Raw genomic sequence first — 55802 nt, forward strand, 5'->3', positions numbered from 1 at the left:
CCACGGTGCGCAGCAGCGCCTCGCGGTTCATGAACGCGAACATCAGCACGTCGTTCGAGCCGACTTCCTGCACGATCACCGGCACCAGGCCGTTGTCGTCCCATTTCACCTTGTTGAGCCACTTCTTCGGCATGATCAGATCCGCACGGGTATGCCCTCGCGGGCCATGAATGCCTTGGCTTCGCCCACGGTATGCTGGCCGTAGTGGAAGATGCTGGCGGCCAGCACCGCGTCGGCGCGGCCCTTGGTTATGCCGTCGGCCAGGTCCTGCAGGCCGCCGACGCCGCCCGAGGCGATCACCGGCACCGGCACCGCATCGCTGACCGCGCGGGTCAGCTCCAGGTCGAAGCCGCTCTTGGTGCCGTCTCGATCCATGCTGGTGAGCAGGATCTCGCCGGCGCCGCGGTTCGCCATCTCGCGCGCCCATTGCACCGCATCCAGCCCGGTTGCCTTGCGCCCGCCGTGGGTAAAGACCTCCCAGCGCGGCGCTTCCCCCGGGGCGGAGCTGCGCTTGGCGTCGATCGCCACCACGATGCACTGCGAGCCATAGCGCGCGGTGGCATCCGACACCAGTTGCGGGTTGGCAATCGCCGACGAATTGACGCTGATCTTGTCGGCGCCGGCATTGAGCAGCCGGCGCACGTCTTCGACGGTGCGCACGCCGCCGCCCACCGTCAGCGGTATGAATACCTGCGAGGCGACGTCCTCGATGATATGCAGCATCAGGTCGCGCCCGTCGCTGGTTGCGGTGATGTCCAGGAATGTGATTTCGTCGGCGCCCTGCTCGTCATAGCGGCGCGCGATTTCGACGGGATCGCCCGCGTCGCGCAGCTCGACAAAATTGACGCCCTTGACCACCCGCCCGTTGGTCACGTCCAGGCAGGGGATGATACGTTTGGCTAGCATGAGATTCCTTGTCCGCCACCGCTGCCGTGCCGGCAGCGGCCGGGCGGCCGCGCCCCGCGGCGCCGTTGCCTTATTGCCCGTCGCGCAGCTTGTCGGCGCGCGCCTGCGCGTCGGCAAAGTTGAGGTCGCCGGAATAGATCGCGCGGCCGCAGATGACCCCTTCCACGCCCTCGCCCTCCACCGCGCACAGGTTGTCGATATCGGCCAGGTTGGACAACCCGCCGCTGGCGATCACCGGGATCGACATCGACTGCGCCAGCTTGACGGTGGCATCGATATTGATCCCCTGCAGCATGCCGTCGCGGCCGATGTCGGTATAGATGATGGCCTCGACGCCGTAGTCTTCGTACTTGCGCGCCAGGTCCGCCACCTCGTGGCCGGTCAGCTTGCTCCAGCCGTCGGTGGCGACCTTGCCGTCCTTGGCATCGAGCCCGACGATGATATGGCCGCCGAAGGCCGAGCAGGCGTCTTTCAGGAAGCCGGGGTTCTTCACCGCCGCGGTGCCGATGATGACGTACGAGAGCCCGTCGTCCAGCCAGCGCTCGATGGTGTTCAGATCGCGGATGCCGCCGCCCAGCTGCACCGGGATCTCGTCGCCGACCTCGGCGATGATGGCCTTGATGGCAGCCTCGTTGCGGGGCTTGCCCACGAAGGCGCCGTTCAGGTCCACCAGGTGCAGGCGGCGGGCGCCCTGCTCCACCCAGTGGCGTGCCATGGCGGCGGGATCTTCGGAAAAGACGGTGGCCTGGTCCATGTCGCCTTGTTTGAGGCGTACACACTGACCGTCCTTCAGGTCGATGGCCGGAATGAGCAACATATGCGTGACGAGCGTGGTTGAGTGAGTGAGATTGAGCGAGACCGGCGCATGCCGGTCAGGTCGGGTCGATAGTCGATCGGAAACGGGTCAGGTGCCGGGTCGGTCAGCGGTCGAGCATCGGGTCAACAAGCGAACACAAGCGAATCGCGAATCGGCAAGCTGCGCTTCAGGGATTCCAGTGGACGAAGTTCCGGTACAGCTGCAAGCCCATGGCCGCGCTTTTCTCGGGGTGGAACTGCGTCGCGAAAATATTATCGCGCGCTACCGCGCTGGTAAACACGACTCCGTATTCCGTTTCGCCGGCAATATGGGCCGGATCCTGCGCCTGCACAAAGTAGCTGTGGACGAAATAGAACCAGCTGTCGTCCGGGATACCGTCCCACAGCGGGTGCGGCCTGGCCTGGCGCACCCGGTTCCAGCCCATCTGCGGCACCTTGAAGCGCGAGCCGTCGGGTTGCGTCATGCCATCCAGGGCAAACCGTACGACCTGCCCTGGCATCAGCCCCAGCGCCGGGGTGCGATCCGTGCCGGCGCGGCTTTCAGTGCTGAATTCGAACAGCATCTGCTCGCCCACGCACACGCCCAGCATCGGCTTGCTCGCGGCGGCCTCGACCACCGCTTGCTGCAGCCCGGACGCGCCCAGCGCCGACATGCAGTCGGGCATCGCGCCCTGGCCCGGCAGCACCACGCGGTCCGCCGAGCGGATGCCTTCGGGCGCATCCACCACCCGGACATCGGCTTCCGGTGCCGCGGCGCGCAGCGCCTGCGCCACCGAGCGCAGGTTGCCCATGCCGTAATCCACAATTGCTATGGTAGTCATGATTTCAAAACAGGCAACAATGTCTTCAGCCCGTCCACGATGAATTCAACGGCCAACGCCGACAGGATCAAGCCCATCAGGCGCGTGCCGATATTGATGCCGGTGCGCCCGATTACCCGGGCGATCGGGTCCGCCGCGCGGAATACCAGGTACACCACCGAGCCCAGCAGCGCACCGATGCCGACCAGGATCAGCAGCTGGTACCAGTGCTGGGTCTTGCCGGCATAGACGATCACCGTGCTGATCGAACCCGGCCCGGTCAGCAGCGGCAGCGCCAGCGGCACCACCGCAATGCTGGACTTTACCTCGGCCTCGTCCTCTTCTTCCGGGGTGGCCTTGGTGCGGCTGGTTTGCGCATTCAGCATGTTCATGGCCATCATGATCATGATGAGCCCGCCGCCCACCTGCAGCGATGCCACCGAGATATTGAAGAACTCGATGATCTGCTGGCCCAGCAGCGCGGACACCGCCACCACGATCGCCACCGAGATCGATGCGATCTTGATGGTACGCAGCTTTTCCGCTTCGGTCTGCAGGCTGGTCAGGCTGATGAAGAACGGGATCGCCCCGATCGGGTTGATCAGCGCCAGCAGCGAGATAAACGACTTGAGCGTATCCATCGGTTGCGGTTGCCAGCAGCGCTGGCCGTATTGGCTAGAGAGGTGGGCGGGCGCCGCAACCAGCCGGCACGCCTACGGATTCAGGATGCTCAGAGCGTACCCTTGGTCGACGGGATCGTGTTGGCCGCGCGCGGATCGAGTTCCACCGCCATGCGCAGTGCCCGGCCAAAGGCCTTGAACACGGTTTCGCACTGGTGATGGGCGTTGATGCCGCGCAGGTTGTCGATATGCAGGGTGACGCCCGCATGGTTGACGAAGCCGCGGAAGAACTCGATGGTCAGGTCCACGTCGAAGCTGCCCACGCGCGCACGCGTGAACGGAACATGGAATTCCAGGCCCGGGCGGCCGGAGAAATCGATCACCACGCGTGACAGGCATTCGTCCAGCGGCACGTAGCTGTGCCCGTAGCGGGTGATGCCCTTCTTGTCGCCGATGGCCCTGGCCACCGCCTGGCCGAGCGTAATGCCCACGTCTTCCACCGTATGGTGGTCGTCGATATGCGTGTCGCCGGTGGCTTCGACCTCCAGGTCGAACATGCCATGCCGGGCGATCTGGTCCAGCATGTGGTCGAGGAACGGCACGCCCGACGCCAGTTTCTGGCGGCCGCTGCCGTCGAGATTCAGGGAAACGCGAATCTGCGTTTCCGAAGTATTGCGGGTGACCTCTGCAACACGCATGGTGTTAATCCTGCAGCGACGCTGCGAATGCCTCAAGGAACTGCGCGTTTTCTTCGGGCGTGCTGACCGTGACGCGCAGACAATTGGCCAGCAACGGGTGCATTTTACTCACGTTCTTGATCAATACCTTCCGCGCCAGCAGGCGCTCGAAGGTCTGTGCGGCATCCGGCACGCGCACCAGCAGGAAATTGGCGGCGCTGGGGAACACGGTGACCCCGGGCTGCGCCGCCATGCCGTCGGCCACGCGCGTGCGCTCGGCACGCAGTTGCGCGGCCTGTTGGTCCAGCACCGCCACATGCTCGAGCGCGAACAGCGCGGCGGCCTCGGTCAGCACGTTGACGTTGTAGGGCGGCCGCACCTTGTCAAGCTGCGACAGCCATTCCGGCGCGCCGGCGAGGTAGCCCAGGCGGATGCCGGCCAGGCCCAGCTTCGATACGGTGCGCATCACCAGCAGGTTGCCAAAGTCGGTCAGGCGCGGCATCCAGCTGTGCTGGGCGAACGGCTGGTAGGCCTCGTCGACCACCACCAGGCTGTTGCAGACCTCGCCCTGCGCGGCGCGGATGATGGCCTCCATGTCGGCGGCATCGAACAGGTTGCCGGTGGGGTTGTTCGGATAGGCCAGGTAGATGATGGCGGGCTGCTGCGCGGCCATTGCCGTCAGCATGGCGGCGCGGTCGAGCGTGAAGTCGTCGCGCAGCGGCACGCCGACGAACTGCAGGCCGGCAAACTGCGCCGACATCGCGTACATGACGAAGCCGGGCACCGGCGCCATTACCTTCGCGCCCGGCCTGGCCGCGGCCAGCGCCAGCATGCTGATGAGCTCGTCCGAGCCGTTGCCGAGCAGCACGTCCATGCCGGCCGGCACCTGCATCACGCGCTTGAGCGCGGCGCGCAGCGCTTCGCTGCTCGGCACCGGGTAGCGGTTCAGCGCCACCTCGCCCAGGCGCTCGGCCAGTTGCTGGCGCAGCGCGGGCGGCAGGCGGTACGGGTTTTCCATCGCGTCGAGCTTGACCAGACCGTGCGAATCCGGCACGTGGTAGGCGCCCATGGCGCGCACGTCGTCACGGATGATGCGTTCGATCAGGGAGGGCTCTACGGCTGACATGGAAGCTCCAGGTGGGTTGGGTCAGGGGTTCAGCTACGCTTGAAACGGTATTCCGCGCTGCGGGCGTGGGCCTGCAGCCCTTCGCCGTAGGCCAGTTCGGCGGCGATCTGGCCCAGCATCTGCGCGCCGCCCTCGCTTACCTCGATCAGGCTCGAGCGCTTCTGGAAGTCATAGACGCCCAGCGGCGACGAGAAGCGCGCGGTGCGCGAGGTCGGCAGCACGTGGTTGGGGCCGGCGCAGTAGTCGCCCAGCGACTCGCTGGTATAGCGGCCCAGGAAGATGGCGCCGGCGTGGCGGATCTTCTCGCTCCATTGGCGCGGGTTCTCGGCCGAGATCTCCAGGTGTTCCGGCGCGATCGCGTTGGCGATCTCGCAGGCCTCTTCCATGTCGCGCACCTTGACCAGCGCACCGCGGCCGGAAATCGACGCGGCGATCACGTCGCGGCGCGGCATGGTGCCAAGCTGGCGCTGGATGCTGGCGTCGACGCGGGCGATGTAGTCCGAGTCCGGGCACAGCAGGATCGATTGCGCCAGTTCGTCGTGCTCGGCCTGCGAGAACAGGTCCATCGCCACCCAGTCGGGGTCGGTGGTGCCGTCGCAGATCACCAGGATCTCGGAAGGGCCGGCGATCATGTCGATGCCGACGGTGCCGAACACGCGGCGCTTGGCCGCGGCAACGTAGGCGTTGCCCGGGCCGACGATCTTGTCGACCTGCGGCAGCATCGCGGTGCCGTAGGCGAGCGCACCGACCGCCTGGGCGCCACCGATGGTGAACACGCGATCCACGCCGGCAATCTGCGCCGCGGCCAGCACCAGTTCATTGCGCACGCCGCCGGGCGTGGGCACGACCATGATGATTTCCTTCACGCCCGCCACGCGCGCCGGGATCGCATTCATCAGCACCGACGACGGGTAAGCGGCCTTGCCGCCCGGCACGTAGATGCCGACGCGGTCCAGCGGCGTCACCTTCTGGCCCAGCATGGTGCCGTCGGCCTCGGTGTATTCCCAGCTGTGGCTGCCGCATTCGATCTTCTGCTTCTCGTGGTAGGCGCGCACGCGCGCGGCGGCCGCCTCCAGCGCGGCGCGGCGCTTGGGCTCGAGGTCTTCGAGCGCGGCTTCCAGCTGCTGCTGCGATACCTCCAGCGCGCCCATCGACGACGCTTCGACGCGGTCGAAGCGGCGGGTGTATTCCAGCACCGCGGCATCGCCGCGCGACTTCACGTCGGCCAGGATCTGCGCGGCGGCGCGATCGATGGCCTCGTCCTCGCCGGCCTCGAAGGCCAGCACCTGACGCAGTGCCTCGGCAAAGCCCGGCTCGCTGGAATCGAGCCGGCGGATCGGCAGGCTTTCCATTTCGGTTGGGTTCATGACTTCTGTTCCTGTCAGGCGGCGACCCGGCCTCAGGCCAGCGCCGCTGAAGCGCGTTCGAAGGCGTCGAGGATCGGTGCCAGCCGCTCGCGCTTGAGTTTGAGCGCGGCCTGGTTCACCACCAGCCGCGAGGAAATCTGCACGATCTCTTCCACTTCCACCAGATTGTTGGCGCGCAGCGTGCTGCCGGTGCTGACCAGGTCGACGATGGCATCGGACAGGCCCACCAGCGGGCCCAGCTCCATCGAACCGTACAGCTTGATCAGGTCGACGTGAACGCCCTTTTTCGCAAAATGCTCGCGCGCGGTCTGCACGTACTTGGTGGCCACGGCAAGGCGCGCGCCCTGGCGCACGGCCTTGGCGTAGTCAAACCCGGCCGGCACTGCCACCGACATGCGGCAGCGCGCGATGTTCAGGTCGATCGGCGCGTACAGGCCGGCCATGCCGCTTTCCATCAGCACGTCCTTGCCGGCCACGCCGAAGTCGGCCGCGCCGTACTGCACGTAGGTCGGCACGTCCGAGGCGCGCACGATCACCACGCGCACCGCCGGATCCGAAGTCGGCAGGATCAGCTTGCGCGAGGTCTCGGGATCCTCGGTGACGCGGATGCCGGCCGCTTCCAGCAGCGGCAGCGTCTCGGTGAAGATGCGGCCCTTTGACAGCGCCAGCGTGAGCTGGTTGGGCGATGCGTTGAAAGCGGGGCTCATCGGGCTTCAGTCCTTGGTGCTCAGGCAATGCGGCGGATCTTCGCGCCCACTGCCGACAGCTTGTCTTCCATGCGGTCATAGCCGCGGTCCAGGTGGTAGATGCGGTCGATCACGGTCTCGCCGTCGGCCACCAGGCCGGCGATTACCAGGCTGGCCGAGGCGCGCAGGTCGGTCGCCATCACGTTGGCGCCGGACAGGCGCGGCACGCCGTTGACCACCGCGGTGTTGCCTTCGACGGTGATGTCGGCGCCCAGGCGGTTCAGTTCCTGCACGTGCATGAAGCGGTTTTCGAAGATGGTCTCGGTCACGCGCGCGGTGCCTTCGGCGACCGCGTTCAGCGCCATGAACTGGGCCTGCATGTCGGTCGGGAAGGCGGGGTATTCCGAGGTGCGGAAGCTTACCGCGCGGGCGCGGTGCGGCATCGCCAGGCGGATCCAGTCGGCGCCGGTCTCGATGCTGGCACCGGCTTCGCGCAGCTTGTCGAGCACGGTGTCGAGGATCTCGGGCTGCACGCCGCGCAGCACCAGGTCGCCCAGCGTCGCGGCCGCCGCGCACAGGAAGGTGCCGGCCTCGATGCGGTCGGCGATGACGCTGTGGCTGGCGCCGTGCAGGCGCTCGACGCCGTGCACCACCAGGCGGTCGGTGCCGATGCCGTCGATCTTCGCGCCCATCTTGACCAGCAGCTGGGCCAGGTCGGTCACCTCGGGCTCGCGCGCGGCGTTTTCCAGCACGGTCTCGCCTTCGGCCAGCGTCGCCGCCATCAGCAGGTTCTCGGTGCCGGTCACGGTGATCATGTCGGTGACCACGCGCGCGCCCTTCAGGCGCTTGGCGCGCGCATGGATAAAGCCGTGCTCGATGGTGATCTCGGCGCCCATCGCCTGCAGGCCCTTGATGTGCTGGTCGACCGGCCGTGCGCCGATGCCGCAGCCGCCCGGCAGCGACACGCGGGCCTCGCCAAAGCGCGCCACCAGCGGGCCCAGCACCAGGATCGAGGCGCGCATGGTCTTGACCAGCTCGTACGGGGCTTCGAGCACATTGACGTCGGCGCCGTTCAGGGTCACGCGCGCGCCGTCGAACTCGGCCTGCATCCCCATCAGGCGCAGCAGCTTGAGCGTGGTGCGCACGTCCTGCAGGTTGGGCACGTTGTCCAGCGCGACGGTGTCGGCCGTCAGCAGGCCCGCGCACAGGATCGGCAGGGCGGCGTTCTTGGCGCCCGAGACGCGGATTTCACCCTTGAGCGGGCCGTTGCCGTGAATCTGGAATTTGTCCATGTTCTATGGTTTGTTCCGGGCACGCGCCCGGCATCATTGTTCTGGAGCCACGCAGGCGCGCGGCGCATGGTGCGTTCTTGGTGCTCTACTTGCCTGCGCCCGCCTGCCACTCCGCGGGGGTCAGGGTCTTCATCGACAGCGCATGGATCTCGGCGCGCATGCGGTCGCCCAGCGCCGCGTAGACACGCTGGTGGCGCTGGATCAGCCGCTTGCCTTCGAATTCGTTGCTGACGATGGTGGCAAAGAAATGCTGGCCATCGCCCTCGACTTGCAGATGTTCGCAGGGCAGTCCTTGGGCAATGTAGTCCCTGACTTGTTCCGGTGTAGGCAGCATGGGGTTCTCTTCAGCGTGATTCAGCTTGATTCAACAGGGCCGGCCGCCGCTCAGTGGCGCAGCTTGTATCCGGACTTCAACAGGCGCAGCGCCAGCGCCGCCAGCACCACGAACGCCGATCCGACCACCGCCAGGCTGAACAGCGGCGACACGTCCGAGACGCCGAAGAAGCCATAGCGGAAGCCATCGATCATGTAGAAGAACGGATTGGCGTGGGACACCGCCTGCCAGAAGGCCGGCAGCGAATGGATCGAATAGAACACGCCCGACAGGAAGGTCGCCGGCATGATCAGGAAGTTCTGGAACGCGGCCAGCTGGTCGAACTTCTCGGCCCAGATGCCAGCAATCAGGCCGAGCGTGCCCAGGATGCCCGCGCCCAGCAGCGCGAACACCAGGATCCAGCCGACGTTGGCGAAATGCAGGTTGGCGAACCACGCCGTCACCAGCAGCACGCCCAGGCCGACGGTCAGCCCGCGGATCACCGAGGCCACCACGTAGGCACCGAACATCTCCCAGTGCGACAGCGGCGGCAGCAGCACGAACACCAGGTTGCCGGTGATCTTCGACTGGATCAGTGATGAAGAACTGTTGGCGAACGCGTTCTGCAGCACGCTCATCATCACCAGCCCGGGCACCAGGAAGGCGGTGTAGCTGATCTGGTCGTAGACCTTGACCCGGTCTTCCAGCACATGGCCGAAGATCAGCAGGTACAGCACCGCGGTCAGCACCGGCGCGGCCACGGTCTGGAAGCTTACTTTCCAGAAGCGCAGCACTTCCTTGTACAGCAGCGTGCGGAAGCCCACCAGGCCGCCGACGGCCATCGGGCCGAGGCGGGTGTCGTCGAGGATTTCGATGTCGCCAGGCTGCTTCATGCCGCGGCCTCCATCGCCGGGTCGGGCAGCGCGCCGGGCATATGCCCCTCGCGGCGCATGATCTGCACGAATACGTCCTCGAGGTCGGCCTTGTTGATTTCCATGTCTTCGATCTCACAACCCGCTTCGCGGCAGGCGGCCAGGATCGGCTCCACCGCCTGGTAGCCCGACAGCCGCAGCCGCACCGCGCGCTCGCCGGGGTTGGCCGGCATGCGCAGCGGCTCCAGCGACGGCGGCAGGCCGCCGCGCGCGAAGGTCAGCACCAGCTGCAGGCCGGCAAACTGCGTCAGCAGGTTGCTGGTGCGGTCCAGCGCCACCACTTCGCCGAACTTGAGCATGGCGATGCGGTCGCACAAGGCCTCGGCCTCTTCGAGGTAATGCGTGGTCAGGATGATGGTGTGCCCTTCGCGGTTCAGGCGCGAGATGAACTTCCACAGCGTTTGCCGCAACTCAACATCGACGCCGGCAGTGGGCTCGTCGAGCACGATCACCGGCGGGCGGTGCACCAGCGCCTGTGCCACCAGCACGCGCCGCTTCATGCCGCCGGACAGCTGGCGCATATTGGCATCGGCTTTCCCGGTCAGGTCCAGGTTGGCCATGATTTCGTCGATCCAGTCGTCGTTGCGCGTCAGGCCGAAATAGCCTGACTGCAGCCGCAGCGTCTCGCGCACCGTGAAGAACGGATCGAACACCAGCTCCTGCGGCACCACGCCCAGCATACGCCGCGCCATCCGGTAATCGCCGACGACATCGTGCCCCAGCACACTGACGCGGCCGGAATCGGCGCGGTTCAGGCCGGCGAGGATCGAGATCAGCGTGGTCTTGCCGGCGCCGTTGGGCCCGAGCAGGCCGAAGAATTCGCCGCGTTCGACGGTGAAGCTGACGCCCTTGAGCGCCTGCAGGTTGCGGTAGCGCTTGCGAACGTCGTGGATTTCAATGGCTTTCATGGCCGATTGTTTGTGGCGGGTCCGGCTCTTTCAGGGGCCGGCCGCCAGGAAATGGGGAGCAAAGCGTGCCCGGATGTCCTGCTCCGGCATGGATCGGGCCGGCAACAGGCGGGGGGATGGGCGAACAACCCGGAATTATAGGGGATGCGGGGTCGGTCCCGCTTGATCCCCGCCGGATCCGCCCGGGGGCTCGGCGGCCGCGCCAGCGGTCGCCGCGGCATCGCGTGCGGCCGCCTGGATGGCGACCGGCGATGCCGGATCAATGTCGGTGATGGTGTGCCGGTGGGATGGCGGCGGGAGCTGCCGCGCTCGCCAGGCCGAGCAGGCCATCGACGCCGTACAGGCTGGCCAGTTGCGCCAGTTGCGCCGGCACGCCGCGCAGCACCAGCGCCTGGCCGCGCGCCACCGCGGCCCGATGCCATGCCAGCAGCACGGCGACGGCCGAGGAGTCCACCTGCGCCAGGCCGGCGCAGTCCACTTCGACGTCGCCCTGCGCCACGCGTGCCAGCCCGTCGCGCAGCACCGCGGCGGCATTCTGGTTGGTCAGCGAGTTACCCGGCGAAAGCATGGCGTCAGTGGCCTGGATGCGGAAAGAAGAAAGGGATCTGAAAACGAAGACTCCCGCGCGGAGCGGGAGCCTGTGTCGCGAACGGCCATTGTAGTGCAACTTCGGCGCGCCGTGCTGCATTGCAGCGGCGCACCGCGGGCATGCCCCGTCAGCTCTTGGCGTTGGCGAGCTGGCGGTTGCGGTCCTGCAGCGTCTTGATCACGCCCTCGACGCCCTGCTGGCCGACGATGGTGTTGAAGCTGCCCTTGTAGGCCTCGGTCAGCCACGCGCCCAGCACGTTGATGTCATAGACCTTCCAGCCCTGCGCGGTCTTTTCCAGGCGGTAGTCCATCTGGATCGGCTCGCCCTTGTTGATGACCTGGGTGCGGATGGTGGCATCGGTATCGTCGGCGGTGCCGCGGTACGGACGGTATTGCACGGTCTGGTCGCGGATCTGCGCGATGGCGCCGGCATAGGTGCGGATCAGCAGGGTCTTGAATTCCTCGGTGATCTGCTTCTGCTGCTCGGGCGTGGCCTTGGACCAGTTGCGGCCCATGGCGATCTGCGTGGTCTTCTGGAAGTTGGCGTTGGGAATGATCTTCTGTTCGACCAGCGCGGTGATCTTGCCGATATTGCCGGCCTGCATGTCCTTGTCGGCCTTCACGGTCGACATCACGTCATTGACCACGGCCTTGACCAGCCCGTCCGGGGTGGCCGCGTCCTGGGCCGATACCTGGGCCTGCGCGGTCCCCGCGAAGGCAACCGCCGTCAGGAGGGGGAGCAACAGTCGCTTGAGCATGTGAGATTTCCTTCTTTATCAAAGAGGTCGTGACCCGCGCCCGCGCGTCGATACGCGGCCGGAAGGCCACGGGTCCTTGCAGATTGGAACATAGCGGCGTCGCGCGCGTTGCCATCAAAAGCGCGCCAGACGCCACCTACAAACAATTTGTTTCAGCGGTCACAGCGCATTCACAGCGCCAGTGTCGCCTTCGCCGCTTCAGCGGAAGCGCACTCCGGGCATACCCGGCAGCACCGGCGGCAACGGCATGCTCTGGCCTTCAGGCTGGGTCTCGCCCGCGGCGCCGGGCTTGGGCGGCTCCGCGGCCGGGGCCGAAGCGCCATCGGCCGCGGGAGCCGGTGCCGGTGCTGGTGCGGCACCGGGGTCGGCCGCGGCGGGCGCCGGCGCCGCGTCGTCGGCCTCGGCCTCGTCGTCGCCGCCCGGCGGATTGCCGTCGTAGATCAGGTACTGGCGCCGCTGCAGGTAGGAGTCACGCAGGAACGAGTACTTGTCCAGCGCCGCCTGCTCCAGCAGGTTGCTGGCACCCAGCAGCTGGGCCCGGCCGGCGACGATGCGCACCCCGACCAGCGAATTGCGCAGCGAAACCGGATAGAAGTACGCCGACGGATCGGCCTGGCGGTCGACCAGCATGCCGGCAGTGTCGCGGAAGGTGCTCGGGCCGAACAGCGGCAGCACCAGGTACGGGCCGGCCGGCACGCCCCACACGCCCAGCGTCTGGCCGAAGTCTTCCTTGTACTTGGGCAGGCCGGCCGGGGTCGCGATGTCGATCAGGCCGCCGATGCCCAGCACGGTGTTCATCGCCACGCGCATGGTGTCTTCGGCCGCGCGCGTCGGCTTGCCCTGCAGCAGGTTGTTCACCGCCGAATAAACGTCGCTGACATTGGAGAAGAAGTTCTCCACCGCGCGCTGCACCGGCGTCGGCGTGTAGTCGGCATAGAGTTCGGCCACCGGGCGCATGATGCCCTTGTCGAAGTCCTCGTTGATCTTCGAGACCTCGCGGTTGAACGGCTCGAGCGGGTCTTTCGGGTTGGCGGTGGGGCCAGTGGCGCAACCGGCAAGCGCCGCGGCGGCCGCGGCCGTAGCCATGAGGTTGCGGATGTGGCGGGGGGCGTTCACTTGAGGTCTCCAGCCGGGGCCGGCGCGCTGGCGCCGGGGGACGAGCCGCCGCCGGCATCGGCGGCCTTGTTGTACAGGAACTGCCCGATCAGGTTTTCGAGCACCACCGCGGACTGCGTCATGGTGATGCGCGCGCCGTTGGCCAGCATGGCGGTGTCGCCGCCGGCTTCGAGGCCGATGTACTGCTCGCCCAGCAGGCCCGAGGTCAGGATCTTGGCCGAGGTGTCCTTCGGGAACTGGTAGCGCGTCTCCAGGCTCATCTCGACGGTAGCCTGGTAGGTCTTGTCGTCGAAGCGGATCGCCGCGACCCGGCCGACCACCACGCCCGCGCTCTTGACCGGCGCGCGCGGCTTGAGCCCGCCGATATTGTCGAAGCGGGCCTGCACGCTATAGGTGTCCTGGAAGCTGAAGGCGCTCATGTTTCCTGCCTTGAGGGCCAGGAAGAGCAAGGCGACGAACCCTGCCGCCACAAACAGTCCCACCCAGAAATCGAGTGTGTTCTTTTTCATTGGAATCTCTTTCTTCAACCCCGTAGTGTCTGTCGCTGCCGTCTTGTTATCGTAGCGCCCGCATCGTTGCGGCGGGCATCCGCCTCAATTGCTGAACATCAGCGCCGTCAGCAGGAAATCCAGTCCCAGCACCGCGAGCGACGCGATCACCACGGTGCGGGTGGTCGCGCGCGAGACGCCTTCCGGCGTGGGCTTGGCCTCGAACCCCTGGTACAGCGCAATGAACGTCACCGCGATGCCAAAGATAAAGCTCTTGATCACGCCGTTGAGCACATCGGCGCGCACGTCCACGCCGCCCTGCATCTGCGACCAGAAGGCCCCGGCGTCGACGCCGATCAGTTGCACGCCGACCACGTAACCGCCCAGGATGCCCACCGCGCTGAAGATCGCGGCCAGCACCGGCATGGCGATCACGCCCGCCCAGAAGCGCGGCGCGACTACGCGCTGCAGCGGGTTCACCGCCATCATTTCCATCGCCGTGAGCTGCTCGCCCGCCTTCATCAGTCCGATTTCGGCAGTCAGCGAGGTGCCGGCGCGGCCGGCGAACAGCAGCGCGGTGACCACCGGGCCCAGTTCCCGCACCAGCGACAGCGCCACCAGCAGCCCGAGCGCCTGCTCGGAGCCGTAGCGGTTGAGCGTGTAGTAGCCCTGCAGCCCGAGCACGAAGCCGACGAACAGGCCCGACACCGCGATGATCACCAGCGACAGGTTGCCGACAAAGAAGACCTGGTCAGTCACCAGCCGGAAGCGGCGCAGCAGCGCCGGCGACAGTGCCAGCACGGCCAGGAACATGCGCGTGGCATGGCCCAGCCCGGAAATGCTGCGGCGCACGGCTGCGCCGATGGCGCTGAAGAAGCCCGTCAGGAAGCCGGTCATCGCGCCCCTCCGGCGAAATCCTCGGCCAGCGACGGTCCGGCATAGTGGAACGGCACCGGGCCGTCGGCCTCGGCGTGGACGAACTGGTGCACGAACGGATCGGTGGAGGCGCGCAGGGCCTCGGGCGTGCCTTCGGCAGCGATGCGCCCGTCGGCAATGAAGTAGACGTAGTCGGCGATCTGGAAGGTCTCGTGCACGTCGTGCGAGACGATGATGGTGGTGGCGCCGAGCGCGTCGTTGAGGCTGCGGATCAGCCGGGCGGTCAGTCCCAGCGAGATCGGATCCAGGCCGGCGAAGGGCTCGTCATACATCAGCAGGGCCGGATCCAGCGCAATCGCGCGCGCCAGCGCCACGCGCCGCGCCATGCCGCCGGAGATCTGCGACGGCATCAGGTCGCGCGCGCCGCGCAGGCCGACCGCATTGAGCTTCATCAGCACCAGGTCGCGGATCATCGACTCGGGCAGGTCGGTGTGCTCGCGCAGCGGGAAGGCGACGTTGTCGAACACCGACAGGTCGGTAAACAGCGCGCCGAACTGGAACAGCATCCCCATCTGGCGGCGCACGGCGTACAGGCCGGCGGTATCGAGCTGGTGAATGTCGGTGCCGGCAAAGCGCACCGCGCCCGCCTGCGGCCGCACCTGGCCGCCGATCAGCCGCAGCACCGTGGTCTTGCCGCAGCCCGATCCGCCCATCACCGCGATCACCTTGCCGCGCGGGAATTGCATGGTCAGGCCGGACAGGATCGGCTTGCCGTGGTCCGCGTAGGCGAAATCCACCGCAGTCAGTTCGACAAGGTTTTGAGCAGAATCGGTCACGTTGGCACCGGTCGGGACAGGGGCGCATTATAAGGTGTACTACCTAGCCCTGCTGGTACCCGTGTGTCTCGCGCCACATGAAGCGCGGCTGTGGTGCCTCAGAATTCTCCTGGCCGGACGGCAAACTGGCCGATTTCCCCTGGAAACCGGCCACTGTCCCACCGCGCCGCGGTGCCGCTCAAGGCTCCTGCGCGATCGGCACGTCCCTGAGGATGACCTGCCACTGGATCGATTCCGAGCGGATCGCGGTGGCAAACGCCTCCGGCGAGTCGCGCAGCGGCGTCAGGCCGGCGGCCTGCAGGCGCGAGCGCACCTCGCGTTCGGCCATCACGCCGTCCAGCTCACCGGCCAGCCGCGCCACGATGGCGCGCGGCGTCTTGGCCGGCGCCATCACGCCAAACCAGGCCGCCGCGGCGTAGCCGTCCTGCCCGGACTCCTGCAGCGTCGGCACCAGCGGCGCCAGCGGGGAACGCGCCACGCCGGTCACGCCGACCAGCCGCAGCCCGCCGCTCTTGACCTGGCTCTGGACTGCCGCGAATGAACAGAAGCAGGCGCTGATGCGGCCGGCCAGCATCTCCTGCACCACCGCGGCCTCGCCCTTGGCCGTGACCAGCGGCACGCCGCCGCGCAGGCCGCGCACCGCGTACTCGGCGTACAGGTGGGAAGGGCTGCCGGGCTGGCCGTAGCCGTAGCTGTAGGAACCGGGACTCGACTTCACCGCGGTCATCCATTGTTCCGGGGTGCGCATCGGCAGCCGGGCGTCGATCACCAGGAACAGCGGCGTGGTGGCGACGCGCGCCACCGGCGTGAAATCGCGCACGACGTCGTAGGGCACCGGCTCCAGCCCCGGCTGGATCAGCATGTTGGCCTGGTGGAACAGCAGCGTATGGCCGTCGGAGCTGGCCTTGGCGACGACATCGCCGGCGATGGTGCCGGCGCTGCCGGGACGATTGTCGACCTCGACCGGCACGCCAAGCCTGGCCGACAGGCGCTCGGCCAGCATCCGCGCCACGGCGTCGGCGACGCCGCCGGCCGGGAACGGCACGATCAGGCGCATCGGCCGATCCGGGAACGACATGCTGCGCGCAAGCGGCTGGGTGCCGGCATGCGCTGGCTTGGCTGGCACGGCGAACGCCAGCGTGGCACAGCCCATGGCGACCAGGCACAGCACGCGCGGCAGCCAGCGCCGGGCGGCGTTGGCCGCGGGCAGGCGCGGCGCGATTTTCGCTTTACCTCGCCAAAGTCGCGACAGATTGCGCACTTCGGACATCGTTTTCCTCCGGCCCGTCTCCTGAGGAGGCGGCAAACAGGTTCTGGGGAAAATGGATAGCGAGGCAGTTTCCGTTAGTTGTTTTTGAAAATTGTAAGGACAATGTCGGGGCCGCCACAGGCACGTAAACCATAGCCGGGAGAACCCTGAAAGCCTTGCTGCGCCTTGCCAAATGCGCCCTCGCGCCTGGCCGCGCAAAGCGCGCCGCTATAATCCGCCGATGACGAATTTCACCGTGCGGCGCATGGTCTTGGCCGACCTGCCGGCCGTGCTGGCGGTGCAGGCCAGCTGCTATACCGAAGTCCTGCTGGAAAGCGAGACGGCGCTGGCCAGCCGGCTGGCGCTGTCGCCGGCCACTTGCTGGGTCGCGCACGATCCTGCGCAGCGCAGCAGCCTGGCCGCGTACCTGTTTACCCACGCCTGGCCCGAAGACAGCCTGCCGCCGCTGGACGGCGTGCTCGACGACGGCTGGCGCCGGCACACCGCCACCAGCCTGACCTGGTTCGTGCACGACATGGCCGTGGCCCCGGCCGGCCGCGGTGCCGGGCTGGCGCCGCGCCTGTACGCGGCGGCGCAGGCGGCCGCGCACGCCGCCGGGCTGCGGCGTTCGCGGCTGATCGCGGTGCAGTCCGCGGCGCCGTGGTGGCGCAGGCTCGGGTACGCTCCGGTACCGGCGCAGACGGCGGCGCGGCACGCCGGCAAGCTGGCCGCATACGGCGCCAGCGCGGTGCTGATGGAGCGGACGCTGGCCGGCTGAACGCCGCCATCGCGCAGACAAAAAAGCCCGCCGGCTTGCGCCAGGCGGGCTTTTTGTTGGGACGACGAGGCCGGATCAGCGCGGCAGATCGCTATGCCCCATCAGGAACGCATCGACCGAGCGCGCGGCCTGGCGGCCTTCGCGGATCGCCCACACCACCAGCGACTGGCCGCGGCGCACGTCGCCGGCGGCGAACACCTTGGGCACGTTGGTGTGGTAGGCACGCTCGCCTTCGGTCGAGGCCTTGGCGTTCTTGCGCGCATCGGTGTCGACGCCAAACGCTTCCAGCATCGAGCCCACCGGGTTGGTGAAGCCCATCGCGAGCAGCACCAGGTCGGCCGGCAGGATGAACTCGCTGCCTTCGACTTCCTGCATGCGGCCGTCCTTCCATTCGACGCGGCAGGCCTTCAGCGCGGTAACCTTGCCGTTCTCGCCGATGAATTCCTTGGTGGCGACCGACCAGTCGCGCTCGCAGCCTTCGTCGTGCGACGACGAGGTGCGCAGCTTGATCGGCCAGTACGGCCACACCAGGGGCTTGTTCTCTTCTTCCGGCGGCTGCGGCAGCAGCTCGAACTGGGTCACCGAGGTGGCGCCGTGGCGGTTGGACGTGCCGACGCAGTCGGAGCCGGTATCGCCGCCGCCGATTACGATCACGTTCTTGCCTTCGGCGCGAATCTCGTTGGCGCCGTCGCCGGCCACTTCCTTGTTCTGCGGGATCAGGAATTCCAGCGCGAAGTGGATGCCGGCCAGGTCGCGGCCCGGCACCGGCAGGTCGCGCGGCACTTCGGAGCCGCCCGCCAGCACCACGGCGTCGAACTGGTCCATCAGGGCCTGGGCCGAGATGGTTTCGCGCGCATAGTTCTTGATGCCGGCCGGCAGTTCGCCGTCGGTCACCATCACGCCGGGGCGGAAGGTCACGCCTTCGGCCTGCATCTGTTCCATGCGGCGGTCGATCAGCGTCTTCTCCATCTTGAAGTCGGGGATGCCGTAGCGCAGCAGGCCGCCGATGCGGTCGTTCTTCTCGAACACGGTCACGTCATGGCCGGCGCGTGCCAGCTGCTGCGCGGCAGCCATGCCGGCGGGGCCGGAGCCGACCACGGCGACGGTCTTGCCGGTCTTGTGGCGCGGCAGCTGCGGCTTGACCCAGCCCTCTTCCCAGGCCTTGTCGATGATGGCGTGCTCGATCGACTTGATGCCCACCGGCAGCTCGTTGATGCCCAGCGTGCAGGCGGCCTCGCACGGTGCCGGGCAGATGCGGCCGGTAAATTCAGGGAAGTTGTTGGTCTGGTGCAGCACCTCGATCGCCGACTTCCAGTCCTGGCGATACACCAGGTCGTTGAAGTCCGGGATGATGTTGTTGACCGGGCAGCCGTTGTTGCAGAACGGGATGCCGCAGTCCATGCAGCGCGCACCCTGGAGCTTCGCTTCGCTGTCGGACAGCGCGAACACGAATTCCTTGTAGTGCTTCACGCGCTTGACTACCGGTTCGTAGCCCTCATTCTGGCGCGGAAATTCGAGAAAGCCAGTCGCCTTACCCATGTTGCGTCCTTGGTCATGCTGCGCGGGACCGGCGGCGTCGCCGGCCCTGCGGTGGGGTCAGTATCTTGTCGGGACCGCGGCGGCTTGCCGCGGCCCTTCGCTACGTTGGTTTGCTGCGCTCGTCTCGCTCAGGCCGCGATGGCTTCGCGGTCGCTGTCGCGGGCGGCCTGTTCCTTGGCGTACATCTCGCCCAGCGCGCGCTTGTACTCGGTCGGGAAGACCTTGACGAACTTGCGGCGTGCCGTGGTCCAGTCGGCCAGCAGCGCCTTGGCGCGCTCGGAACCGGTGTAGCGGAAGTGCTGCTCGATCAGGCTGCGCAGGATGGTTTCATCCAGCACGCGCTTGCCGTCGACCTTGTGCCACGAAGACTGGGGCTGGCCCTTCTCCTGGTCGGCCGAGGCCAGCACCGCTTCCAGCGCCACCATCGAGGTGTTGCAGCGCTTGTCGAACAGGCCGTCCTCGTCGTAGACATAGGCCACGCCGCCCGACATGCCGGCCGCGAAGTTGCGGCCGGTGCCGCCCAGCACCACCACCGTGCCGCCGGTCATGTACTCGCAACCGTGGTCGCCGGTGCCTTCCACCACTGCCACGGCGCCCGAGTTGCGCACCGCGAAGCGCTCGCCGGCGACGCCGTTGAAGAACGCTTCACCGGCGATGGCACCGTACAGCACGGTGTTGCCGACGATGATGTTGCGGGTCGGATCGCCGCGGAACTCGTGCGGGGCGCGCACGATCACGCGTCCGCCCGACAGGCCCTTGCCGACGTAGTCGTTGCCGTCGCCCACCAGGTCCAGCGTGATGCCGTGCGCCAGGAACGCGCCGAATGACTGGCCGGCGGTGCCTTGCAGCTGGATGTGGATGGTGTCGTCAGGCAGGCCTTCGTGGCCGTACTGCTTGGCGACCACGCCGGACAGCATCGCGCCCACCGTACGGTTGACGTTCTTGACCGGCTGGATGAACGACACGCGTTCGCCCTTCTCGATCGCCGGACGAGCCTTGGCGATCAGCACGTGGTCCAGCGCCTTGCCGGCCTCGGCCGACAGGCCGTGGTCCTGCACGTCGGTGTGGTACAGCGGCACGTCCGCGCCCAGCTGCACCTGGTGGAAGATGCGGCTGAAGTCCAGGCCGCGCGCCTTCCAGTGCTCGATGCCAGCCTTGGTGTCGAGCAGGTCGGCGCGGCCGATCAGCTCGTCGAAGGTGCGGATGCCCAGCTGGGCCATGATCTCGCGGGCTTCTTCGGCAACGAAGAAGAAGAAGTTGACCACGTGCTCCGGCTTGCCCTGGAATTTCTTGCGCAGCTGCGGATCCTGCGTGGCCACGCCCACCGGGCAGGTGTTCAGGTGGCACTTGCGCATCATGATGCAGCCCTCGGCAACCAGCGGTGCCGTGGCGAAGCCGAATTCGTCGGCGCCCAGCAGCGCGCCGATGACGACGTCGCGGCCGGTCTTCATCTGGCCGTCGGCCTGCACGCGGATGCGGTTGCGCAGGCCGTTGAGCAGCAGCGTCTGCTGCGTTTCGGCCAGGCCCAGCTCCCACGGCGTGCCGGCGTGCTTGATCGACGACCACGGCGAGGCGCCGGTGCCGCCGTCATGGCCGGCGATCACGACGTGGTCGGCCTTGGCCTTGGACACGCCCGCGGCCACCGTGCCGACGCCCACTTCGGACACCAGCTTGACCGAGATATCCGACGACGGGTTGACGTTCTTCAGGTCGTGGATCAGCTGCGCCAGATCCTCGATCGAGTAGATGTCGTGGTGCGGGGGCGGCGAGATCAGGCCCACGCCCGGCACCGAGTAACGCAGCTTGCCGATGTAATCCGAAACCTTGTGGCCCGGCAGCTGGCCGCCTTCGCCGGGCTTGGCGCCCTGCGCCATCTTGATCTGGATCTGGTCGGCCGAGGCCAGGTATTCGGCGGTCACGCCGAAACGGCCCGACGCCACCTGCTTGATCTTCGAGCGCAGCGAGTCGCCGGCCTGCAGCTCCAGGTCCTTCTCGATCACGCCGTCGCCGAGCACGCCCTTGAGCGTATCGCCCTGCTTGATGGGGATGCCGCGCAGTTCGTTGCGGTAGCGCTTCTCGTCCTCGCCGCCTTCGCCGGTGTTGGACTTGCCGCCGATGCGGTTCATCGCCAGCGCCAGCGTGGTGTGGGCCTCGGTCGAGATCGAGCCGAGCGACATCGCGCCGGTGGCGAAGCGCTTGACGATCTCCTTGGCGGGCTCGACTTCTTCCAGCGGAATCGCCTTGGCCGGATCGACCTTGAACTCGAACAGGCCGCGCAGCGTCATGTGGCGCTTGCTCTGGTCGTTGATGATGTTGGCGTATTCCTTGTACGTCTGGTAGGCGCCCTTGCCGTCGTCGGCGCGCACCGAGTGCTGCAGCTTGGCGATCGAGTCCGGGGTCCACATGTGCTCTTCGCCGCGGATGCGGAAGGCGTACTCGCCGCCGGCGTCCAGCATGTTCTCCAGCACCGGGCTGTTGCCGAAAGCATCCTTGTGCAGGCGCAGCGCTTCCTCGGCGACCTCGAAGATGCCGATGCCCTCGACGTTCGACGGCGTGCCGTGGAAGTACTTCTGCACCAGCTCGCGCGACAGGCCGATGGCCTCGAAGATCTGCGCGCCGGTGTACGACATGTAGGTCGAGATGCCCATCTTGGACATCACCTTGAACAGGCCCTTGCCGATCGCCTTGACGAAGTTCTTGACCGCCTTTTCCGGCGACAGGTCGCCCGACAGGCCGCTGGCCATGTCGGCCAGGGTTTCCATCGCCAGGTACGGGTGCACGGCTTCGGCGCCGTAGCCGGCCAGCAGCGCGAAGTGGTGCACTTCACGCGCGGTGCCGGTCTCGACCACCAGGCCGGTGGAGGTGCGCAGGCCCTTCTCCACCAGGTGGTGGTGGATCGCGGAGGTGGCCAGCAGCGCCGGGATGGCGACATGGTCGGCATCCACCGGGCGGTCGGTCACGATCAGGATGTTGTAGCCCGAACGCACCGCATCCACGGCTTCGGCGCACAGCGAGGCCAGGCGCGCTTCGATGCCTTCCTTGCCCCACGCGGTCGGGTAGCAGATGTTCAGTTCGTACGAACGGAACTTGCCGCCGGTGTAGTGCTCGATGTTGCGGATCTTGGCGATGTCCTTGAAGTCCAGCACGGGCTGGGACACCTCGAGGCGCATCGGCGGGTTGATGTTGTTCAGCTCGAGCAGGTTCGGCTTCGGGCCGATGAACGACACCAGCGACATCACCATGTTCTCGCGGATCGGGTCGATCGGCGGGTTGGTGACCTGGGCGAACAGCTGCTTGAAGTAGTGGTACAGCGTCTTGTTCTTGGACGACAGGATCGCCAGCGGCGAGTCGTTGCCCATCGAGCCGGTGGCTTCCTCGCCGGCCAGCGCCATCGGCGCCATCAGGAACTTGACGTCTTCCTGGGTGTAGCCGAAGGCCTGCTGGCGGTCCAGCAGCTTGGCCACCGGCTTCTTTTCGGCGGCGACGTCTTCCGGCTTGGCGTCGATCTCGTCCAGCTTGATGCGGACAGCGTCGATCCAGCTCTTGTACGGCTTGGCGTTGGCCAGGTTGTCCTTCAGTTCCTTGTCGTCGATGATGCGGCCCTGCTCCATGTCGATCAGGAACATCTTGCCCGGCTGCAGGCGCCACTTCTCAACGATGCGCGACTCGGGGAACGGCAGCACGCCGGCTTCCGAAGCCAGCACCACGACGTCGTCCTCGGTCACGTAGAAGCGTGCCGGGCGCAGGCCGTTGCGGTCCAGCGTGGCGCCGATCTGGCGGCCATCGGTGAAGCAGATCGCAGCCGGGCCGTCCCACGGCTCCATCATCGCGGCGTGGTATTCGTAGAAGGCGCGACGGTTGTCGTCCATCAGCGTGTGCTGCTCCCACGCTTCCGGGATCATCATCATCATCGCGTGGACCAGCGGGTAGCCGGCCATCGTCAGCAGTTCGAGGCAGTTGTCGAACGATGCCGTATCGGACTGGCCCGGGTAGATCAGCGGCCACAGCTTGGGCAGGTCGTCGCCCAGCACCGGCGACGAGATCGCGCCGGTACGCGCGTTGATCCAGTTGACGTTGCCCTTGACCGTGTTGATTTCGCCGTTGTGGGCGACCATGCGGTACGGGTGGGCCAGTTCCCAGGCCGGGAAGGTGTTGGTCGAGAAGCGCTGGTGCACCAGGGCCAGGGCCGACACGGCGCGCTGGTCCTGCAGGTCCAGGTAGTACTCGCCGACCTGGTTGGCCAGCAGCAGGCCCTTGTACACGACGGTACGGGCCGACATCGACGGCACGAAGTATTCCTTGCCGTGCTTGAGCTTGAGCGCCTGGATGGCGTGGCTGGCGGTCTTGCGGATGACGTAGAGCTTACGTTCCAGCGCGTCGGTGGTCATGATGTCGCGGCCGCGACCGATGAAGATCTGGCGGATCACCGGCTCGGTCTTGCGCACCGTCGGGGACATCGGCATGGCGGCGTCGACCGGCACGTCGCGCCAGCCCAGCACGACCTGGCCTTCCAGGCGGACCGTGCGCTCCAGCTCCTGCTCGCAGGCCAGGCGCGAGGCGTGTTCCTTCGGCAGGAAGATCATGCCCACGCCATATTCGCCGGCGGGCGGCAGGCTGACGCCCTGCGCCGCCATTTCTTCACGGTAGAACTGGTCCGGGATCTGGATCAGGATGCCGGCGCCGTCGCCCATCAGCGGGTCGGCCCCGACCGCGCCGCGGTGGTCCAGGTTCTCCAGGATCTTCAAGCCCTGGGAAATGATCTCGTGGGACTTCTTGCCCTTGATATGCGCGACCATGCCGACGCCGCAGGCGTCATGCTCGTTGGCCGGGTCGTACATGCCTTGCGCCTGCGGACGCAGGTCGAGGGCGGAGGAAGACTCGCTGATTGACTCGCTGGTCTGCGCTTGGGCCGAAAGATTTTTCGTTTGGTCCACGGGCTGAATTCCGGTGAAGGCTGCGCGAACTGCTGGACTACCGGAACGGGGACCGCGCGCTTTCTGAAATCCACCCAGACCGGTGGACCGGCGGGAAGGGAAATGGGGACGAAGCTGTCAGCGGGCCGCAGCGGCGTACACGAGCGTGACGCGCCGCACAATGACTGTGGGTGGAGCAACTATATGGGAATCGCCTGCGCCTCGCAAAAAAATTAAATGGGGTCGGATTACATTAAATAACGCACCGTTTCGGTGAATCAATTAAATGGGGACACATAATCTTTATGGCGTTTTTGCCGCATTTCCAGGCGCCGTTTGCACCTTTTTGGGGCGACCTTTCGGCAAGGGCTGGACCCGTCGTGGACCATGTCTCTCCAGTTGCGCCAGGAATGCGTCGCCGCCGAGCGGCCAGCCGCTATGCGCATGGGCGCGCAACGTCTGCAGGGTCTTGCCGGACAAGCCTTCGGCGCTGAGCGTCCGGTAGTTCGATTGCCGTTCGAATGGGGTATTGCCCAGCTCCCAGTAGGCGGCGTGGTCGCTGACAAAGGGACTGGCCTCGATGCCGGCGTGATGGCGGTAGCTGCTCCAGCAGTCGGCCTCCGGGCTGTTGACCTCCCCCGCGCGCACCGCGTTGCCCTCGACGTAGAGCATGGCCGGCAGCAGCCACTGGGCCGGATCGAACACGGCGGAACGGAAGCGACCCTCCCACAGGGTGCCGGTGCGGCTCGCGACGCGGTTGAAGTAGCGCGCGTAGCGGCGTCCGACCGCCTGCATGGTCAGGCTAAGCGCGTCCTCACTTTTCGGCGTTGCCACCAGGTGTACGTGATTGGGCCGCAGCGCATAGGCGTGGATGGCGAGGTCGTGCTCGCGCGCGGCCATGCGCAGGCAGTCGAGGTAATGCACGTAGTCGTCGGCGCCCAGGAAGACGGGCTGGCGGTTGTTGCCGCGCTGCAACACCAACGCGGGCAATCCGGTGGGGGAAAAACGGGGAAGACGGGCCATGACAGGTCGTGCGGGCTGCGATGCCCGCATCATAGCCTGATCCGTCCCTAATTTTCAGGGCGCGGTGCCCTCGCTGACCGCGAAGATGCGGCGATGTTCGCGGATGGCGTAGCGGTCGGTCATGCCGGCAATGTAATGGGCAATCAGCCGCGACTGGTCGCCGCCATGGCTGGCCTGGTACTGCGGCGGCAGCAGGCGCGGATCGGACATGAAGGCCTGGAACAGGTCGCCGACGATGCGCTGCGCCTTGGCCGACATCCGCATCACCAGGTAATGCCGGTACAGGTGCCGGAACAGGAAGCGCTTGAGCGCCGCGGCTTCCTCGTGGATCTGCGCACTGAAGCCGACCAGCGGCCCGGCGGCCCGCACCGCGTCGATATTGCGCGGGTTGGTGTCGGCGATATTGCGGCTGGTGGTTTCGATCAGGTCGACGATCAGCGTGTTGATCATGCGCCGGACCGTCTCGTTGATGGCGCGCCGGCCATTGATGCCGGGGAAGGCCTCGGCCACCTCGGCCCGGTGGCGGCCCCACATCGGCACCTCGTCGAGCTGCTCCAGCGTCAGCAGCCCGGAGCGCAGGCCGTCGTCGATGTCGTGGTTGTTGTAGGCGATCTCGTCGGCAAGGTTGGCCAGCTGGGCCTCCAGCGACGGTTGCGTGCCCTCCAGGAAGCGCCGGCCCAGCTCGCCCAGCGCCGACGCATTGACGCGCGAGCAATGCTTGAGGATGCCCTCGCGCGTCTCGAAGGTCAGGTTCAGGCCGTTGAAGCCGCCGTAGCGCTCTTCCAGCTCGTCCACCACCAGCAGGCTCTGCAGGTTGTGCTCGAAGCCGCCGTGGTTCTTCATGCACTGGTTCAGCGCGTCCTGCCCGGCGTGGCCAAACGGGGTGTGCCCCAGGTCGTGCGCCAGCGAGATCGCCTCGACCAGGTCCTCGTTCAGGCGCAGGTTGCGCGCGATCGAGCGGGCGATCTGCGCCACTTCCAGGCTGTGGGTGAGCCGGGTGCGGAACAGGTCGCCCTCGTGGTTGACGAAGACCTGGGTCTTGTACTCGAGCCGCCGGAACGCCGTGCTGTGGATCACGCGGTCGCGGTCGCGCTGGAATTCGCTGCGCGACAGCGACGCGGGTTCGGCGTGCACGCGCCCGCGCGTCTGCGCGGAGCGGGCGGCGTACGGGGCGAGGTGGCTTTCAAAGTCGGTCATGCGGCGCGTCCGGTGGCTGGGTCGGGTGGCGAGGCATAACCGATCGGTCAGGCGACCGGTGCCTCGGTGGGAGGTTTCAGGACGGCGTGGGCCAGCGTCGCGCGCAGATCCGTGTCCGGCACGCTGGTAATGAACGCCTCGCCGAGCTTCTTCAGCAGGATGAACTTGATGCTGCCGGCCTCGGCCTTCTTGTCGACCTTCATCAGTTCGATATAGCGGTCGGCGCCCAGTTCCGGCGCCACCACCGGCAGCATCGCCGCCTGCGTCAGCGTGCGCACGCGCGCCAGCGTCTCGATATCGATAAAGCCCAGCCGGTGCGACAGGTCGGCGGCCATCACCATGCCGCAGCCCACGGCTTCGCCGTGCAGCCAGGCGCCGTAGCCCATGCCGGCCTCGATCGCGTGGCCGAAGGTATGGCCGAAATTGAGGATGGCACGCAGTCCGCCCTCGCGCTCGTCCTGCGCCACCACGCCCGCCTTGATCTCGCATGAGCGCTGCACGGCAACCGCCATCAGCTCCGGGTCGCAGGCATTCAGTGCCTGGATGTTGCGCTCGATCCAGGCGAAGTACTCGGCGTCGGCAATGGCGCCGTGCTTGATCACCTCGGCCATGCCCGCCGCCAGTTCGCGCGGCGGCAGCGTGCGCAGCGTGTCGATGTCGGCGATCACCGCGTTGGGCTGGTGGAACGCGCCGATCATGTTCTTGCCGAGCGGGTGGTTGATGCCGGTCTTGCCGCCCACCGACGAATCGACCTGCGCCAGCAGCGTGGTCGGCATCTGCACGAACGGCACGCCGCGCATGTAGCAGGCGGCGGCAAACCCGGTCATGTCGCCCACCACGCCGCCGCCCAGCGCCACCAGCGTGGTCTTGCGGTCGGCGCCTGCCTGCAGCAAGGCATCGAAGATGCGGTTCAGCGTTTCCCAGTGCTTGAAGGCCTCGCCGTCGGGCAGCGTGACGGTGCGCACGGTCTTGCCCAGCGCCGCCAGCGCGGCCTCGACGCGCGCCGCATAGAGCGGGCCGACGGTTTCATTGGTGACGATGACGGCGTGCCGGCCGCGCACGTGCGGGCGCAGCAGCTCGGCGTTGTCGAGCAGGCCGGTGCCGATATGGATGGGGTAGCTGCGCTCGCCCAGGTCGACTTCAAGGGTAATCATGGATTGGGGTCCTGCGCCGGCGGCCCGGCATCGCCCGCGGGCGGGGACGCCGGCTGCGGGGGATCGATCCGGAAACCGGCCATTTCAAGTTGCATCAACACCATATTAGCAAGCTGCGCCACCGAGGGCTTGCCGGTTTCGATGATGAAGTCGGCGACTTCGCGGTACAGCGGATCGCGCTCGGCGTACAGCGCCTCGAGCTTGCCCTTGGGATCCTCGGTCTGCAGCAGCGGGCGGTTGCGGTCGTGCCGGGTACGCAGCCACAGGTCGTGCGGGCTGGCGCGCAGGTATACGACCGTGCCGCGGGACTTCAGCACCTCGCGGTTCTCGGCGCGCAGCACCGCGCCGCCGCCGGTGGCCAGCACGATGCCCTGGCGCTGCGCCAGTTCGCGGATCATCGCGGCCTCGCGGTCGCGGAAGCCGGCCTCGCCCTCGAGTTCGAAGATCACCGGGATGCGCACGCCGCAGTGCGCCTCCAGTTCGTGGTCGGAATCGAAGAACGGATAGTGCAGGCGCCGCGCCACCGTGCGGCCCACGGTGGTCTTGCCGGCGCCCATCAGGCCGACGAAAAAGAGGTTGGGTCGATCGGATTCCGGGCGGTCGGCATCGGATCGTTCGGCTTCGCGCCGATCCGGCGCCTGGCGCTGCGCCGCCGGCCCTGTCGCTGAGGCTGTCACGGGACTGTGGTTCGGGAGCGCGGCATGCGGGCCGTCCTCCCCGGTTGGGAACTGCATCATCTTCTTATGTTGTGGCGCGGCCGGCAAGTGCCGAATGCGGCATAGGCCGCATTTCTCGCCGTCGCGCATGCATTCCGGGCCGGGGCCAGGCCCGGCTGCTTGCGGCGCGCGGCGCAAAAAAAGGCCGCATCGGTCGATGCGGCCTGCCAGTCTACTGTATCCGGCGCCCGGCGCTACCTGAGCGACACGCTTTCGTTGAGGATGCGCGGGGTCAGGAACACCAGCAGCTCGGTCCGGTTGCGGACCTTGGCGTTGTTCTTGAACAGGTAGCCGAGCACCGGGATATCGCCCAGCAGCGGCACCTTGTCGACGTCGGTGGACTCGGTCTGGGTGTAGATACCGCCAATCACCACGGTGCCGCCGTTCTCGACCAGCACCTGGGTCTGCACATGCTTGGTGTCGATGGCAAAGCCCGAGGTGGTCTGGATCCCCACGCTGTCCTTGTTCACGTCCACGTCGAGCAGCACGTTGCCTTCGGGCGTGATCTGCGGCGTCACCTCGAGCTTCAGGTTGGCCTTGCGGAACTGCACCGAGGTGGCACCGCTGGACGTGGCGGCCTGGTAAGGCAGTTCGGTACCCTGCTCGATCAGCGCCTTGATGTTGTTGGCCGTGACCACGCGCGGGCTGGAAATGATCTTGCCCTTGCCGTCCGCCTCCAGCGCCGACAATTCCAGTGCCAGGAAGCGCGTGGCGGCGCTGTTGAACAGGCTCACCGCGATATTGGCCGGGTTGGTGCCGTTGATGGATCCGGCCGGCAGGCTCAGGAACGGGCCGTTGTCGGAGGTCGCCCCCGGCAGCACGTTGTTGTAGGTGTTGCCGACGCGGGCATTGTTGTACTGCCCGGCAAAGCCCAGCTTGACGCCCAGGTTGCGGCTGAAGGTATCGGTGGCCTCGACGATGCGCGCCTCGATGATGACCTGGCGCACCGGAATGTCGATCTTGCCGATAAAGCTCTGCACCTCTTCCAGCTTGGAGGCGATATCCGACACAAAGAGCTGGTTGGTGCGCGCATCGGCCGTCAGCGAACCGCGCCTGGACAGCATGCGCGTGCTGGCGCCCGCCGCCCCCGCGGACCCGATGGGCGCGGCCGCGCCGCCGCCGGCGCCCATGCCCAGCAGCATCCTGCGCACGTCCTCGGCGCGCTGGTAATTGAGCTGGAACACCTGGCTGCGGATCGGCTCGAGGTCATTGATCTGCTGCTGCGACTCGAGCTCCAGCTTCTCCTTGGTCTGCAGCTCGGCCCTGGGCGCCACCCACAGCACATTGCCGTTGCGGCGCGAGGCCAGCCCCTTCGCATCCATCACGATCTGCAGCGCCTGGTCCCACGGCACGTCCTTGAGCCGCAGCGTGATGTTGCCCTGCACGCTTTCGCTGGTGATGATGTTCAGGTTGGTAAAGTCGGCGAACACCTGCAGCAGCGAGCGGATGTCGATGTTCTGGAAGTTCAGCGACAGGCGCTCGCCGCGGTAGCCCGGGCCGCTGATCAGCTTGGTGGGGTCTTCCTTGACCGGCCGGACCTCGACCACGAACTGGGTGTCGGTCTGGTACGAGCTGTATTCCCAGTTGCCGCGCGGCTCGATGGTCAGGCGCGCATTGCCGTTGGCGTCGGAGGCGCGCATGCCCTGCACCGGCGAGCCATAGTCGCTGACGTCGAAGTGCCGCCGCAGGTTCTCCGGCAGCGTGGTGCCGAGGAAATCGACCACCACGTTCTTGCCCTGTTGCGCGATATTGATGCCCGACTCGCGCGAGGACAGGTCCACCACCACGCGCCCGGCGCCGTCCGCGCCCCGGCGGAAGTCGATAGCACGCACCGACGGCCGCCCCGCCGCGGCGCCAGGCGCCGTCGCGGCCGGCGCGAAGGTCGGCGCGGCACTCTTGGCCGCCGGCGCCACGTTGTCCAGCGACACCACGAAGACATTGCCGCGCTGGTCGGTGCGATACGTGGCGCTGCGCGTCAGGTCGAGGATCAACCGCGTGCGGTCGCCGATCTGCATCACATTGGCAGACTTGACCAGCTTGCCGCCGTATTCATATTGCGCGCGCCGCTCGGCAAAGCCGGTATCGAAGAAATCGATCGCGAGCCGGGCCGGGTTCTGCGTGGTGAAGTCCGCCGGCTTCTGCGCCAGCGGCCGTTCCAGTTCGACCACCAGCACGGTCTGTTCCCCGGTCGTGCTGACGTCCACCGACTTGATCCGGTTGGCTTGCGCCAGCGCAGCCGGTGCGGCGAGCGCAAGCCATAGCGCCAGCGCGGTGGCCATGGTCCTCATCACGGCGCCCGCGCGCGCACGATACCAGCGCGCGGGGGTCATGCCGCCGCGTCCAGCTTCAGGCTGGTCATTTTCTCTTTCCACTCGGATACCCCCTCCCGGACCAATTCGCGCAACACGATCTCCTGATCGGTGATGCGGACCACCCGGCCATAGCTCTGGCCGAGATACTGACCCACCTTCACATGGTGGATCTTGTTATCAACACGGACGATGCCGAAGGTTTCCCCCTGCTTCTTCATCATCCCGAGCATCTTGAAGTTTTCGAGCGGATAGTCCTCGAGCGGCTCGCGGCGCCGGCCGGCTTCGGGCGAATCGGCCAGGGTCTTGTTCAGTTCGCCGATCTTGGCCTGCGCGAACGGCTCGGGCGCGCTGGCCGCGGCGTATTCGCGCGGCACGTAGGGGCGGGCGTCGGGCACGGGCTCGGGCGGCTTGGTGCGGGCGCTGCGGGTCGCTTCCATCCACTGGCGCAGCGCATCCTCATCGCTGGCGCCGCAGGCGCCCAGCAAGCCGAGCGCCAGCGCCGCCGCCAGCGTGCGCCGCGACGCGGTCCAGGCCAGGGCGCGGGTTCGAACGGCACGGCTCATTTCGGACCTCCCGCCTTGGCGGCCGCCGCGGCCGCGGCGGCCTTGCGTTGCGCCGCCTGTTCTTCCGCGTCGAGCGCGCGGTAGGCCATCGCCACCGCCTCCATCGACAGCCCGCCATCCTTGGTATTGGCCAGCTGCAGGTTCTGCATCGACACGATCCGCGACAGCGCCGCGACGTCGGCATTGAACTGAGCCACCTCGTGATAGCGCCCGGTGACCCGCAGGTTCACCGGAATCTCGGCAAAGTAGGGCTTGATCACCGCCGCCTGCGGCTTGAACAGCTCGAATTGCAGCCCCCGCGCGACGCCGGCATGGTTGACGTCGGCCAGCAGCGCATCCATTTCCGTCTTGTTGGGCAGCTGCCGCTCCAGCAGCGCCACGCGCTGCTCGACCTGCTTCTTCTGCTCGCGCAGCGCCTCGAGATTGGCCACCTGCGCCACCTTGGACTGGTACGCCTGCTTCAGGCTTTCCTGCTCCTGGCGCTGGCGCTCGAGTTCTTCGAACTTTGCGCTCCAGTAGAACTGCCAGCCCAGCAGCAGCACCACCGCCGCGGCCAGGATCGCGAACAGCACGCGCGGCGCGGCCGGCCAGGTCTCCGGCTCGTTCAGGTTGAGCCCGCGGAACTGGCTGGTCAGGTCAGCCAGGTTGATTTCGGTATTGAGCGCCATGGTCAGGCCTTTCCGCCCGCGGGTGCGGGGGCGGGGACAGGTACGGCGGCAGGGGCCGAAGCGCCCGCGGCAGCCTTCTTGCCGTCGGCCGGGACCTCCGGCGCGCGGTACGCGAAGCGCATCGAGAAATCGAACAGCCGGCGCTGCTCGCGCAGGTTGTTGGTCATGGTGACCGCCTTGGACTCGACCAGCTCGGCCTTGTCGAGCCAGGCCACCCCGCCCAGGTTGCGCAGCAGCTCGGAAATGCGTTCGTTGGACTGCGCCACGCCGGCAATGGTGAAGGCCTCGCCGGCCTGCTTCAGGCTGGTCAGGTAGACGCCTTCCGGCACCTGCCGCACCAGTTCCTCGAGCAGCTGCACCGGGCGGTTGCGCTCGGTCTGCAGGCTTTCGACGGCCTTCTGGCGCTGCAGCAGCGCGTCGATGTCTTTCTTCAGCGTGTTGACTTCGCGGATCTGCCCGTCAAGCCGGGCGTTTTCCGCGCTCAGCACCTGGTTGAGCGCCACCACGGACGCGATGCGCCCGTCGATATAGACGCCGCCCAGCAGCACCACCGCCGCGCCCGCCGCGGCCGCCGCGCCCAGCATGGTGTAGACCTTCTTGCGCCGCGCCGCCTTGCGGGCTTCATGGTAGGGCAGCAGGTTGACCGAAGGCAGTGTGTTCGTTGACATCTCATGCCTCCGGTACGTTATTGCAGGCCGCGCAGGGCCAGGCCGGCACTGACGATATACGCCGGCAGGTCGCGCTGCAGGTAGCGCTCGTTGACCTTGGCGTTGGTCGCCATGTTGGCGAACGGATTCGCCAGCGTGGTGGTGATCTTGGTCTGGTGCTGGATTGCCGCCTGCACGCCGAACAGCGATGCATGCCCGCCCGACAGCAGGATCTCGTCGACCCGGCCCAGGCTGGAACTGGCGATGAAGTTGCCGATCGCGGACTGCACTTCCATGGCGAGGGCATCGAGCGATGGCTTGAGCAACTGGGCGCGCCAGGCCTCGGGCAGCGTGTTCTTGCGCTTCTTGATCTCGGCCTTGAGCGCGTCGAGCGTGAACATGCGCGCGGCGCTTTGGGTAAGCTGGTCGCCGTAGCTGTTCAGCGGCTGTTCGTAGAGTTCTTTCCAGCCCTGGTAGAAGATGGCCTTGGAGCGGCTGCCGCCCAGGTGGACCACCGCCACCACCGGCAGCGCGCGCGCGTCGGCCTCGGACATCTCTTGCGGCACGCCCAGCATCTGCACGATCGAGCGCTGCACCGCGTATTCCTCGACGTCCATCACCTGCGGCTTGAGGCCGGCCATTTCCGCCGCGGTCACGCGCTCTTGCACGCGATCGCTGTTGGCCGCGGTAACGCGCACGCCAATGCCGCCCTCGGTCTCGCTGGGGCCGATCACGGCGAAATCGAAGTTGACCGCCTGCGACGGCGGATAGAGCCGGTGCGCCTCGGATTCGACCTGGGAATAGAGCTCGTCTTCGGACAGGTTGTCCGGCAGGCTGACCGTCTGCGATTCGGTCAGCATGGAGGGCACGCCCAGCACCACGTCCTTGGAGCGGATGCCGGCCTTGCCGAGCGCGCGCCTGAGCGCGATCCCGACTGCCTCGATATTGATGACGTTGCCATCGGCAACGGCATTGCGGTCCAGCAGTTCGCTGGCGCATTTTTCCAGCCGGTAGTCTTGCCTGCTGCTCCCCACGGAGAGCTCGACTACCTTGACACTGGACGACCCGATATCCACGCCGACCGTAGTCCGGCGCAGAAGCCCCGACAAAATGCCCCGACGCAAGGTGACCCCCTGACTTTTGAACTCGCCCCTGGCTTGAACGCTCTAATCGGACGAGCCTAGTTTCTTGAATGAAACGTGTGCTTTTTATGTTGGCCGATTCTCACAAAATCCAGCATTGGTGGCAACGTGCCGAACTGGGGCGAACTTGTTTTTGAGAAGGCCCTCATCAATCCGTTGCCAAAACCCCACGGTCGTCGGGTTCCCTTCCATGCCTGCCTGTGCCGCGCGCTTCCCCCGTAGTCGCCCCCAACGTCGCCCTGCACGCCGGCATCCGTGGCCTTACATCTTGTAACAGCGCGATAGCGGCGCCCCCGCCACTGTGCGCCCGGGCGGGCCGATGCCGGAAGATATAATCGCGGGCACCCCTGACTAGGTATTTCCCTTATGGCCACAGCACAACACAAGCCGCCCCACCCTGCCCGCAGTTCGATCTGGACGCGGCTCATGTTCTGGGCGGTGGGACTGGTTGTCGCCGGTGCCGTCGTGATTGCGCTGCTGCTGGGCTACGCGCTGCTGGTGGCCGCGCCCAACCTGCCTTCGCTGGACACCATCACCGACTACCGGCCCAAGATTCCGCTGCGGATCTACACCGCGGACAATGTGCTGATCGGTGAATTTGGCGAGGAGCGGCGCAACTTCGTGCCCATCGCCGAGATTCCGGACGTGATGAAAAAGGCAGTGCTGGCGATCGAGGACGACCGCTTCTACGAGCACGGGGGTGTCGACTTCGTCGGCGTGATGCGTGCCGGCCTGGCCAACCTGCGCGGCGGGCTGTCGCAGGGCGCCTCGACCATCACCATGCAGGTGGCCCGCAATTTCTTCCTGTCCAGCGAGAAGACCTACACCCGCAAGATCTACGAGATGCTGCTCGCGTACAAGATCGAGGCCAACCTGAGCAAGGACCAGATCCTCGAGCTGTACATGAACCAGATCTACCTGGGCCAGCGCGCCTACGGCTTCGACAGCGCCGCGCGCGTGTACTTCGGCAAGTCGGTGCGCGATGTGACGCCGGCCGAGGCGGCGATGCTGGCCGGGCTGCCGAAGGCGCCGTCGGCGTACAACCCGGTGGTCAACCCGCGCCGCGCCAAGGTGCGCCAGGAGTACATCCTGCAGCGCATGCGCGACCTGCGCTACATCACGCCCGAACAGTACGACGAGGCCGCGCAGGCCGAGCTGAAGGTGCGCACCGAAGGCAACGAGTTTTCGACCCACGCCGAATACGTCGCCGAGATCGTGCGCCAGCTGATGTACGCGCAGTACCGCGAGGAGACCTACACGCGCGGCCTGACGGTCTACACCACGCTGACCAAGACCGACCAGGACGCCGCCTATGAAGCCGTGCGCACCGGCATCATGAACTACGAGCGCAAGCACGGCTACCGCGGTCCCGAGGCCTTTATCGACCTGCCTTCCGACCCGGCCGAGCGAGAGCAGGCCATCGACGATGCGCTGGTCGAGCACCCGGGCAGCGGCGACCTGCGCTCGGCCGTGGTCACCAGCGTGTCGCCCAAGCAGGTCAAGGCGACGCTGCTGTCCGGCGAAGTCGCGACCATCGAAGGCGCGGCGCTGCGCTTTATCGCGCCGTCGCTGTCGGCCAACGCGCAGCCCAAGATGAAGATGCGCCCGGGCGCGGTGATCCGCGTGACGCAGGACGAGAAAAACAACTGGTCGGTGACGCAGCTGCCGGAAGTGGCCGCGGCGTTCGTGTCGATCAACCCGCAGGATGGCGAGATCCGCTCGATGGTGGGCGGCTTCGATTTCAACCGCAACAAGTTCAACCGCGTGACCCAGGCCTGGCGCCAGCCCGGCTCCAGCTTCAAGCCGTTCATCTACTCGGCGGCGCTGGAAAAGGGCTTCTCGCCGGCCACGGTGATCAACGACGCGCCGCTGACGATCGGTCCCGATACCGGTGGCCAGGTGTGGGAACCGAAGAACTACGACGGCCGCTTCGAGGGCCCGATGACCATGCGCCGCGCGCTGGCCAAGTCCAAGAACCTGGTCTCGGTGCGGATCCTGCGAGCGATCGGCACGCAGTATGCGCAGGACTACATCACCCGCTTCGGCTTCGAGGCCGACAAGCACCCGGCCTACCTGCCGATGGCGCTGGGCTCGGGTGCGGTGACGCCGCTGCAGATGGCCGGCGCCTATTCGGTATTTGCCAACGGCGGCTACCGCGTCAACCCTTACCTGATCCAGAAGGTGGTCGATGCGCGCGGCAACGTGATCTCTGAAACCCATCCGCAACGCGCCGGCACCGACGCCGTGCGCGTGCTCGACGCGCGCACGGCCTTTATCGCGGACACCATGCTGCGCGACGTGGTGCGCTACGGCACCGCCAACAGCGCCAAGCAGCGCCTGGGCCGCAACGACCTGGCCGGCAAGACCGGCACCACCAACGACGCGGTCGATGCCTGGTTCGCCGGCTACACCCCCAACCTGGTGGCGATCGCCTGGATGGGCTACGACCAGCCCAAGAGCCTGGGCGTGCGCGAGACCGGCGGCGGCCTGGCGCTGCCGATCTGGGTCGGCTACATGAGCAAGGCGCTCAAGGGCGTGCCGGAGTCTCCGGAACGGCCAGCGCCCGAAGGCGTGCTGATGGTGGGCGGCGACTGGACCTTCGAAGAGAACGCCGGCGGTGCCGGCGTGGCCTCGGTGGGCCTGGGCGATCCGTGGCCGGGCAAGCCGGAAGAATCCACCACCCCGTCGGTCGATACCGAGTCCGAGAAACGCAAGATCCTGGAGATGTTCGGCGGCGCCTGAGCGCGCTCGCCAGACAGCAGAAAGCCGGCCGCGAGGCCGGCTTTTCTTTTTTGCGCTCCGGGGTCCGCCCCGGAGATGCCGGGGTCAGTGCAGGCTGAGACTGGCGCCCGCCTGCTCGCTGACGTAGCCCGACAGCGCCGCGTACAGTTCGCCGCCGTTGCGGGTATCGACCCAGCGCTCGCCCTCGCGGCGGAAGTGGAAGCCGCCCGCGCGCGCGGCCACCCACAGTTCCTGCATCGGCGCCTGGCTGTTGATGATGATCTTGGAACCGTTCTCGAATTCCAGCTCCATCACGTTGCCGGTGCGGCTGATTTCAATGTCAGCGTCGGCCGCGTCGGCGGCCGCCTCGACCGCGGCTTCGATGCGGTCCAGCTCGCGCGTGGCCAGGGCCAGGAACTCGCTTTCGCTCAAGGGGGGCATGCTAAACTCCGAGACCGCCGTTGCCGCCGCTGCCCGGACCGGGCGTACGTGGCGCGAACGGCTTTTTTTGTTAAGAATCCTCAGGATGACCGGCCATCGCGCCGGGTCATCCAACGCCTTGCCAACAAGCCAAAAGGACGACCCGATGCTGCGTCGTGTTGCGATTGTATCGGCGTTTGCCGCCGCCCTTGCGATGCCCCTGCTGGGCGGATGCGGTATCCGCGGGCCGCTGACCCTGCCCAAGGTGCCGCCAGAGCCGGCCCCGCCGACCGTGCCGGACCCGGGCCTGGGCCGTGCCGATGCCGTGCCGCCTGCAGCGACCACGCCGGCACCGGCATCGTCCCCCGCCGCCCCCACCACCCGATAACCATGACCGCATTTTTCCATCGCCAGGACGGCGCGCTCACCGTCGAGCAGGTGCCGCTGGCGCGTATCGCCGCCGAGTTCGGCACGCCGACCTATGTCTATTCGCGTGCGGCGCTGACCGCCGCGTACCAGGCCTACGCCGCCGCCTGCGCGGGCCGCAAGGCACAGGTCCAGTACGCGATGAAGGCCAACTCCAACCTGGCGGTGCTGCAGGTGTTCGCCCGCCTCGGCGCGGGTTTCGACATCGTCTCGGGCGGCGAGCTCAAGCGCGTGCTGGCCGCCGGCGGCGATCCCCGCAAGGTGGTGTTCTCGGGCGTGGGCAAGAGCGCGGCCGAAATGGAACTGGCGCTGGCGCAGGACGTGCGCTGCTTCAACGTCGAGTCGATCCCCGAGCTGGACCGCCTGAACGAAGTGGCCGGCCGCGTCGGCAAGCGGGCGCGCGTGTCGCTGCGCATCAACCCCGACGTCGACGCCAAGACCCATCCCTATATCTCCACCGGCCTGAAGGGCAACAAGTTCGGCATCGCCTTCGAAGACGTGCTGCCGACCTACCGCGCCGCCGCCGCGCTGCCGCACCTGGCGGTGACCGGCATCGACTGCCATATCGGTTCGCAGATCACCGAGGTCGAGCCCTACCTGGAAGCACTGGACAAGGTGCTTGACGTGGTCGAGGCGCTCGAGCGCGAAGGCATCAGCCTGGAGCACATCGACGTGGGCGGCGGCCTGGGCATCACCTACACCGACGAGACCCCGCCGGACATCACTGGCTTCGCCACCACGCTGCTGGAGCGCGTTGCCGCGCGCGGCCATGGCCATCGCGAGGTGCTGTTCGAGCCGGGCCGCTCGCTGGTGGGCAACGCCGGCGTGCTGCTGACGCAGGTGGAATTCCTCAAGCCGGGCGTGGCCAAGAACTTCTGCATCGTCGACGCGGCCATGAACGACCTGGCGCGCCCGGCCATGTACGAGGCCTACCACCGCATCGAGCCGGTGGCGCTGCGCGATGGCGCGGCGGTGACCTACGACATCGTCGGCCCGGTGTGCGAATCGGGCGACTGGCTCGGCCGCGACCGCGCGCTGGCGGTGCAACCGGGTGACCTGCTGGCCGTGATGTCGGCCGGCGCCTACGGCTTCACCATGAGTTCCAACTACAACACCCGCCCGCGCGCCGCCGAAGTGATGGTCGACGGCGGCAAGGTGCACCTGGTGCGCGAGCGCGAGCTGGTCGAAGACCTGTTCCGCGACGAGCGCCTGCTGCAGGACTGATTCCCGCCGGCCCGGCCCGCCGCTGCTTATGCGGCGGGCTGGCGCGTCCCCGCGGCCGGCTTGCGCAGCCGCCACCACAGCCGCATCCCCAGCAGCACCAACACCACCGCGGCATAGATCGACACCTCGCCGAAGTCGTTCTTGCCCGCCTTGTGCCACCAGTAGTGCAGGATCGCCAGCACGGCAATGGCATAGACCAGCCGGTGCAGCGCCTGCCAGCGCTTGCCGCCGAGGCGGCGCACCATGCCGTTGGTCGAGGTCAGCGCCAGCGGCACCATCAGCATGAAGGCGGTAAAGCCGACCGTGATGAAGGGCCGCTTGTACACGTCCTTGATCATGTAGGCCAGATCGAAGCCGCGGTCGACCCCGATCCATAGCAGGAAGTGCTGCAGGCCATAGAAAAACGCGAACAAACCCAGCATCCGCCGCATCCGGATCAGCCAGTTCCAGCCGGTCAGGCGGCGCAGCGGCGTGATCGCAAGCGTCAGGCACAGCATCACCAGGGTCCAGGTGCCGGTCGAACGCGTGACGAATTCGAGCGGGTTGGCGCCGTACTGTTCGGTCGCGCCCAGGTACAGCAGCCGCACGAACGGCAGCAGCGCCAGCAGCCACAGCACGAGCTTGAGCGCGCGCACCCGCTGCGGCGACAGCGTTGCCAGGCCTGCCGGCTTGCGCACGGCGGCCGCGGCGGTGGGGGAAGAGGTTGCCATGCGCTCGCCTTGCTTCAGAAGAACTTCTTCAGGTCCATGCCCTGGTACAGCGCCGCCACCTGCTGGCCATAGCCATTGAACGGCAGGGTCTTGCGCTTGGGCGCGAACAGCGCGCCGAAGCCGCTGCCCCGCTCTTCGCCGATGCGGCGCTCGGTGGCCTGGCTCCAGCGCGGATGGTCGACGTCCGGGTTCACGTTCGAGTAGAAGCCGTATTCCTGCGGCGCGGCCAGGTTCCAGCTGGTCGGCGGCTGCTTGTCGACAAAGCGGATCCTTACGATCGACTTGGCACTCTTGAAGCCGTACTTCCACGGCAGCACCATGCGCACCGGCGCGCCGTTCTGGTTGGGCAGCACCTCGCCGTACAGGCCGAAGGTCAGCAACGCCAGCGGGTGCATGGCCTCGTCCATGCGCAGGCCCTCGCTGTACGGCCAGTCGAGCACGCCGCTGCTGAGGCCGGGCATCTGCTTCTTGTCGGCCAGCGTGATGAACTGCACGTACTTTGCCCCCGGCTGCGGCTCGACGCGGCGGATCAGCTCGGCCAGCGGATAGCCGATCCAGGGGATCACCATCGACCAGCCCTCGACACAGCGCAGCCGGTAGACGCGCTCCTCCATCGGCGCCAGTTTGGTCAGCTCGTCCAGGTCATAGACCTTCGGCTTCTTCACCAGCCCCTCGACCGCCACCTGCCACGGACGCGGACGCAGCGAGCCGGCGTGGCGCGCCGGGTCGGACTTGTCGGTGCCGAACTCGTAGAAATTGTTGTAGGTGGTCACCTCTTCGTACGGCGTGCGCTTCTCGGTGATGACGTAGGCGTTGTTGGGCGTGGCGGGCAGCCGGGCGCCATGCTGCCCCTGGGCGAAGGCCTGGCGCGCGAACCACGGCGCCAGCGTGCTGCCGGCGGCACCGGCGGCAGCGAGCGCCAGCATGCGGCGGCGTGCTTCGAAGACATGGCGCGGCGTGATCTCGCTGGCGGCAATGTTGCCGCCGCGCAGCCATTTGGGGGAAGGAATCAGCATGGTTTTCCTCGATTGCCTGGTCGTGCCGGCGCCGGCGGCGCCGCGTGCTTGCAGGATTGGACTCCGGGCTTGGTCGTGGAGTGCGGGCCAGTCCTGACAGTTTTTTGTGATGGCGTCGAATTGACGCAAACCTGGTGCGCCGGCCATGTGCCGCAAGCGCGGTGCCGGTGCGTTATCCGCCCTGGTATTGCTGGTACACCACTTGCGCCAGGGTCAGCAACCGGGCGCGTTCCAGCGGCCCCGCCAGCGCAAAGCCCAGGTCGCGGTCGATCCAGTAGAACGCCATCATCGGGTCGCGGCCCGGCGTTCGCCGCCGCGCGCCCTCGCCTGTCATGCGCTCGACGCGGAAGCCGGTATCGGGCGTCCCCTGCGCCATGCGCCGCAGCTGCAGCGACAGGCGCGTGCCGTCGTCGGCTTCATACATCAGGATCGCCGACGGGCCGCCCTCGGCCACGCCCAGCCGGCCGCCGATCAGGTGGAAGCCCTGCGCGCGCAGGTCGGGCACCTGCAGCGCCGTGCCCAGGCGGCGGGACAGCCAGGCGACCAGGTGGGCCTCTTCGGTCGCGGCGACTTCCACGGGGTGGCGCATCTCCGGGGCGTAGACCGCGTGCGTGGCGAGCGCCTCGCGCGCAAAGCGCTCGCCCGGTGCCAGCACCAGCGTGCTGCCGCCAAGGCGGTCGTGCGCCAGCCAGCCCAGCGTACCGCCGACGGCCAGCAGCGCGACCGATGCGCATGTGGCCGCCACGGCCATGGTCCAGCGCGGCCAGGGACGGGCGCCATCGCGCCGGGCGTCGCGGACGCGGGTGCGCCCCTGGTCGCCGTGCAGACCCGGCGGCAAGGCCGCCAGGGGCACCGGTTCGTTGAGTACCGGGTCGAGCGCGCGGTGCAGCGCCTCGGCCTGCCGGCGCCAGGCGGCAACCTGTGCCGCCGCGTCCGGGTGCTGCGCCAGGTAGGCCTCGACGGCTGCGCGGCGCGCGCCGGCGAGCTGGCCATCGGCATAGGCGTGGAGATCGGCTTCGTGGATGCCCGCCATCATTTCACCCGTTGCAGCGCATTGGCCGCCGTGGGGGTTCGGGCCGGCGCCGCGCCGTCGAGCAGCCGTCGCATCTGTTCGCGTGCCCGCGCCAGCCGCGACATCACCGTGCCTGGCGGGATGTCGAGCACGCGCGCGGCCTCGGCGTAGGTCAATTGTTCCAGGCTGACCAGCAGCAGCACCGCGCGCTGCGGCTCGGGCAGCTGCGCCAGCGCCTGCGACAGGTCGCGGCGCAGGCCCGGGTCTTCGGCGGGGCCGCTGACCTCGGGCAGGGTATCGGTGGCCACCACCAGGTCCTTGCGGCGCAACGCGTTCAGGCGCAGCCGGTGCATCAGCGTCAGCAGCCATGGCAGCAGGCCATCGGCGCCGTCGCCCCACCACGCGCCGGGGCGCAGGCGGAAGCGCCAGCGGTAGCGCAGCGCGCGCTCGAGCGTGTCCTGCACCAGGTCGTCGGCCAGCGCCGCGTCGCCGGTGAGGCCGCGCGCATGGCGCCGCAGCCGCGGCGCCAGCGCAACGAGCTGGCCGTCAAACCCTTCCATACCGGGGTGGCTGTGGTGGTTGTGGTGGCACTGGGGGTGGCTGCCGCCGCGTCAGGGCTTGGCCACGTGCCAGACGTTGTTGACGTTGTCGCCGGTGCGGTCGCCCGGCTTGGCATCCTTGGCGAAGCGGTACAGCGGCAGGCCGCGGTAGGCCCACTGCTTGCTGCCATCATCCCGCGTGATGATGGTGTACTGGCCCGAACCGCTGGTGCCCGGAGCCGCCATCAGCGGCGGCCAGTTGGTGGCGCAGGGGCCGTTACAGGCGCTCTTGCCGCTGCCGGCGGTATCGCGGTCAAAGGTGTACAGCGTCAGGCCCTGCGGATCGGTCAGCACGCCATCGGTCACCTTCACCGTGGGCGGCAGATTGCCGGCGCTGCCGCCGCCCATGCCCATGCCGGCACAACCGGCGAGCAGAACGGCCGCGCAGCCGAGCGCGAGCGCGCCGGGACGAACCAGGGATGCAGCAGCGTTACGACGCAGACTTGCCATGATCTTGTTCTCCATGCAATTCGGTGCCGCCAGCCGGCACCGTCCCTCCAGTAAACACTGGATGTGATCTCTTTATTCCCGCAGCGGCCAAAAAAATTGAAAAAAGTCGAAAAAAAACCTGCCCGAAGGCAGGTCTTTTGCATTGCAGCATGCGCGTGTCACAGTTCGCCGTAGCTGTGCAGCCCCGACAGGAACATGTTGACGCCGAGAAAGGCAAAGGTCGTCACCAGCAGGCCGACCAGCGCCCACCAGGCCGCCACCGTGCCGCGCAGCCCCTTCATCAGCCGCATATGCAGCCAGGCCGCGTAGTTCAGCCAGACGATCAGCGCCCAGGTTTCCTTCGGGTCCCAGCTCCAGTAGCCGCCCCAGGCTTCGGCCGCCCACAGCGCACCGAGGATGGTGGCGATGGTGAAGAAGGCAAAGCCGACCGCGATCGCCTTGTACATCACGTCGTCGAGCAGCTCCAGCGACGGCAGGCGCTCGGCCAGGACGCCGCGCTGCTTGAGCAGGTAGGCCACCGCGACCATCGCTGCCAGCGCAAAGGTGCCGTAGCCGATAAAGTTGGCCGGCACATGGATCTTCATCCACCAGCTTTGCAGCGCCGGCACCAGCGGCTGGATCTCCTGCGCATTGCGGCTGACCGTGTACCACAGCAGGAAGCCCACCGCGGCCGACACCACCAGCATCACGAACGGGCCCAGCGCGCGCGTGGCGTAGCGGCCTTCGTAGTACAGGTAGAACAGCGAGGTGATCAGCGTGAACAGCACGAAGACTTCGTACAAGTTCGAGATCGGAATGTGGCCGATGTCGGCGCCGAGCAGGTAGGACTCGTACCAGCGCACCAGCATGCCGACAAAGCCGAGTACCACTGCCGCCCAGCACAGCTTGCTGCCGAGGCTGTAGCCGGTGCCCGAGCGCGTGGCCAGCCCGACCCAGTAGAACAGCGTCGACAGGAACACCAGCGCGCTCATCCACAGGATGGCCGACTGGCTCGACAGGAAGTACTTGAGGAAGAAGGCCTGGTCGGCGCGCGCGAGCTGGCCCTGGTAGAGCTGGATCGCGAACAGCGACAGCACCGCCAGCGCTAACATCAGCGGGCGCACCGGCTTCCAGTGCCAGCCGAGCAGCGCGAAGGTGGGCACGGCGCCGATCAGCACGGCCTTGTCGTAGCCGTCCATCCATTGCCCGTATTGCGCCAGCGCCACGCCGGCACCGGCGGCCAGCGCCAGCGCGAACAGCCAGTCCACCCAGCTCAGGCGGCGCAGGAAGGAAGGTTCGAGGTAGGCCTCGTCGGCGCCCGTGTCGGCGCCCGGGGTGCCGCGCATGGCGGGACCGGCCTGGTTCACATTAGAGGACATAGCGTACCTGCTCGATTCAGTGGGGAGTGCCGGCGGGCTCGTGGGCGGCGCTGCGGCCGCCTGCGGCGCGGCCGATGTCGTCGCGCAGTGCCGTGAATTCCTTTTCGAAATCCATGGTGCGGCGCTGGGTCGACATCGCCATCAGCACATGGCTGCCGGCATCGCCGTCGCCGGTGTGGCCCGTAGCCGACGGGTCGGCGGGCTTGTCTTTCACCCAGACCCAGACCCGGCGCTCGCGGATGTAGAACATCGCGAACACGCCCAGCACCAGCAGCAGACAGCCAAGATACACGATGTTCTTGCCCGGCGCACGGGTCAGCTGGAACACGCTGGCCTTGATTTCCTGGAAGTCGTCGAGCTGCAGGAACACCGGTGCGCCGTAGAAAAAACTATCCGACAGCGCATTGATGGCCTGCTGCAGGAAGGCGCCGCTCTGGGCACTGTTGGCCACCACCGGCAGCCGGTCCTGCGCGCGCGCGAGCTGCCACAGCTCCCACATCGAGCCGTTCAGGATCTTCAGCAGCACGTCGGCCGCCTTCTGCTGTTCGGCCGGCGGCACCGATTTTTCCAGAAAGGCGGCGATGGCGGTGAAGCCGCCCGGCGGTGAGTCCGGCGTGGGGCGCGTCGCCCCCGCGAACAGGTCGAGCGCGCGCAGCGCGCTTTCGGCCAGCTGCCGGCGCAGCTCGGCCTTGTCGTCGCCGGGCATCGATGCCAGCGCAAAGCGGCGCGCGGCCTCGCCGCGCAGCGCGCGGTCCTGCAGCGCGGCACGCAGGCGCATCCAGTCGGCCACGCTGCCCTGGTCGTCGGCGGGAATGCGCAGGTAGCGGAACTGCTCGCTGGGCGACTCGCGCATGCCGGCCAGGAACACCGACTGGCCGTCCATCTGCACCGGCACCATGTAGTTGTTGTACTCGCGCGCCTGCCCGGTCCGGTCGCGCAGCTTGTACTGCACCGACGGGCCGACATTGCGCAGGGTCTTGGCGCGGTCGGTGCTGGCCGCGGCGCCGAGATGCTTGTCCAGCGTTTCGTTGAAGGACTTGCGCGCCACGCCGCGCGCGTCGGGCTTGCCCGAGGCGTCGGTGACGTTCTCGATATTCATCAGCCGGAAGTCGCTGAACTCCACCGTCAGTCCGTCGCTGTCCGCGCTGGTGCCGGTGGCGGCCAGCGGCTTGTTGCCGCCCACCGCGCCGTCGATGGTGAAGGTGGCATGACCGCTGCCCTGCATCGGGTAGCCGACGAACTTCAGGCGCGAACCGCCGTCCTCGAAACTGGACTGGTAGATGGCGATGCCGTCGACGATCAGCGGCTCGTTCACCTTGATGGTGGCCTCGGTGCGCTTGCCGGTGGCGCGATCGGTCACGATCACGTCCGAGGCAAACAGCTTGGGCATGCCGGTCTCGTAGAAGTCGACCTTGAACTTCTTGAGCGTGATCGCGAACGGCAGGTCCTGCACCAGCGCTCCATCGGCAATATTGAGAATCGCCGTGGAGACGGTCGAGCCCTCGGGCACGTAGGCGTTGCCGCGGAAGCCCGGGTTGTTCACCGACAGCCGGTGCTGCGGCGGGATCTCGCTGATCACCGCGTTGCCGCGGATCGGGGTCTTGTCGCCCAGCCACATCTGCGCGCGGATCAGCAGGTCGCCGTCGAGCAGGCCGCCGATGCAGATCACCACGATGGCGGTGTGCGCCAGGATATAGCCGACCTTGTTGGCGGCGCCGGCCTTGGCCGCCAGCAGCGTGGCGCCGTCATGCTCGACCGCCTTGACGCGGTAGCCGCGGTTGCGCAGCAACGCCGTGAGCCGGCCGACGGCCTCGGTGCGCGGACGGGCGCCGTCGAACTCGCCGCGATGATGGAAGGCGCGCAGGCTGCGCTCGCGCACATGGTCCTTCCACGAGCGCATGTCGGCGATCATCCTGGGCGCGTTGCGCACCAGGCACAGGCTGGTGGACACCACCAGGAAGGCCAGGATCAGCAGGAACCACCACGACCCGTAAACCTTCTGCAGCGACAGCGTGTGGAACACCTCGGCCCAGAACGGGCCGAACTGGTTGACGTAGTTGGGATACGGCTCGTTCTGCTTGAGCACGGTGCCGATCACGCTGGCGATGGAGATCACCGTCAACAGCGCGATCGCAAAGCGCATCGAGGACAACAATTCGACCGCGTCGCGCAGCACGCGGTGAGGGGTCTTCAGGTGCAGCCCTGAAGTGGAAGCGGTCGACATGTGCAGTGAAACCTAAAACAGCGTACGGCCTGGAAATGAATAAAGGGTGGACATGCTTTGGCAAGCAGGCCACCCTTTTCGATTGTGACAAGCGCGTTCGGTTGCATGGCTGCCGCGCCATCCGGCGGCGGCCGCTCAACCGGTGCGCCGGCGCGCGTGGGCGCCAGCGTCGCGGAATCCCGGATCGTCAGCGAACCCCGGCGACGTAGTCCGCCACCGCCTTGATCTCGGCATCCGACATCTTGGCGGCGATGGTCGTCATGACCGGGTTGTTCTTGCGGGTGCCCTGGCGGAATGCCACCAGTTGTGCCTCGGTATAGTCGGCCCACTGGCCGCCGATGCGCGGATACTGCGCCGGCATGCCTGCGCCGGCGGGGCCATGGCAGGCGGCGCAGGCCGGCACGCCCTTGGCGGCGATGCCGGCGCGATAGATCTTCTGGCCGGCTTCGATGCTGTCCTTGTTCTTGGCGGTGGCCGGCTTGAGCGACTGCTTGGCGAGGTAGGCGCCAACGTTGCGCATTTCCTCGTCGGTCAGCACCGATGCCATCGGCACCATGATCGCGTTGTTGCGGGTCTTGGCCTTGAAGTCGGCCAGCTGCTTGTGGACGTACTCGGGATGCTGCGCGGCCAGCTTGGGGTTGGCGGCGGCCGCGCTGTTGCCGGCGGCACCGTGGCAGCTCAGGCAGGCGGGCACATTGCGATCGGGGGCACCTTGCGTGTACAGCGTTTCACCCTTGGCCGGGTCCGCCTTCGCGGCGGCCTGCTCTGCGGCAGATGCCAGACCGGAAAGGGCGGCGGCAGGAACGGCCAGAGCCAGGACACCCAGAATCTTCGCAATGCGGTTCATTCGCACACCTTCTCTGAATTGTTTTGGATACCGTGATGCGTGCCGCTCCGGCGCTTTGCCGGCGGTGAGGACGCGCCGGTGCAAAAGGCTGGGAATCGTGGCGACCCGCGAGCGGCTGACCGATCCGCGCAACGCTGGCCGTGGCGGCAGACCCCGCCAGCCCGCTCCCGCCGACGCCGCACCGTCCGGTGCAGCGCGCGATGCGGGGCAAAGGCCCTGCCCACGATGGAACGACACACTAGGCTTCCCGCCCGGACGACGGCAGCCGAGGCACGCGGCATGGATGCCACGCGTCACCCGCTCAGGAGACCGTAAACCGGCGTATTGTACAATAAGTTATGTGCCGGATTGATGCCTTGCGCCTTGTCGTGCCCGCTTCGGGCTGCGCCAGATCAAGCCCCGGCGGGCGGCCAGCGGCCGCAGCCATCCCACCCTGGCGGAACCCCGGCCCTGGCGCGCGCTGCGCGTGGCCTGCGCGGCCCGCCCCACTGCTCTAGCGCATGTCCCTTCTTCACCAGGCCCGCTTCTTCATCACCGTGAACCACCTGCGCGACCTGCCCGCCACGGCCGTGCCCGAGGTGGCGTTCGCCGGGCGCTCCAACGCGGGCAAGTCCACCGCCATCAACATCCTGTGCAACCAGAAGCGGCTGGCCTTTTCGTCGCGCACGCCCGGGCGCACCCAGCACATCAACTATTTCTCGGTGGCGCCGGTCAAGGCGCCCGATCCGCTGGCGTTCCTGGTCGACCTGCCCGGCTACGGCTATGCCGAGGTCTCAGGCTCGGCCAAATACCACTGGCAGGGCCTGCTGAGCGATTACGTGCAGACGCGTCAGCAACTGGCCGGCCTGATCCTGATGATGGACGCGCGCCGGCCGTTCACGGACCTCGATTGCCAGATGGTCGAGTGGTTCCTGCCCACCGGGCGGCCCATCCACGTGCTGCTGACCAAGGCTGACAAGCTCACCAACAGCGAAAACGCCAAGGCGCTGCGCGAAACCCGCAAGATGCTGCAAGGCTATGCCGAGCAGCTGGAAACGCCGGTGCCGATGACGGCGCAGCTGTTCTCCAGCCTCAAGCGCCGCGGCATCGAAGAGGCGCAGGGCGTGATCGCCGGCTGGCTGAACCTGCCCGAAGCGCAGAAGCTGCAACGCGAGGCCGCCGCCGCGAACAACGCGCCCGCCGCCGTACCTCCCGCGTCCGATCCGGCCGCGTGATCCGGCAGCTGGCGCGCAAAAAAAAGCCCCGTCGCAAGCAACGGGGACAAACTTTCCCGCCGGTGGGGCGGGTACCCGCTCAGGGAGGAGTAGCGGGGGACACCGCGCCACGCAGCGCGCAACGCAAAGTGTCCGCGAGTATGATGGCGGGCACGCACAAAAGTTTAGTTTTTCTTCGGCCAGCCGCACGGCGCTGCGCGCGCCGCGCTTGCCGGCCTGCATTCCGTCCTCTTCCGCCAAGAAGCCGCCATGTCCACCTTTCCCGAGTTCCGCCCGCGCCGCATGCGCCGCGATGATTTCTCCCGTCGCATGATGCGCGAGCATCGCCTGTCCCCGGACAACCTGATCTACCCGGTCTTCATCCTCGACGGCCACAACCAGCGCCAGGCCGTCGCGTCGATGCCCGGCGTGGAGCGCGTGTCGGTCGACCTGCTGATGCCGGTGGCCGAAGACTGCGTCAAGCTCGGCATCCCGGTGCTCGCGCTGTTCCCGGTGATCGACCCGTCGCTGAAGACGCCCGACGGCATCGAGGCCATCAACCCTGACGGATTGGTGCCGCGCGCCGTGCGCGCGCTGAAGGACCGCTTCCCCGAACTGGGCGTGCTGTGCGACGTGGCGCTTGACCCGTACACCAGCCACGGCCAGGACGGCGTGCTCGACGACAACGGCTACGTGATCAACGATGCGACGGTGGAGATCCTGGTGCGCCAGGCGCTGGCGCAGGCCGAGGCCGGGGTCGACATCGTGGCCCCGTCCGACATGATGGATGGCCGCATCGGCGCGGTGCGCACCGCGCTGGAAGACAACGGCCATATCCATACCCGCATCATGGCGTACTCGGCCAAGTACGCGTCGGCGTTCTACGGCCCGTTCCGCGACGCGGTGGGCTCGGCCGCCAACCTGGGCAAGGGCAACAAGATGACCTACCAGATGGACCCGGCCAACACCGACGAGGCCCTGCGCGAAGTGGCGCAGGACATCCTGGAAGGCGCCGACATGGTGATGGTCAAGCCCGGCATGCCTTACCTGGATATCGTGCGCCGGGTCAAGGACGAGTTCCGCTTCCCGACCTACGTGTACCAGGTCAGCGGCGAGTACGCGATGCTCAAGGCGGCCGCGCAGAACGGCTGGCTGGACCACGACAAGGTGATAATGGAATCGCTGCTGGCGTTCCGCCGCGCCGGCGCCGACGGCATCCTGACCTATTTCGCGCGCGACGCCGCGCGGCTGCTGAAGGCCTGACGGCCGAACCGACTGCGCATGGAGCTGCTAGGGTTTTCAGCGAGCCAGGTTCACCCGCTCGCCTCTCTCACCGAGGCGGGCAACTTTCTGTCGGACAATGCAGCGTCGCTGTTCGTGTGGGCGGATTTTTCCACCGAAGAGGTCACCGCGGCGCCCGACGCATGGCGCGAGCAGGTGCGCCAGCTTGCCGGCGCGCCCATCCTCGACCTGCACCTCGCCGACGCCACCAACGCGGCGCATCCGTCGTACTTCGATACGACCCATGCGTACGACATGGTGATCTTCCGCAAGCTCACCTTCGAAACCAGCCGCGCCATCGCCGAGGCCGAGCCGCAAGACGCCGCCGGCACCGCTGGCACCACCAAGCCGCCCGCGGCCGAGGCAGCGGCCCGGCAGAAGCGTTATGCGCCCGGCTTCCTGCCGGCACTGGCCAAGATCGATACCCAGCCGGTCACGTTCTTCATGTTCGACACCGTGCTGGTGACGGTGCGCTCGGGGCCGTCGCGCACCGTCGACCAGGTGCGCCAGCGTTTGCTCGAGCTGTGCCAGGCGCCGCGTCCGCAAGCCGTGCCCGCGCGTGGCAACGGCCAGTCGCTGCTGCACGGCATCCGTCCGCCGAGCCGGCCCGAGGACCTGATGCTGCGGCTGCTCAACGCCATGGTCGACCGCTACCTGGAACTGCGCGCGCCGCTGACGCGCCAGCTCGACCGCTGGCAGCGCGCGCTGCTGAACTCGCGCCGCAGCTTCTCCAGCTGGGAAGGGCTGCTCGATGCGCGCATCCAGCTGCGCAAGCTGGAACACCTGAGCGAGGAGCAGCGCGACGCGCTGCAGGAGTTCCGCGACAGCCTGCTGGACAACCGCTACAGCAGCGACCAGCCGGGCGGCGCGGCCAACGCGCCGGGGCGCGACGAGGTGCTGCTGGTGCGCATCAACGACGTGATGGAGCATATCCAGCGGGTGCTGGCGCATGCGCGCCGGCTTGAGGATTCGATCGAATCGGCGGTGCAGATCCACTTCTCGGCGGTGGCGCACCGGACCAACCGCACCATGCGCGCGCTGACGCTGATTACGGCGCTGTTCATGCCGCTGACGCTGATCACCGGCGTGTTCGGCATGAACTTCGAGCGCATGCCCTGGCTGCAGGAGCCGCAGGGCTTCTGGTGGTCGATCGGCCTGATGGGCGCGGTGGCGGTGGTACTGGCGGCGTTGTGGGGCGTGGCGCGGCAGCTCGAGCGCTAGCCGCAGGCCTGGGTACGCCCTGCGTACGCTTCAGGTACGCGTGCGCGTACCGAACGCGCGCTCCAGGCTTTCCAGGAAACGGTTGGCCGACTGGTAGCCGATCACGCGCACCGGGCGCTCGCGCCCGTCCGGCCCGAACAGGATGATGCCGGGGGGCCCGAACAACCCGAAGCGCTTGAGCAAGGCCTTGTCGTCGGCATTGTTGGCGGTCACGTCCGCCTGCAGCAGCACGATCTCCGACAGCCGCGCGCGCACGCGCGGATCGACGAAGGTCATGCGCTCCATCTCCTTGCAGCTGACGCACCAGTCGGCATAGAAATCCAGCAGCACCGGCTTGCCCGCGGCGGCGGCCTGCGCCACCCGGGCGTCGAGTTCGGCCACGCTGCGCACGCGCTCGAAACGCACCGCCTCCGTACCACCGGCGTTTTCGCCGCCAGTGCGCGCTACGCTCAAATGCGACAGCGGCTGCAGCGGATCGCGTCCGCCCGAGGCCACGCCGATCAGCACGATCGCGGCGGCGATGGCAAACAGCATGCCCACGCCCTTGCCCACCCGCACCAGGTTGCGCGGATCAGGCCCCAGTCCGTCGAAGGCACCAAGGAACACCGCCGCCACCAGCAGCAGTGCCGCCAGCAATAGCATCGTGGCCCACGCCGGCAGCACCGGCCCCAGCATCCACAGCGCCACGCCCAGCAGCAGGAAGCCGAAGAAGCGCTTGGTCACCTCCATCCAGCGGCCGGCGCGCGGCAGCAGGTTGCCTGCACCCACGCCGACCAGCACCAGCGGCACGCCCATGCCCAGCGCCATCGCGAACAGCGCGGCGCCGCCGGTCACCGCGTCGCGGCTCTGTGCGATATAGGCCAGCGCGCCCGCCAGCGGCGCCGTCACGCACGGCCCGACGATCAGCGCGGAGATCGCCCCCATCGCCGCGGCGCCGGCCACTTGCCCGCCCTGGCGGCGGTTGGACGATTCCGTGAGCCGGGTCTGCCAGCGCTGCGGCAGCTGCAGCTCGTACAGGCCGAACATCGACAGCGCCAGCGCCACCATCAGCGCGGCGAAGGCACCGAGCACCCAGGGCTTCTGCAACGCGGCGGACAGCCCCTCGCCCAGCAGCCCCGCGGCCACGCCAACCGCGGTGTACACCACCGCCATGCCTAGCACATAGGCCAGCGACACCACCAGCGCGCGGCTGCGCGTGACGTGCTCGCCGACCACGATCGATGACAGGATCGGCACCATCGGCAGCACGCAGGGCGTAAAGGTCAGCAGCAGACCCAGGCCGAAGAACAGCGCGGCGATCAGGCCCAGGTTGCGGCTCGCCAGCGCCCCGGCGATACGGTCGCTGTCGTCGGCGCGCAGGGTCGCGGCCGCGCCCGGCACGGCGGGTGCTGCCGGTGCCGGGGCCGGCGCGGCCGCGGGCGCATCGCTGCGGCCGCGCTTGCCGAACAGGTCGGCCAGGGCGCTGCCGCCCACCTTGTGGACGCTTTCCATCGGCGGATAGCACAGGCCCTTGTCGGCGCAGCCCTGGGAAGTCACCGTCAGCGTCCATTTGCCGTCGGTGGGGTCGGCCTCGACCGGCACGCGGATGACCACGCTGTCGCGGTAGGTTTCCATCTCCTTGCCGAAGGTCTCGTCGAACTTGACCTTGCCCGGAGGATAGACCGGCGAGCCCAGTTTCACGCCCGCCGGCTGGGCGGCGAAGGCGAAGCGTTCGCGGTACATGTAGTAGCCCGGCGCCACATCGAAGCGCACCTCGATGGTCTTGTCGCCGGGCTGGCTGGCGGCAAAGCGAAAGGCTTGCTCCGGCGGCAGGAAGTCGTCCTCGGTGGCGGCGTGAAGGCTGCCCGCCAGGCACAGCCAGGCCAGCGCCGCCAGCAGCGCTGCGGCAATATGCCGCGCCCACATCTGCCCGGGCGTGCCCGCCCGCCGTGCCAAACCGATAGTCATGAAGCCGATTCCTGTCTGTTCTGATCCCGGGGTGCTGCCGTACCTGCTGCGGCGCCGGCGGTCTCGCCGCGAACCCATTCCAGGTAGGGCCCGTAGCCCGCTGACACGGGCCACGCGAGCAGCTCCGGCACCTCATAGGGGTGATGTTGCCGGATCACGGCCTCGAGCGCAGCGTAGCGTGCGCGCGTGGTCTTGATCAGCAGCGGCCATTCCTGCGCCCGTTCGAGCTTGCCCTGCCACCAGTACTCGGATTCGACCGGCGCCAGACGGTTCACGCAGGCGGCGGCGCGCGCCTCCAGCACGGCCCGCGACAAGCGCGCCGCGGTGTCGGCATCGGGAGCATTGGTCATGGCGACGAGCACCTCGTCCGGGCCGGTAAATTGGTCAGTATGGCTTTGCATCGACACTCCCCCGCGGCCGGCCATCGCCGACCCGCACAAAACAAAAGAGCCAGGCGGATGCCTGGCTCGATTGTAAGCGGTGCGCCCGGAACCGTCGCACGACGGCTGCGGGCAGGGAACGTACTTATTCCGCGGCTTCTTTGGCCGGGGCTTCGGTGATTTCCGGGCGATCCACCAGCTCGACCAGCGCCATCGGCGCGTTGTCGCCCTGACGGAAGCCGAACTTCAGGATGCGGGTGTAGCCGCCCGGACGGGTGGCGTAGCGCGGGCCCAGCTCGGTGAACAGCTTGGTGACCATGTCGCGGTCGCGCAGGCGGGCGAACGCCAGGCGGCGGTTGGCAACGGTGTCCTTCTTGGCCAGCGTGATCAGCGGCTCGACAACCTTGCGCAGTTCCTTGGCCTTGGGCACGGTGGTCTTGATCAGCTCGTGCTGGAACAGCGAGTTGGACATGTTGCGCAGCATCGCGAGACGGTGCGACGAGGTGCGGTTCAGTTTCCGCAGACCATGACGGTGACGCATGATGATTCCTTTCAGTTAAGTGTTTGACCAGCTCTTCTATCGTCCGATGCGGCGGGACGCGGGCCGGTAGTCATACATGCCCCGGCCACAGCCGGGGCGGTTGCTGCGATGCGGGACGGATGCCCCGCGCCACAATTACTTTTCCAGACCTGCGGGCGGCCAGTTCTCGAGCTTCATGCCGAGGGTCAGGCCGCGCGAGGCGAGGACTTCCTTGATCTCGTTGAGCGACTTGCGACCCAGGTTCGGGGTCTTGAGCAGCTCGTTCTCGGTACGCTGGATCAGGTCGCCGATGTAGTAGATGTTTTCGGCCTTCAGGCAGTTGGCCGAACGCACCGTCAGCTCCAGGTCGTCGACCGGGCGCAGCAGGATCGGGTCGATCTGCGGCGTGCGGCTCGAAGCGGCCTCGGCGGCGGACTCGGTGCCTTCCAGCGCGGCGAACACGGACAGCTGGTCGACCAGGATGCGGGCCGACTGGCGGATCGCTTCCTCGGGCGAGATCACGCCGTCGGTTTCGATGTTCATCACCAGCTTGTCGAGGTCGGTACGCTGCTCCACGCGGGCGGATTCAACCGCGTACGACACGCGGCGCACCGGCGAGAACGAGGCGTCCAGCACGATGCGGCCGATGACCTTGCCGGATTCGTCGCCGAACTTGCGCACGTTGCCCGGCACATAGCCGCGGCCTTGCTCGACCTTGATCTGCATGTCCAGCTTGCCGCCGGCCGACAGATGGGCGATCACGTGGTTCGGGTTGATGATCTCGACGTCGTGCGGCAGCTCGATATCGGCGGCCGTGACCACGCCTTCGCCATCCTTGCGCAGCGACACCGTGACTTCGTCGCGGTTGTGCAGCTTGAACACCACGCCCTTCAGGTTGAGCAGCAGGTTGACGACGTCTTCCTGCACGCCGTCGATGGTGGAATACTCGTGGACCACCCCAGCGATCGTGACTTCGGTCGGGGCATAACCGACCATCGACGACAGCAGCACGCGACGCAGGGCGTTACCGAGCGTATGGCCGTAGCCGCGCTCGAACGGCTCCATCACGACTTTGGCGTGATGGTCGCCCAGAGGCTCGACGGCGATGATTTTTGGCTTGAGGAGTGCTGTTTGCATTAGGTTGTCCTTTTCAATACCCTCGGCTCGTTACACCGATAAGGCTGACGTTTGGAACCTGGAAATCCCATCGTAACGATGGGCGAAGCCCGACGCGCGCGAAGCGCGTCGGGCTGAAGGAGAAGCTTTGCGACGAACGCAAGCTCTGGGCCGGCTGCTCGCGGATTAACGCGAGTACAGTTCGACGATCAGGCTTTCGTTGATGTCGCCCGAGATATCGGCGCGATCCGGGACTTGCTTGAAGGTGCCTTCGAACTTCTTGGCATCCACGGCGACCCAGGTCGGGAAGCCCGACTGCTCGGCCAGCGACAGCGCTTCGGCGATACGGACCTGCTTCTTCGACTGCTCGCGGATGGTGATGACGTCGCCCGACTTGATCTGGGCCGACGGCACGTTCAGGGTCTGACCGTTCACCAGGATCGCCTTGTGCGACACCAGCTGGCGCGCTTCAGCGCGGGTCGAGCCGAAGCCCATGCGGTACACCACGTTGTCCAGGCGCGATTCCAGCAGTTGCAGCAGGTTTTCGCCGGTGTTGCCCTTGCGGCGGTCGGCTTCGGCGAAGTAGCGGCGGAACTGGCGCTCGAGCACGCCGTAGATGCGCTTGACCTTCTGCTTTTCGCGCAGCTGGTTGCCGTAGTCGGAGGTGCGGGCACCCGAGGTGCGGCCATGCTGGCCCGGCTTGCTGTCCAGCTTGCACTTGTCGGCCAGCGAGCGGCGCGAGCTCTTCAGGAACAGGTCGGTGCCTTCACGGCGGGAAAGTTTGGCCTTCGGGCCGGTATAACGTGCCACGTTGTCTTCCTTTGATCGATCACGGCGCCTTAAGGACGCGCCGTGAGTCCGCCAACGCAGTGCCGGCGCGGTGCAACAGGGCACACGCCAGACCGTGACGGACGGTGGGCTTATTAAGCGCGCCCCGTTGGGGAGGCGTGCTGCAAGCAATTTACCAATACGCCGGCATCATAATGTGCCCTTTACGGCACTGACGCGGCGCAAAACGAAAACCTGCCGCATAAAAATGCAGCAGGTCAACGCGCGATACTAGCATATCCGAAACCGGCAGGTAAACCCGCCGGGCTCGGACGCCAACGCATCAGATGCGGCGGCGCTTCGGCGGACGGCAGCCGTTGTGCGGAATCGGCGTGACGTCTTCGATGATCGCGATCTTGATGCCCAGCGCGTTCAGCGCGCGGACAGCCGATTCACGACCCGGGCCGGGGCCCTTGATACGCACTTCCAGGTTCTTGATGCCCTGGTCTTGCGCCACGCGGCCGGCGTTCTCGGCAGCAACCTGGGCAGCGAACGGGGTCGACTTGCGCGAACCCTTGAAGCCCTGGCCACCGGCGGTCGCCCACGACAGGGCGTTGCCCTGGCGATCGGTGATCGTGATGATGGTGTTGTTGAACGAAGCGTGGACGTGCGCAATGCCGTCGGCAACGTTCTTCTTGACCTTCTTACGCGCGCGAGCGGCGTTATTCGGACCTTTTGCCATTAGTTTCTTCCTCTGCCTTCGGCTTTACTTCTTCAGAGCCACGCCGGCCTTGCGCGGACCCTTGCGGGTACGGGCGTTGGTGCGCGTACGCTGGCCGCGCATCGGCAGGCCCTTGCGGTGACGCATGCCACGATAGCAACCAAGGTCCATCAGACGCTTGATGTTCATCGTGGTTTCACGACGCAGGTCACCCTCGACCGTGACCTTGCCCACTTCGTCACGAAGCTTTTCCAGGTCGGCGTCGGTCAGGTCCTTGACCTTCTTGTCAAACGGTACACCGGTGGCCTCGCAAATCTTGCGGGCGCGCGAGCGGCCGATACCGTAAATAGCCGTCAGGCCGATTTCGGTATGCTTGTGGTTCGGGATGTTAACCCCTGCGATACGTGCCATTCGTCAATCCTCTTTCCGATTAGCCTTGGCGTTGCTTGTGGCGGGGATCCGACGAGCAGATCACGCGCACGACACCGTTGCGCTTGATGATTTTGCAGTTGCGGCAAATGCGCTTAACAGAAGCCAGCACTTTCATAATTTTCCTCTTCCTTCAATTCCTGTTCGCTCACTTCGTCCGGAAGACGATTCGTGCGCGCGAGAGATCATATGGGGTCAGTTCGACCGTCACCT

Annotated in this window: 56 protein-coding genes (2 of these 56 only partly in view); 7 read left to right on the plus strand and 49 right to left on the minus strand. The window is 67.2% G+C overall.

Features of this window, described 5'->3' with window-relative positions; all coding sequences use genetic code 11:
* The 20 genes from hisI to CBM2588_RS16045 form a co-directional block, all read right to left on the minus strand.
* Positions 1–133, minus strand: partial view of a phosphoribosyl-AMP cyclohydrolase gene (gene hisI, locus CBM2588_RS15950; protein ID WP_092317504.1) — the 5' portion only. The gene continues 272 nt to the left of window position 1, outside the view; 133 of the gene's 405 nt are visible here — the first part of the coding sequence; the start codon lies at positions 131–133; its stop codon lies beyond the left edge, outside the window.
* 2 nt (positions 134–135) lie between these two features.
* A complete protein-coding gene (hisF, locus tag CBM2588_RS15955; protein ID WP_115681298.1) occupies positions 136–906 on the minus strand; it encodes an imidazole glycerol phosphate synthase subunit HisF in 771 nt (256 codons plus the stop codon).
* Positions 907–976: 70 nt separating this feature from the next.
* Positions 977–1723, minus strand: coding sequence for a 1-(5-phosphoribosyl)-5-[(5-phosphoribosylamino)methylideneamino]imidazole-4-carboxamide isomerase (gene hisA, locus CBM2588_RS15960; RefSeq protein WP_029047635.1), 747 nt, complete (start codon positions 1721–1723; stop codon positions 977–979).
* Between the two features lie 166 nt (positions 1724–1889).
* Complete coding sequence (hisH, locus tag CBM2588_RS15965) at positions 1890–2543, minus strand: imidazole glycerol phosphate synthase subunit HisH (protein WP_172583597.1); 654 nt, start codon at positions 2541–2543, stop codon at positions 1890–1892.
* Positions 2540–3163: a YchE family NAAT transporter gene (locus CBM2588_RS15970; RefSeq protein ID WP_115681300.1), complete on the minus strand. Its 624-nt coding sequence runs from the start codon at positions 3161–3163 to the stop codon at positions 2540–2542. Before CBM2588_RS15970 ends, hisH begins: the two co-directional genes overlap by 4 nt.
* Positions 3164–3252: 89 nt before the next feature.
* Positions 3253–3840 (minus strand): imidazoleglycerol-phosphate dehydratase HisB, encoded by a 588-nt coding sequence (hisB, locus tag CBM2588_RS15975; RefSeq protein WP_010812330.1) that lies wholly within the window; start codon positions 3838–3840, stop codon positions 3253–3255.
* A 4-nt stretch (positions 3841–3844) separates the two neighbouring features.
* Positions 3845–4945: a histidinol-phosphate transaminase gene (gene hisC / locus CBM2588_RS15980; RefSeq protein ID WP_115681301.1), complete on the minus strand. Its 1101-nt coding sequence runs from the start codon at positions 4943–4945 to the stop codon at positions 3845–3847.
* Between the two features lie 29 nt (positions 4946–4974).
* Positions 4975–6312 carry a histidinol dehydrogenase gene (hisD, locus tag CBM2588_RS15985; protein WP_115681302.1) on the minus strand — a complete coding sequence of 446 codons (1338 nt, stop codon included), beginning with the start codon at positions 6310–6312 and terminating at the stop codon, positions 4975–4977.
* 32 nt (positions 6313–6344) lie between these two features.
* The gene (gene hisG / locus CBM2588_RS15990) at positions 6345–7019 is read right to left on the minus strand and encodes an ATP phosphoribosyltransferase (protein ID WP_062801929.1); all 675 of its coding nucleotides are present in this window, start codon (positions 7017–7019) and stop codon (positions 6345–6347) included.
* Between the two features lie 20 nt (positions 7020–7039).
* A complete protein-coding gene (murA, locus tag CBM2588_RS15995) occupies positions 7040–8290 on the minus strand; it encodes a UDP-N-acetylglucosamine 1-carboxyvinyltransferase (protein ID WP_111521344.1) in 1251 nt (416 codons plus the stop codon).
* 85 nt (positions 8291–8375) lie between these two features.
* Positions 8376–8624 (minus strand): BolA family protein, encoded by a 249-nt coding sequence (locus CBM2588_RS16000; protein ID WP_012354094.1) that lies wholly within the window; start codon positions 8622–8624, stop codon positions 8376–8378.
* A 50-nt stretch (positions 8625–8674) separates the two neighbouring features.
* Positions 8675–9496: an ABC transporter permease gene (locus CBM2588_RS16005; protein ID WP_111521342.1), complete on the minus strand. Its 822-nt coding sequence runs from the start codon at positions 9494–9496 to the stop codon at positions 8675–8677.
* On the minus strand, positions 9493–10443 hold the full coding sequence (locus CBM2588_RS16010) for an ABC transporter ATP-binding protein (protein ID WP_115681303.1): 951 nt from the start codon (positions 10441–10443) through the stop codon (positions 9493–9495). The genes CBM2588_RS16005 and CBM2588_RS16010 overlap by 4 nt, the downstream gene beginning before the upstream one ends.
* 259 nt (positions 10444–10702) lie before the next feature.
* Positions 10703–11011, minus strand: a complete 309-nt coding sequence (locus CBM2588_RS16015) for an STAS domain-containing protein (protein WP_115681304.1) — start codon at positions 11009–11011, stop codon at positions 10703–10705.
* A gap of 148 nt (positions 11012–11159) precedes the next feature.
* A complete protein-coding gene (locus CBM2588_RS16020; RefSeq protein ID WP_012354098.1) occupies positions 11160–11789 on the minus strand; it encodes an MlaC/ttg2D family ABC transporter substrate-binding protein in 630 nt (209 codons plus the stop codon).
* A 198-nt stretch (positions 11790–11987) separates the two neighbouring features.
* On the minus strand, positions 11988–12905 hold the full coding sequence (locus tag CBM2588_RS16025; RefSeq protein ID WP_439897435.1) for an MlaA family lipoprotein: 918 nt from the start codon (positions 12903–12905) through the stop codon (positions 11988–11990).
* Positions 12902–13414, minus strand: a complete 513-nt coding sequence (mlaD, locus tag CBM2588_RS16030; protein ID WP_092317537.1) for an outer membrane lipid asymmetry maintenance protein MlaD — start codon at positions 13412–13414, stop codon at positions 12902–12904. Before mlaD ends, CBM2588_RS16025 begins: the two co-directional genes overlap by 4 nt.
* Before the next feature lie 84 nt (positions 13415–13498).
* On the minus strand, positions 13499–14278 hold the full coding sequence (gene mlaE, locus CBM2588_RS16035) for a lipid asymmetry maintenance ABC transporter permease subunit MlaE (RefSeq protein WP_026164035.1): 780 nt from the start codon (positions 14276–14278) through the stop codon (positions 13499–13501).
* Between the two features lie 8 nt (positions 14279–14286).
* A complete protein-coding gene (locus CBM2588_RS16040) occupies positions 14287–15105 on the minus strand; it encodes an ABC transporter ATP-binding protein (RefSeq protein WP_115681305.1) in 819 nt (272 codons plus the stop codon).
* Positions 15106–15283: 178 nt separating this feature from the next.
* The gene (locus CBM2588_RS16045) at positions 15284–16375 is read right to left on the minus strand and encodes a tripartite tricarboxylate transporter substrate binding protein (RefSeq protein WP_115681306.1); all 1092 of its coding nucleotides are present in this window, start codon (positions 16373–16375) and stop codon (positions 15284–15286) included.
* Between the two features lie 220 nt (positions 16376–16595).
* On the opposite strand from CBM2588_RS16045, the gene CBM2588_RS16050 reads away from it, so the two are divergent.
* Entirely contained in the window at positions 16596–17132 is a 537-nt protein-coding gene (locus tag CBM2588_RS16050; protein WP_115681509.1) for a GNAT family N-acetyltransferase, read from the plus strand.
* Between the two features lie 75 nt (positions 17133–17207).
* Here CBM2588_RS16050 and CBM2588_RS16055 read toward each other — a convergent pair whose 3' ends face one another.
* The 11 genes from CBM2588_RS16055 to pilM form a co-directional block, all read right to left on the minus strand.
* Positions 17208–18671 carry a glutamate synthase subunit beta gene (locus CBM2588_RS16055; protein WP_115681307.1) on the minus strand — a complete coding sequence of 488 codons (1464 nt, stop codon included), beginning with the start codon at positions 18669–18671 and terminating at the stop codon, positions 17208–17210.
* A gap of 128 nt (positions 18672–18799) precedes the next feature.
* Positions 18800–23605, minus strand: a complete 4806-nt coding sequence (locus tag CBM2588_RS16060) for a glutamate synthase-related protein (RefSeq protein WP_115681308.1) — start codon at positions 23603–23605, stop codon at positions 18800–18802.
* A 282-nt stretch (positions 23606–23887) separates the two neighbouring features.
* Positions 23888–24607, minus strand: coding sequence for a transposase (locus tag CBM2588_RS16065; RefSeq protein ID WP_115681309.1), 720 nt, complete (start codon positions 24605–24607; stop codon positions 23888–23890).
* A 54-nt stretch (positions 24608–24661) separates the two neighbouring features.
* Complete coding sequence (locus CBM2588_RS16070) at positions 24662–25855, minus strand: deoxyguanosinetriphosphate triphosphohydrolase (RefSeq protein ID WP_439897447.1); 1194 nt, start codon at positions 25853–25855, stop codon at positions 24662–24664.
* Complete coding sequence (aroB, locus tag CBM2588_RS16075; RefSeq protein ID WP_115681310.1) at positions 25852–26958, minus strand: 3-dehydroquinate synthase; 1107 nt, start codon at positions 26956–26958, stop codon at positions 25852–25854. Before aroB ends, CBM2588_RS16070 begins: the two co-directional genes overlap by 4 nt.
* A complete protein-coding gene (locus CBM2588_RS16080) occupies positions 26955–27635 on the minus strand; it encodes a shikimate kinase (RefSeq protein WP_439897436.1) in 681 nt (226 codons plus the stop codon). Before CBM2588_RS16080 ends, aroB begins: the two co-directional genes overlap by 4 nt.
* A 233-nt stretch (positions 27636–27868) precedes the next feature.
* The gene (gene pilQ, locus CBM2588_RS16085) at positions 27869–30004 is read right to left on the minus strand and encodes a type IV pilus secretin PilQ (protein WP_115681312.1); all 2136 of its coding nucleotides are present in this window, start codon (positions 30002–30004) and stop codon (positions 27869–27871) included.
* Complete coding sequence (locus CBM2588_RS16090; protein ID WP_115681313.1) at positions 30001–30549, minus strand: pilus assembly protein PilP; 549 nt, start codon at positions 30547–30549, stop codon at positions 30001–30003. Before CBM2588_RS16090 ends, pilQ begins: the two co-directional genes overlap by 4 nt.
* The gene (locus tag CBM2588_RS16095; protein ID WP_115681314.1) at positions 30546–31217 is read right to left on the minus strand and encodes a type 4a pilus biogenesis protein PilO; all 672 of its coding nucleotides are present in this window, start codon (positions 31215–31217) and stop codon (positions 30546–30548) included. The genes CBM2588_RS16090 and CBM2588_RS16095 overlap by 4 nt, the downstream gene beginning before the upstream one ends.
* A 2-nt stretch (positions 31218–31219) precedes the next feature.
* A complete protein-coding gene (locus CBM2588_RS16100; RefSeq protein ID WP_115681315.1) occupies positions 31220–31885 on the minus strand; it encodes a PilN domain-containing protein in 666 nt (221 codons plus the stop codon).
* A gap of 17 nt (positions 31886–31902) precedes the next feature.
* A complete protein-coding gene (pilM, locus tag CBM2588_RS16105; RefSeq protein WP_172583622.1) occupies positions 31903–32973 on the minus strand; it encodes a type IV pilus assembly protein PilM in 1071 nt (356 codons plus the stop codon).
* Positions 32974–33372: 399 nt separating this feature from the next.
* Here pilM and CBM2588_RS16110 point away from each other — a divergent pair, with 399 nt between their 5' ends.
* Positions 33373–35748 carry a penicillin-binding protein 1A gene (locus tag CBM2588_RS16110; RefSeq protein WP_115681317.1) on the plus strand — a complete coding sequence of 792 codons (2376 nt, stop codon included), beginning with the start codon at positions 33373–33375 and terminating at the stop codon, positions 35746–35748.
* Positions 35749–35832: 84 nt separating this feature from the next.
* Here the strand turns inward: CBM2588_RS16110 and cyaY are convergent, their stop codons facing one another.
* The gene (gene cyaY, locus CBM2588_RS16115) at positions 35833–36168 is read right to left on the minus strand and encodes an iron donor protein CyaY (protein ID WP_062801950.1); all 336 of its coding nucleotides are present in this window, start codon (positions 36166–36168) and stop codon (positions 35833–35835) included.
* A gap of 145 nt (positions 36169–36313) precedes the next feature.
* Between cyaY and CBM2588_RS16120 the strand changes: the two genes are divergently transcribed.
* Positions 36314–36535, plus strand: coding sequence for a hypothetical protein (locus CBM2588_RS16120; protein WP_115681510.1), 222 nt, complete (start codon positions 36314–36316; stop codon positions 36533–36535).
* A 2-nt stretch (positions 36536–36537) separates the two neighbouring features.
* Entirely contained in the window at positions 36538–37797 is a 1260-nt protein-coding gene (gene lysA, locus CBM2588_RS16125) for a diaminopimelate decarboxylase (RefSeq protein WP_115681318.1), read from the plus strand.
* A 26-nt stretch (positions 37798–37823) separates the two neighbouring features.
* On the opposite strand, the gene msrQ is transcribed toward lysA, so the two are convergent.
* The 8 genes from msrQ to CBM2588_RS16165 form a co-directional block, all read right to left on the minus strand.
* Positions 37824–38507 carry a protein-methionine-sulfoxide reductase heme-binding subunit MsrQ gene (gene msrQ, locus CBM2588_RS16130; protein WP_115681319.1) on the minus strand — a complete coding sequence of 228 codons (684 nt, stop codon included), beginning with the start codon at positions 38505–38507 and terminating at the stop codon, positions 37824–37826.
* 14 nt (positions 38508–38521) lie between these two features.
* The gene (gene msrP / locus CBM2588_RS16135) at positions 38522–39523 is read right to left on the minus strand and encodes a protein-methionine-sulfoxide reductase catalytic subunit MsrP (RefSeq protein ID WP_115681320.1); all 1002 of its coding nucleotides are present in this window, start codon (positions 39521–39523) and stop codon (positions 38522–38524) included.
* A 172-nt stretch (positions 39524–39695) separates the two neighbouring features.
* Entirely contained in the window at positions 39696–40559 is an 864-nt protein-coding gene (locus CBM2588_RS16140) for an anti-sigma factor family protein (protein WP_115681321.1), read from the minus strand.
* Complete coding sequence (locus CBM2588_RS16145) at positions 40556–41095, minus strand: RNA polymerase sigma factor (protein WP_115681322.1); 540 nt, start codon at positions 41093–41095, stop codon at positions 40556–40558. Before CBM2588_RS16145 ends, CBM2588_RS16140 begins: the two co-directional genes overlap by 4 nt.
* A gap of 51 nt (positions 41096–41146) precedes the next feature.
* Entirely contained in the window at positions 41147–41584 is a 438-nt protein-coding gene (locus CBM2588_RS16150) for a COG4315 family predicted lipoprotein (RefSeq protein WP_115681511.1), read from the minus strand.
* A 158-nt stretch (positions 41585–41742) separates the two neighbouring features.
* A complete protein-coding gene (ccsB, locus tag CBM2588_RS16155; protein ID WP_115681512.1) occupies positions 41743–42909 on the minus strand; it encodes a c-type cytochrome biogenesis protein CcsB in 1167 nt (388 codons plus the stop codon).
* A 49-nt stretch (positions 42910–42958) separates the two neighbouring features.
* Complete coding sequence (locus CBM2588_RS16160) at positions 42959–45166, minus strand: cytochrome c biogenesis protein ResB (RefSeq protein ID WP_115681323.1); 2208 nt, start codon at positions 45164–45166, stop codon at positions 42959–42961.
* Between the two features lie 187 nt (positions 45167–45353).
* Positions 45354–46013, minus strand: a complete 660-nt coding sequence (locus CBM2588_RS16165) for a c-type cytochrome (RefSeq protein ID WP_115681324.1) — start codon at positions 46011–46013, stop codon at positions 45354–45356.
* Between the two features lie 500 nt (positions 46014–46513).
* Here CBM2588_RS16165 and yihA point away from each other — a divergent pair, with 500 nt between their 5' ends.
* The 3 genes from yihA to CBM2588_RS16180 all read left to right on the plus strand — a co-directional run bounded on the left by yihA (position 46514) and on the right by CBM2588_RS16180 (position 49708).
* Entirely contained in the window at positions 46514–47227 is a 714-nt protein-coding gene (gene yihA, locus CBM2588_RS16170) for a ribosome biogenesis GTP-binding protein YihA/YsxC (RefSeq protein ID WP_115681325.1), read from the plus strand.
* Positions 47228–47476: 249 nt separating this feature from the next.
* The gene (gene hemB / locus CBM2588_RS16175) at positions 47477–48469 is read left to right on the plus strand and encodes a porphobilinogen synthase (RefSeq protein ID WP_172583598.1); all 993 of its coding nucleotides are present in this window, start codon (positions 47477–47479) and stop codon (positions 48467–48469) included.
* Positions 48470–48487: 18 nt separating this feature from the next.
* Positions 48488–49708 carry a magnesium transporter CorA family protein gene (locus CBM2588_RS16180; protein ID WP_115681327.1) on the plus strand — a complete coding sequence of 407 codons (1221 nt, stop codon included), beginning with the start codon at positions 48488–48490 and terminating at the stop codon, positions 49706–49708.
* Between the two features lie 30 nt (positions 49709–49738).
* Here CBM2588_RS16180 and dsbD read toward each other — a convergent pair whose 3' ends face one another.
* The 9 genes from dsbD to infA all read right to left on the minus strand — a co-directional run.
* Positions 49739–51655, minus strand: a complete 1917-nt coding sequence (gene dsbD, locus CBM2588_RS16185) for a protein-disulfide reductase DsbD (RefSeq protein ID WP_115681328.1) — start codon at positions 51653–51655, stop codon at positions 49739–49741.
* Positions 51652–52056 (minus strand): divalent-cation tolerance protein CutA, encoded by a 405-nt coding sequence (gene cutA / locus CBM2588_RS16190; protein ID WP_115681329.1) that lies wholly within the window; start codon positions 52054–52056, stop codon positions 51652–51654. The genes dsbD and cutA overlap by 4 nt, the downstream gene beginning before the upstream one ends.
* Before the next feature lie 124 nt (positions 52057–52180).
* Positions 52181–52576, minus strand: coding sequence for a 50S ribosomal protein L17 (rplQ, locus tag CBM2588_RS16195; RefSeq protein ID WP_115681330.1), 396 nt, complete (start codon positions 52574–52576; stop codon positions 52181–52183).
* Between the two features lie 135 nt (positions 52577–52711).
* Entirely contained in the window at positions 52712–53692 is a 981-nt protein-coding gene (locus CBM2588_RS16200; protein WP_010812374.1) for a DNA-directed RNA polymerase subunit alpha, read from the minus strand.
* Positions 53693–53857: 165 nt separating this feature from the next.
* Positions 53858–54481, minus strand: a complete 624-nt coding sequence (rpsD, locus tag CBM2588_RS16205) for a 30S ribosomal protein S4 (RefSeq protein WP_012354133.1) — start codon at positions 54479–54481, stop codon at positions 53858–53860.
* A gap of 301 nt (positions 54482–54782) precedes the next feature.
* Positions 54783–55181: a 30S ribosomal protein S11 gene (rpsK, locus tag CBM2588_RS16210; protein ID WP_010812376.1), complete on the minus strand. Its 399-nt coding sequence runs from the start codon at positions 55179–55181 to the stop codon at positions 54783–54785.
* Positions 55182–55205: 24 nt separating this feature from the next.
* The gene (gene rpsM, locus CBM2588_RS16215) at positions 55206–55571 is read right to left on the minus strand and encodes a 30S ribosomal protein S13 (protein ID WP_008642961.1); all 366 of its coding nucleotides are present in this window, start codon (positions 55569–55571) and stop codon (positions 55206–55208) included.
* Between the two features lie 19 nt (positions 55572–55590).
* Complete coding sequence (gene rpmJ / locus CBM2588_RS16220; protein WP_008642959.1) at positions 55591–55707, minus strand: 50S ribosomal protein L36; 117 nt, start codon at positions 55705–55707, stop codon at positions 55591–55593.
* Between the two features lie 30 nt (positions 55708–55737).
* Positions 55738–55802, minus strand: partial view of a translation initiation factor IF-1 gene (infA, locus tag CBM2588_RS16225; RefSeq protein WP_010812378.1) — the final stretch only. Its footprint extends 154 nt past the window's final position; only the last 65 of its 219 coding nucleotides appear in the window; the start codon falls outside the window, past its right edge — the gene reads right to left on this strand; it ends in the stop codon at positions 55738–55740.

The sequence above is a fragment of the Cupriavidus taiwanensis genome (assembly GCF_900250075.1).
GTDB classification, from domain to species: domain Bacteria; phylum Pseudomonadota; class Gammaproteobacteria; order Burkholderiales; family Burkholderiaceae; genus Cupriavidus; species Cupriavidus taiwanensis_C.

Excerpts from the sequence above, each read along its gene's own strand:
- hisF (WP_115681298.1), bottom strand. The coding sequence starts at position 906 with ATGCTAGCCAAACGTATCATCCCCTGCCTGGACGTGACCAACGGGCGG.
- hisA (WP_029047635.1), bottom strand. The coding sequence starts at position 1,723 with ATGTTGCTCATTCCGGCCATCGACCTGAAGGACGGTCAGTGTGTACGC.
- hisH (WP_172583597.1), bottom strand. The coding sequence starts at position 2,543 with ATGACTACCATAGCAATTGTGGATTACGGCATGGGCAACCTGCGCTCG.
- CBM2588_RS15970 (WP_115681300.1), bottom strand. The coding sequence starts at position 3,163 with ATGGATACGCTCAAGTCGTTTATCTCGCTGCTGGCGCTGATCAACCCG.
- hisB (WP_010812330.1), bottom strand. The coding sequence starts at position 3,840 with ATGCGTGTTGCAGAGGTCACCCGCAATACTTCGGAAACGCAGATTCGC.
- hisC (WP_115681301.1), bottom strand. The coding sequence starts at position 4,945 with ATGTCAGCCGTAGAGCCCTCCCTGATCGAACGCATCATCCGTGACGAC.
- hisD (WP_115681302.1), bottom strand. The coding sequence starts at position 6,312 with ATGAACCCAACCGAAATGGAAAGCCTGCCGATCCGCCGGCTCGATTCC.
- hisG (WP_062801929.1), bottom strand. The coding sequence starts at position 7,019 with ATGAGCCCCGCTTTCAACGCATCGCCCAACCAGCTCACGCTGGCGCTG.
- murA (WP_111521344.1), bottom strand. The coding sequence starts at position 8,290 with ATGGACAAATTCCAGATTCACGGCAACGGCCCGCTCAAGGGTGAAATC.
- CBM2588_RS16000 (WP_012354094.1), bottom strand. The coding sequence starts at position 8,624 with ATGCTGCCTACACCGGAACAAGTCAGGGACTACATTGCCCAAGGACTG.
- CBM2588_RS16005 (WP_111521342.1), bottom strand. The coding sequence starts at position 9,496 with ATGAAGCAGCCTGGCGACATCGAAATCCTCGACGACACCCGCCTCGGC.
- CBM2588_RS16010 (WP_115681303.1), bottom strand. The coding sequence starts at position 10,443 with ATGAAAGCCATTGAAATCCACGACGTTCGCAAGCGCTACCGCAACCTG.
- CBM2588_RS16015 (WP_115681304.1), bottom strand. The coding sequence starts at position 11,011 with ATGCTTTCGCCGGGTAACTCGCTGACCAACCAGAATGCCGCCGCGGTG.
- CBM2588_RS16020 (WP_012354098.1), bottom strand. The coding sequence starts at position 11,789 with ATGCTCAAGCGACTGTTGCTCCCCCTCCTGACGGCGGTTGCCTTCGCG.
- mlaD (WP_092317537.1), bottom strand. The coding sequence starts at position 13,414 with ATGAAAAAGAACACACTCGATTTCTGGGTGGGACTGTTTGTGGCGGCA.
- CBM2588_RS16045 (WP_115681306.1), bottom strand. The coding sequence starts at position 16,375 with ATGTCCGAAGTGCGCAATCTGTCGCGACTTTGGCGAGGTAAAGCGAAA.
- CBM2588_RS16050 (WP_115681509.1), top strand. The coding sequence starts at position 16,596 with ATGACGAATTTCACCGTGCGGCGCATGGTCTTGGCCGACCTGCCGGCC.
- CBM2588_RS16055 (WP_115681307.1), bottom strand. The coding sequence starts at position 18,671 with ATGGGTAAGGCGACTGGCTTTCTCGAATTTCCGCGCCAGAATGAGGGC.
- CBM2588_RS16065 (WP_115681309.1), bottom strand. The coding sequence starts at position 24,607 with ATGGCCCGTCTTCCCCGTTTTTCCCCCACCGGATTGCCCGCGTTGGTG.
- aroB (WP_115681310.1), bottom strand. The coding sequence starts at position 26,958 with ATGATTACCCTTGAAGTCGACCTGGGCGAGCGCAGCTACCCCATCCAT.
- pilQ (WP_115681312.1), bottom strand. The coding sequence starts at position 30,004 with ATGACCCCCGCGCGCTGGTATCGTGCGCGCGCGGGCGCCGTGATGAGG.
- CBM2588_RS16090 (WP_115681313.1), bottom strand. The coding sequence starts at position 30,549 with ATGAGCCGTGCCGTTCGAACCCGCGCCCTGGCCTGGACCGCGTCGCGG.
- CBM2588_RS16095 (WP_115681314.1), bottom strand. The coding sequence starts at position 31,217 with ATGGCGCTCAATACCGAAATCAACCTGGCTGACCTGACCAGCCAGTTC.
- CBM2588_RS16100 (WP_115681315.1), bottom strand. The coding sequence starts at position 31,885 with ATGTCAACGAACACACTGCCTTCGGTCAACCTGCTGCCCTACCATGAA.
- CBM2588_RS16110 (WP_115681317.1), top strand. The coding sequence starts at position 33,373 with ATGGCCACAGCACAACACAAGCCGCCCCACCCTGCCCGCAGTTCGATC.
- cyaY (WP_062801950.1), bottom strand. The coding sequence starts at position 36,168 with ATGCCCCCCTTGAGCGAAAGCGAGTTCCTGGCCCTGGCCACGCGCGAG.
- CBM2588_RS16120 (WP_115681510.1), top strand. The coding sequence starts at position 36,314 with ATGCTGCGTCGTGTTGCGATTGTATCGGCGTTTGCCGCCGCCCTTGCG.
- lysA (WP_115681318.1), top strand. The coding sequence starts at position 36,538 with ATGACCGCATTTTTCCATCGCCAGGACGGCGCGCTCACCGTCGAGCAG.
- msrQ (WP_115681319.1), bottom strand. The coding sequence starts at position 38,507 with ATGGCAACCTCTTCCCCCACCGCCGCGGCCGCCGTGCGCAAGCCGGCA.
- msrP (WP_115681320.1), bottom strand. The coding sequence starts at position 39,523 with ATGCTGATTCCTTCCCCCAAATGGCTGCGCGGCGGCAACATTGCCGCC.
- CBM2588_RS16140 (WP_115681321.1), bottom strand. The coding sequence starts at position 40,559 with ATGATGGCGGGCATCCACGAAGCCGATCTCCACGCCTATGCCGATGGC.
- CBM2588_RS16145 (WP_115681322.1), bottom strand. The coding sequence starts at position 41,095 with ATGGAAGGGTTTGACGGCCAGCTCGTTGCGCTGGCGCCGCGGCTGCGG.
- CBM2588_RS16150 (WP_115681511.1), bottom strand. The coding sequence starts at position 41,584 with ATGGCAAGTCTGCGTCGTAACGCTGCTGCATCCCTGGTTCGTCCCGGC.
- ccsB (WP_115681512.1), bottom strand. The coding sequence starts at position 42,909 with ATGCGCGGCACCCCGGGCGCCGACACGGGCGCCGACGAGGCCTACCTC.
- CBM2588_RS16160 (WP_115681323.1), bottom strand. The coding sequence starts at position 45,166 with ATGTCGACCGCTTCCACTTCAGGGCTGCACCTGAAGACCCCTCACCGC.
- CBM2588_RS16165 (WP_115681324.1), bottom strand. The coding sequence starts at position 46,013 with ATGAACCGCATTGCGAAGATTCTGGGTGTCCTGGCTCTGGCCGTTCCT.
- yihA (WP_115681325.1), top strand. The coding sequence starts at position 46,514 with ATGTCCCTTCTTCACCAGGCCCGCTTCTTCATCACCGTGAACCACCTG.
- hemB (WP_172583598.1), top strand. The coding sequence starts at position 47,477 with ATGTCCACCTTTCCCGAGTTCCGCCCGCGCCGCATGCGCCGCGATGAT.
- CBM2588_RS16180 (WP_115681327.1), top strand. The coding sequence starts at position 48,488 with ATGGAGCTGCTAGGGTTTTCAGCGAGCCAGGTTCACCCGCTCGCCTCT.
- dsbD (WP_115681328.1), bottom strand. The coding sequence starts at position 51,655 with ATGACTATCGGTTTGGCACGGCGGGCGGGCACGCCCGGGCAGATGTGG.
- cutA (WP_115681329.1), bottom strand. The coding sequence starts at position 52,056 with ATGCAAAGCCATACTGACCAATTTACCGGCCCGGACGAGGTGCTCGTC.
- rplQ (WP_115681330.1), bottom strand. The coding sequence starts at position 52,576 with ATGCGTCACCGTCATGGTCTGCGGAAACTGAACCGCACCTCGTCGCAC.
- CBM2588_RS16200 (WP_010812374.1), bottom strand. The coding sequence starts at position 53,692 with ATGCAAACAGCACTCCTCAAGCCAAAAATCATCGCCGTCGAGCCTCTG.
- rpsK (WP_010812376.1), bottom strand. The coding sequence starts at position 55,181 with ATGGCAAAAGGTCCGAATAACGCCGCTCGCGCGCGTAAGAAGGTCAAG.
- rpsM (WP_008642961.1), bottom strand. The coding sequence starts at position 55,571 with ATGGCACGTATCGCAGGGGTTAACATCCCGAACCACAAGCATACCGAA.
- rpmJ (WP_008642959.1), bottom strand. The coding sequence starts at position 55,707 with ATGAAAGTGCTGGCTTCTGTTAAGCGCATTTGCCGCAACTGCAAAATC.